General features: G+C 73.4%; 51 protein-coding genes and 2 pseudogenes (1 of these 53 running past the window's edge). 29 read left to right on the top strand and 24 right to left on the bottom strand.

Features of this window, described 5'->3' with window-relative positions:
- The 3 genes from ABTZ91_RS31820 to ABTZ91_RS31810 all read right to left on the bottom strand — a co-directional run.
- Positions 1–187, bottom strand: partial view of a TerD family protein gene (locus ABTZ91_RS31820; RefSeq protein ID WP_352080695.1) — the start only. Its footprint begins 389 nt before the window's first position; the window shows 187 of its 576 coding nt (coding positions 1–187); the start codon lies at positions 185–187; the stop codon falls past the left edge of the window.
- Positions 188–422: 235 nt separating this feature from the next.
- Positions 423–893, bottom strand: a complete 471-nt coding sequence (locus ABTZ91_RS31815) for a peroxiredoxin (protein WP_352080694.1) — start codon at positions 891–893, stop codon at positions 423–425.
- 134 nt (positions 894–1,027) lie between these two features.
- Entirely contained in the window at positions 1,028–1,450 is a 423-nt protein-coding gene (locus tag ABTZ91_RS31810; protein ID WP_345488695.1) for a DUF3052 domain-containing protein, read from the bottom strand.
- Between the two features lie 416 nt (positions 1,451–1,866).
- Here ABTZ91_RS31810 and aceE point away from each other — a divergent pair, with 416 nt between their 5' ends.
- A complete protein-coding gene (gene aceE, locus ABTZ91_RS31805) occupies positions 1,867–4,599 on the top strand; it encodes a pyruvate dehydrogenase (acetyl-transferring), homodimeric type (protein ID WP_352080693.1) in 2,733 nt (910 codons plus the stop codon).
- Positions 4,600–4,714: 115 nt separating this feature from the next.
- Positions 4,715–5,551: a potassium channel family protein gene (locus tag ABTZ91_RS31800; RefSeq protein ID WP_352080692.1), complete on the top strand. Its 837-nt coding sequence runs from the start codon at positions 4,715–4,717 to the stop codon at positions 5,549–5,551.
- On the opposite strand, the gene ABTZ91_RS31795 is transcribed toward ABTZ91_RS31800, so the two are convergent.
- Both ABTZ91_RS31795 and ABTZ91_RS31790 read right to left on the bottom strand, forming a co-directional pair.
- On the bottom strand, positions 5,532–5,948 hold the full coding sequence (locus ABTZ91_RS31795) for a peptidase inhibitor family I36 protein (RefSeq protein WP_352080691.1): 417 nt from the start codon (positions 5,946–5,948) through the stop codon (positions 5,532–5,534). The two genes, ABTZ91_RS31800 and ABTZ91_RS31795, sit on opposite strands and share 20 nt — an antisense overlap.
- A gap of 172 nt (positions 5,949–6,120) precedes the next feature.
- Positions 6,121–7,743 carry an MFS transporter gene (locus ABTZ91_RS31790; RefSeq protein ID WP_352080690.1) on the bottom strand — a complete coding sequence of 541 codons (1,623 nt, stop codon included), beginning with the start codon at positions 7,741–7,743 and terminating at the stop codon, positions 6,121–6,123.
- A 129-nt stretch (positions 7,744–7,872) separates the two neighbouring features.
- On the opposite strand from ABTZ91_RS31790, the gene ABTZ91_RS31785 reads away from it, so the two are divergent.
- The 7 genes from ABTZ91_RS31785 to ABTZ91_RS31755 all read left to right on the top strand — a co-directional run bounded on the left by ABTZ91_RS31785 (position 7,873) and on the right by ABTZ91_RS31755 (position 15,601).
- On the top strand, positions 7,873–8,505 hold the full coding sequence (locus tag ABTZ91_RS31785) for a TetR family transcriptional regulator (RefSeq protein ID WP_352080689.1): 633 nt from the start codon (positions 7,873–7,875) through the stop codon (positions 8,503–8,505).
- A gap of 124 nt (positions 8,506–8,629) precedes the next feature.
- Complete coding sequence (locus tag ABTZ91_RS31780) at positions 8,630–9,940, top strand: alpha/beta hydrolase (RefSeq protein ID WP_352080688.1); 1,311 nt, start codon at positions 8,630–8,632, stop codon at positions 9,938–9,940.
- A 67-nt stretch (positions 9,941–10,007) separates the two neighbouring features.
- Positions 10,008–10,886, top strand: a complete 879-nt coding sequence (locus ABTZ91_RS31775) for a DUF4429 domain-containing protein (protein ID WP_352080687.1) — start codon at positions 10,008–10,010, stop codon at positions 10,884–10,886.
- Positions 10,887–11,265: 379 nt separating this feature from the next.
- Positions 11,266–12,564: a sensor histidine kinase gene (locus tag ABTZ91_RS31770; RefSeq protein ID WP_352080686.1), complete on the top strand. Its 1,299-nt coding sequence runs from the start codon at positions 11,266–11,268 to the stop codon at positions 12,562–12,564.
- A gap of 8 nt (positions 12,565–12,572) precedes the next feature.
- Positions 12,573–13,256: a response regulator transcription factor gene (locus ABTZ91_RS31765; RefSeq protein ID WP_352080685.1), complete on the top strand. Its 684-nt coding sequence runs from the start codon at positions 12,573–12,575 to the stop codon at positions 13,254–13,256.
- Positions 13,257–13,415: 159 nt separating this feature from the next.
- Positions 13,416–14,402 (top strand): alpha/beta hydrolase, encoded by a 987-nt coding sequence (locus ABTZ91_RS31760; protein ID WP_352080684.1) that lies wholly within the window; start codon positions 13,416–13,418, stop codon positions 14,400–14,402.
- The gene (locus tag ABTZ91_RS31755) at positions 14,399–15,601 is read left to right on the top strand and encodes an acyltransferase family protein (protein ID WP_352080683.1); all 1,203 of its coding nucleotides are present in this window, start codon (positions 14,399–14,401) and stop codon (positions 15,599–15,601) included. The genes ABTZ91_RS31760 and ABTZ91_RS31755 overlap by 4 nt, the downstream gene beginning before the upstream one ends.
- A 29-nt stretch (positions 15,602–15,630) precedes the next feature.
- Here the strand turns inward: ABTZ91_RS31755 and ABTZ91_RS31750 are convergent, their stop codons facing one another.
- Both ABTZ91_RS31750 and ABTZ91_RS31745 read right to left on the bottom strand, forming a co-directional pair.
- Positions 15,631–16,704, bottom strand: coding sequence for an aldo/keto reductase (locus tag ABTZ91_RS31750; RefSeq protein ID WP_352080682.1), 1,074 nt, complete (start codon positions 16,702–16,704; stop codon positions 15,631–15,633).
- Positions 16,701–17,123, bottom strand: coding sequence for a MerR family transcriptional regulator (locus ABTZ91_RS31745; RefSeq protein WP_352080681.1), 423 nt, complete (start codon positions 17,121–17,123; stop codon positions 16,701–16,703). The genes ABTZ91_RS31750 and ABTZ91_RS31745 overlap by 4 nt, the downstream gene beginning before the upstream one ends.
- Before the next feature lie 52 nt (positions 17,124–17,175).
- On the opposite strand from ABTZ91_RS31745, the gene ABTZ91_RS31740 reads away from it, so the two are divergent.
- Positions 17,176–18,003: a serine hydrolase domain-containing protein gene (locus ABTZ91_RS31740; RefSeq protein WP_352080680.1), complete on the top strand. Its 828-nt coding sequence runs from the start codon at positions 17,176–17,178 to the stop codon at positions 18,001–18,003.
- A gap of 54 nt (positions 18,004–18,057) precedes the next feature.
- On the opposite strand, the gene ABTZ91_RS31735 is transcribed toward ABTZ91_RS31740, so the two are convergent.
- The 5 genes from ABTZ91_RS31735 to ABTZ91_RS31715 all read right to left on the bottom strand — a co-directional run bounded on the left by ABTZ91_RS31735 (position 18,058) and on the right by ABTZ91_RS31715 (position 23,841).
- Complete coding sequence (locus ABTZ91_RS31735) at positions 18,058–18,678, bottom strand: hypothetical protein (protein ID WP_352080679.1); 621 nt, start codon at positions 18,676–18,678, stop codon at positions 18,058–18,060.
- Between the two features lie 104 nt (positions 18,679–18,782).
- Complete coding sequence (locus tag ABTZ91_RS31730; RefSeq protein ID WP_352080678.1) at positions 18,783–20,249, bottom strand: HAMP domain-containing sensor histidine kinase; 1,467 nt, start codon at positions 20,247–20,249, stop codon at positions 18,783–18,785.
- Between the two features lie 8 nt (positions 20,250–20,257).
- Positions 20,258–20,941, bottom strand: a complete 684-nt coding sequence (locus ABTZ91_RS31725; protein ID WP_352080677.1) for a response regulator transcription factor — start codon at positions 20,939–20,941, stop codon at positions 20,258–20,260.
- Between the two features lie 45 nt (positions 20,942–20,986).
- Positions 20,987–22,654, bottom strand: a complete 1,668-nt coding sequence (gene murJ, locus ABTZ91_RS31720; RefSeq protein WP_352080676.1) for a murein biosynthesis integral membrane protein MurJ — start codon at positions 22,652–22,654, stop codon at positions 20,987–20,989.
- Positions 22,651–23,841 (bottom strand): lipid II:glycine glycyltransferase FemX, encoded by a 1,191-nt coding sequence (locus ABTZ91_RS31715; protein WP_407078069.1) that lies wholly within the window; start codon positions 23,839–23,841, stop codon positions 22,651–22,653. The genes murJ and ABTZ91_RS31715 overlap by 4 nt, the downstream gene beginning before the upstream one ends.
- Before the next feature lie 235 nt (positions 23,842–24,076).
- Here ABTZ91_RS31715 and ABTZ91_RS31710 point away from each other — a divergent pair, with 235 nt between their 5' ends.
- From ABTZ91_RS31710 to ABTZ91_RS31700, 3 genes are all read left to right on the top strand, one after another.
- Positions 24,077–25,246 carry an Ig-like domain-containing protein gene (locus ABTZ91_RS31710; protein WP_352080675.1) on the top strand — a complete coding sequence of 390 codons (1,170 nt, stop codon included), beginning with the start codon at positions 24,077–24,079 and terminating at the stop codon, positions 25,244–25,246.
- Between the two features lie 40 nt (positions 25,247–25,286).
- Positions 25,287–25,838 (top strand): DinB family protein, encoded by a 552-nt coding sequence (locus tag ABTZ91_RS31705; RefSeq protein ID WP_352080674.1) that lies wholly within the window; start codon positions 25,287–25,289, stop codon positions 25,836–25,838.
- A gap of 339 nt (positions 25,839–26,177) precedes the next feature.
- Complete coding sequence (locus ABTZ91_RS31700; RefSeq protein WP_352080673.1) at positions 26,178–26,771, top strand: hypothetical protein; 594 nt, start codon at positions 26,178–26,180, stop codon at positions 26,769–26,771.
- A 75-nt stretch (positions 26,772–26,846) separates the two neighbouring features.
- On the opposite strand, the gene ABTZ91_RS31695 is transcribed toward ABTZ91_RS31700, so the two are convergent.
- Positions 26,847–27,584 (bottom strand): VOC family protein, encoded by a 738-nt coding sequence (locus ABTZ91_RS31695; RefSeq protein WP_352080672.1) that lies wholly within the window; start codon positions 27,582–27,584, stop codon positions 26,847–26,849.
- An 81-nt stretch (positions 27,585–27,665) separates the two neighbouring features.
- Complete coding sequence (locus ABTZ91_RS31690) at positions 27,666–28,346, bottom strand: pirin family protein (RefSeq protein WP_352080671.1); 681 nt, start codon at positions 28,344–28,346, stop codon at positions 27,666–27,668.
- 79 nt (positions 28,347–28,425) lie between these two features.
- On the opposite strand from ABTZ91_RS31690, the gene fasR reads away from it, so the two are divergent.
- The 5 genes from fasR (at position 28,426) to fabF (ending at position 33,312) form a co-directional block, all read left to right on the top strand.
- On the top strand, positions 28,426–29,607 hold the full coding sequence (gene fasR, locus ABTZ91_RS31685; RefSeq protein ID WP_352080670.1) for a fatty acid biosynthesis transcriptional regulator FasR: 1,182 nt from the start codon (positions 28,426–28,428) through the stop codon (positions 29,605–29,607).
- 89 nt (positions 29,608–29,696) lie between these two features.
- Positions 29,697–30,614 carry an ACP S-malonyltransferase gene (locus ABTZ91_RS31680; protein WP_352080669.1) on the top strand — a complete coding sequence of 306 codons (918 nt, stop codon included), beginning with the start codon at positions 29,697–29,699 and terminating at the stop codon, positions 30,612–30,614.
- 18 nt (positions 30,615–30,632) lie between these two features.
- Positions 30,633–31,664, top strand: a complete 1,032-nt coding sequence (locus ABTZ91_RS31675) for a ketoacyl-ACP synthase III (protein WP_352080668.1) — start codon at positions 30,633–30,635, stop codon at positions 31,662–31,664.
- A gap of 57 nt (positions 31,665–31,721) precedes the next feature.
- Entirely contained in the window at positions 31,722–31,970 is a 249-nt protein-coding gene (locus tag ABTZ91_RS31670) for an acyl carrier protein (protein WP_352080667.1), read from the top strand.
- A gap of 79 nt (positions 31,971–32,049) precedes the next feature.
- Positions 32,050–33,312 (top strand): beta-ketoacyl-ACP synthase II, encoded by a 1,263-nt coding sequence (gene fabF / locus ABTZ91_RS31665; protein ID WP_352080666.1) that lies wholly within the window; start codon positions 32,050–32,052, stop codon positions 33,310–33,312.
- Here fabF and ABTZ91_RS31660 read toward each other — a convergent pair.
- Both ABTZ91_RS31660 and ABTZ91_RS31655 read right to left on the bottom strand, forming a co-directional pair.
- A complete protein-coding gene (locus ABTZ91_RS31660; RefSeq protein WP_352080665.1) occupies positions 33,254–34,198 on the bottom strand; it encodes a hypothetical protein in 945 nt (314 codons plus the stop codon). The two genes, fabF and ABTZ91_RS31660, sit on opposite strands and share 59 nt — an antisense overlap.
- 47 nt (positions 34,199–34,245) lie before the next feature.
- On the bottom strand, positions 34,246–34,740 hold the full coding sequence (locus ABTZ91_RS31655; protein WP_345488636.1) for a DUF3145 domain-containing protein: 495 nt from the start codon (positions 34,738–34,740) through the stop codon (positions 34,246–34,248).
- 257 nt (positions 34,741–34,997) lie between these two features.
- Here ABTZ91_RS31655 and ABTZ91_RS31650 point away from each other — a divergent pair, with 257 nt between their 5' ends.
- Complete coding sequence (locus ABTZ91_RS31650) at positions 34,998–35,915, top strand: SGNH/GDSL hydrolase family protein (protein WP_352080664.1); 918 nt, start codon at positions 34,998–35,000, stop codon at positions 35,913–35,915.
- A 155-nt stretch (positions 35,916–36,070) separates the two neighbouring features.
- On the opposite strand, the gene ABTZ91_RS31645 is transcribed toward ABTZ91_RS31650, so the two are convergent.
- Positions 36,071–38,599: a glycoside hydrolase family 3 protein gene (locus ABTZ91_RS31645; RefSeq protein ID WP_407078068.1), complete on the bottom strand. Its 2,529-nt coding sequence runs from the start codon at positions 38,597–38,599 to the stop codon at positions 36,071–36,073.
- Positions 38,600–38,738: 139 nt separating this feature from the next.
- On the opposite strand from ABTZ91_RS31645, the gene ABTZ91_RS31640 reads away from it, so the two are divergent.
- A complete protein-coding gene (locus ABTZ91_RS31640) occupies positions 38,739–39,317 on the top strand; it encodes a TetR/AcrR family transcriptional regulator (protein WP_352080663.1) in 579 nt (192 codons plus the stop codon).
- A 72-nt stretch (positions 39,318–39,389) separates the two neighbouring features.
- Positions 39,390–40,634 (top strand): pyroglutamyl peptidase, encoded by a 1,245-nt coding sequence (locus ABTZ91_RS31635; protein ID WP_407078071.1) that lies wholly within the window; start codon positions 39,390–39,392, stop codon positions 40,632–40,634.
- A 155-nt stretch (positions 40,635–40,789) separates the two neighbouring features.
- Here ABTZ91_RS31635 and ABTZ91_RS31630 read toward each other — a convergent pair whose 3' ends face one another.
- The gene (locus ABTZ91_RS31630; RefSeq protein ID WP_352080662.1) at positions 40,790–41,815 is read right to left on the bottom strand and encodes an NAD(P)-binding domain-containing protein; all 1,026 of its coding nucleotides are present in this window, start codon (positions 41,813–41,815) and stop codon (positions 40,790–40,792) included.
- A 49-nt stretch (positions 41,816–41,864) separates the two neighbouring features.
- Here ABTZ91_RS31630 and ABTZ91_RS31625 point away from each other — a divergent pair, with 49 nt between their 5' ends.
- Both ABTZ91_RS31625 and ABTZ91_RS31620 read left to right on the top strand, forming a co-directional pair.
- Positions 41,865–42,791, top strand: coding sequence for a LysR family transcriptional regulator (locus ABTZ91_RS31625; protein WP_407078067.1), 927 nt, complete (start codon positions 41,865–41,867; stop codon positions 42,789–42,791).
- Positions 42,792–42,799: 8 nt separating this feature from the next.
- Complete coding sequence (locus ABTZ91_RS31620; protein ID WP_352080660.1) at positions 42,800–43,513, top strand: carbon-nitrogen hydrolase family protein; 714 nt, start codon at positions 42,800–42,802, stop codon at positions 43,511–43,513.
- A 101-nt stretch (positions 43,514–43,614) separates the two neighbouring features.
- On the opposite strand, the gene ABTZ91_RS31615 is transcribed toward ABTZ91_RS31620, so the two are convergent.
- Together ABTZ91_RS31615 and ABTZ91_RS31610 are read right to left on the bottom strand one after the other, a co-directional pair.
- On the bottom strand, positions 43,615–44,448 hold the full coding sequence (locus ABTZ91_RS31615; protein ID WP_352080659.1) for a pectate lyase: 834 nt from the start codon (positions 44,446–44,448) through the stop codon (positions 43,615–43,617).
- A gap of 174 nt (positions 44,449–44,622) precedes the next feature.
- On the bottom strand, positions 44,623–45,450 hold the full coding sequence (locus ABTZ91_RS31610) for an EI24 domain-containing protein (RefSeq protein ID WP_352080658.1): 828 nt from the start codon (positions 45,448–45,450) through the stop codon (positions 44,623–44,625).
- A gap of 108 nt (positions 45,451–45,558) precedes the next feature.
- On the opposite strand from ABTZ91_RS31610, the gene ABTZ91_RS31605 reads away from it, so the two are divergent.
- Positions 45,559–48,174: a M14 family zinc carboxypeptidase gene (locus tag ABTZ91_RS31605; protein ID WP_352080657.1), complete on the top strand. Its 2,616-nt coding sequence runs from the start codon at positions 45,559–45,561 to the stop codon at positions 48,172–48,174.
- Between the two features lie 122 nt (positions 48,175–48,296).
- On the opposite strand, the gene ABTZ91_RS31600 is transcribed toward ABTZ91_RS31605, so the two are convergent.
- Together ABTZ91_RS31600 and ABTZ91_RS31595 are read right to left on the bottom strand one after the other, a co-directional pair.
- Positions 48,297–48,719, bottom strand: a complete 423-nt coding sequence (locus ABTZ91_RS31600; protein WP_352080656.1) for an organic hydroperoxide resistance protein — start codon at positions 48,717–48,719, stop codon at positions 48,297–48,299.
- A 64-nt stretch (positions 48,720–48,783) separates the two neighbouring features.
- Entirely contained in the window at positions 48,784–49,803 is a 1,020-nt protein-coding gene (locus ABTZ91_RS31595; RefSeq protein WP_352080655.1) for an NADP-dependent oxidoreductase, read from the bottom strand.
- 112 nt (positions 49,804–49,915) lie between these two features.
- Between ABTZ91_RS31595 and ABTZ91_RS31590 the strand changes: the two genes are divergently transcribed.
- Complete coding sequence (locus ABTZ91_RS31590; protein ID WP_352080654.1) at positions 49,916–50,353, top strand: MarR family transcriptional regulator; 438 nt, start codon at positions 49,916–49,918, stop codon at positions 50,351–50,353.
- A gap of 82 nt (positions 50,354–50,435) precedes the next feature.
- Positions 50,436–51,036: pseudogene (locus tag ABTZ91_RS31585) on the top strand (SMI1/KNR4 family protein).
- On the opposite strand, the gene ABTZ91_RS31580 reads toward ABTZ91_RS31585, so the two are convergent.
- Positions 51,033–51,884 (bottom strand): hypothetical protein, encoded by an 852-nt coding sequence (locus tag ABTZ91_RS31580; protein WP_352080653.1) that lies wholly within the window; start codon positions 51,882–51,884, stop codon positions 51,033–51,035. The pseudogene ABTZ91_RS31585 and the gene ABTZ91_RS31580 sit on opposite strands and share 4 nt — an antisense overlap.
- A 123-nt stretch (positions 51,885–52,007) precedes the next feature.
- Between ABTZ91_RS31580 and ABTZ91_RS31575 the strand changes: the two genes are divergently transcribed.
- From ABTZ91_RS31575 to ABTZ91_RS31565, 3 genes and pseudogenes are all read left to right on the top strand, one after another.
- Complete coding sequence (locus tag ABTZ91_RS31575; protein ID WP_352080652.1) at positions 52,008–52,583, top strand: hypothetical protein; 576 nt, start codon at positions 52,008–52,010, stop codon at positions 52,581–52,583.
- A gap of 368 nt (positions 52,584–52,951) precedes the next feature.
- A pseudogene (locus ABTZ91_RS31570) lies at positions 52,952–53,980 on the top strand (rod shape-determining protein); the annotation flags it as partial.
- A gap of 138 nt (positions 53,981–54,118) precedes the next feature.
- On the top strand, positions 54,119–55,648 hold the full coding sequence (locus ABTZ91_RS31565; protein ID WP_352080651.1) for a GAF domain-containing protein: 1,530 nt from the start codon (positions 54,119–54,121) through the stop codon (positions 55,646–55,648).
- Here ABTZ91_RS31565 and ABTZ91_RS31560 read toward each other — a convergent pair.
- The coding region (locus ABTZ91_RS31560) for a hypothetical protein (protein WP_352080650.1) at positions 55,635–55,916 on the bottom strand (282 nt) is incomplete at its 5' end. The genes ABTZ91_RS31565 and ABTZ91_RS31560 overlap by 14 nt on opposite strands.

The following is a 55,916-nucleotide window of genomic DNA, read 5'->3' as shown; positions in this document are numbered from 1 at the left end:
AGAAGACGAAGTCCTGGTCGTTGCGGACCTTGCCCTCCGCGTTCACCAGGATGGCGCTGGCGTCGAGGTCGAAGTCCGTACCGGTGGTGGTGCGGACGTCCCAGCCCAGACCGACGGTGACGGCGGTCAGGCCAGGGGCCTCCTTGGTCAGCGAGACGTTGCCGCCCTTGCTGAGGCTGACTCCCACGAGTCCCTCCATTGGTTTCCAGGGGCAGCGCCCCCAGTCGTGCGTTGGCATCGGATCAACGTCTGGATCCTAGTGACGGGTTCCCCGTGGAAACAGACGTTTCGCCCGAGTGTTGGCACCGGAAGCACCGGAGGGCCGACATCGGGCCCGGTCAGGGACCGGTCGGGCGCCCGGCCAGGGGCCGGTCGGGGGGCGGCCGGGGGGGGGCGGCCGGGGGGGGCGGCCGGGGGCCGGGTCAGAGAGCCGCGAGCGCCTTGAGGCAGTCGTCCAGGTCACGCGCGTCCGGGAGGGCGTTGACCACCGACCAGCGGACCGTGCCGGACCTGTCGATGACGAAGGTGCCGCGCAGGGCACAGCCCTTGTCCTCGTCGAAGACGCCGTAGGCGCGCGAGACCTCGCCGTGCTTCCAGAAGTCGGAGAGCAGCGGGAACTCCAGGCCCTCCTGCTCGGCGAAGACACGCAGCGTGTGGATGGAGTCGTTGGAGACGGCGAGCAGCTGGGTGTCGTCGTTGACGAAGTGGTCCAGGTTGTCGCGCAGCGCGCGCAGCTCGCCGGTGCACACGCCGGTGAAGGCGAAGGGGTAGAAGAACAGCACGACGTTCCGGCTCGTCGCGGGATCCGCGAAGAAGTCGGAGAGCCGCACGGTGCGGCCGTGGTTGTCCTTCAGTTCAAAGTCCGGGGCCTCGGCTCCGACCTCGATCGCCATCGCGTACGTGTCCCTTCGCGCGGCGGCCCAGCGGTTGGGCCGAAACGGTGAAACCCACCCTAAGGGGCGGCCGGGGATGCACGGAGCCCCCGCCGGTGTGGCCGGCGGGGGCTCCGTGCAGCGTATGGGGGGGATCAGCGCTTCGGGGTGCCGAGTCGCGTGCCGACCCAGTCCTTGGCGACGCTGATGCTCTTGGTCTGGGAGAGACCAGCGGTCTGCGCGGCATCGTTGATGTCGCTCGGCTCGATGTAGCCGTCGCGGCCCGTCTTCGGCGTCAGCAGCCAGATCTGGCCGCCCTCCTCCAGGAGGCCGATGGCGTCCACCAGGGCGTCGGTGAGGTCACCGTCCTCGTCACGGAACCACAGCAGCACGACGTCGGCGACGTCGTCGTAGTCCTCGTCCACGAGGTCCTGGCCGATGATGGACTCGATGCCTTCGCGGAGATCGAAGTCGACGTCGTCGTCGTAGCCGATCTCCTGGACCACCTGTCCGGGCTCGAACCCCAGCCTCGCTGCCGGGTTGGTCCGCTCCTCCGCGTGGTCCGCGGTCGCGCTCACGGCTTGCCTCCTGATCATGTATTGGAAAATGCTTCGGCCGCGCGCGGGCGCGCGGCGCTGGCCGTAGTCCACACGTGCCGGGGCGGATCGCGCAAGTACCCGGCCGATGAGACCGCCGAAACGGTGACGTTTGGGGCCGTCTCGCCGCAACCTCCGGCGAGGGCCCGTCGCGCTCCGTGACGAGTCACGCACTCTTCGCCCCGCATTGTGGGGCTCTGCGGCTTCAGTCTGCCGAACATGTTGACGAAACGCATGCGCGGGATGGGCGTAAGGTTGCGATTTGACCGCAGAAGGCGCCTCGGAACGATTACCCCTCGGTAAAGATGACGTTTGCCACCGGCGGGGTACACGATGAACATCCCCGGCCCCAGCGGGCCCCTACCCCCGGGGGCTCCATCGACCAGCGAAGGAACAGCGTGGCTTCCGCATCCGATCGCAACCCGATCATCATTGGCGGTCTTCCCAGCCAGGTCCCGGATTTTGATCCCGAAGAGACCCAGGAATGGCTCGACTCCCTGGACGCCGCCGTGGACGAGCGGGGCCGGGAGCGGGCCCGCTACCTCATGCTGCGGCTGATCGAGCGCGCCCGCGAGAAGCGGGTCGCCGTGCCCGAGATGCGCAGCACGGACTACGTCAACACCATCGCCACCAAGGACGAGCCCTTCTTCCCCGGCAACGAGGAGATCGAGCGCAAGGTCCTCAACGCCACCCGCTGGAACGCGGCCGTGATGGTCTCGCGCGCCCAGCGGCCCGGCATCGGTGTCGGCGGCCACATCGCGACCTTCGCCTCCTCCGCCTCGCTGTACGACGTCGGCTTCAACCACTTCTTCCGCGGCAAGGACGAGGGCGACGGCGGCGACCAGATCTTCTTCCAGGGCCACGCCTCCCCCGGCATCTACGCCCGCGCCTATCTGCTCGACCGGCTGAACGAGACGCAGCTCGACGCCTTCCGCCAGGAGAGGTCGAAGTTCCCCAACGGACTCTCCTCCTACCCGCATCCGCGCCTGATGCCGGACTTCTGGGAGTTCCCCACCGTGTCGATGGGCCTCGGCCCGCTCGGCGCGATCTACCAGGCCCGGATGAACCGCTACATGGAGGCGCGCGGCATCGCCGACACCTCCAAGTCGCACGTGTGGGCCTTCCTCGGCGACGGCGAGATGGACGAGCCGGAGTCGCTCGGCCAGCTGACCATCGCGGCCCGCGAGGGCCTGGACAACCTCACCTTCGTCGTCAACTGCAACCTCCAGCGGCTCGACGGCCCGGTGCGCGGCAACGGCAAGATCATCCAGGAACTGGAGTCGGTCTTCCGTGGTGCCGGGTGGAACGTCATCAAGCTGGTCTGGGACCGCTCCTGGGACCCGCTGCTCGCCCAGGACCGCGACGGTGTGCTCGTCAACAAGATGAACACCACGCCGGACGGCCAGTTCCAGACGTACGCGACGGAGACCGGCGCCTACATCCGCGACCACTTCTTCGGCGACGACCAGCGGCTGCGGGCCATGGTCGAGAACATGACCGACGACCAGATCCTGCACCTGGGCCGCGGCGGTCACGACCACCGGAAGATCTTCGCGGCCTTCTCGGCGGCCAAGGCCCACAAGGGCCAGCCGACGGTGATCCTCGCCAAGACCGTCAAGGGCTGGACGCTGGGCCCCAACTTCGAGGGCCGCAACGCCACCCACCAGATGAAGAAGCTGACGGTCGACGACCTCAAGCGCTTCCGCGACCGGCTGCACATCCCGATCACGGACAAGCAGCTGGAGGACGGCCTGCCGCCGTACTACCACCCGGGCCGGGACTCCGAGGAGATCCAGTACATGCACGACCGCCGCAAGGCGCTCGGCGGGTACGTGCCCACCCGGGTGGTCCGCGCCAAGCCGCTGGCGCTGCCCGAGGACACGACCTACGCGGCGGTGAAGAAGGGCTCCGGCCAGCAGTCGATCGCCACCACGATGGCCTTCGTCCGACTGCTCAAGGACCTGATGCGGGACAAGGAGATCGGCAAGCGCTTCGTGCTGATCGCGCCGGACGAGTACCGCACCTTCGGCATGGACTCGTTCTTCCCGAGCGCCAAGATCTACAACCCGCTCGGCCAGCAGTACGAGGCCGTGGACCGCGAACTGCTCCTCGCCTACAAGGAGTCCCCGACCGGCCAGATGCTGCACGACGGCATCTCCGAGGCGGGCTGCACCGCCTCGCTGATCGCCGCCGGCTCGGCGTACGCCACGCACGGCGAGCCGCTCATCCCGGTCTACGTCTTCTACTCGATGTTCGGCTTCCAGCGCACCGGCGACCAGTTCTGGCAGATGGCCGACCAGCTCGCCCGCGGCTTCGTGCTCGGTGCCACCGCCGGCCGCACCACGCTGACCGGCGAGGGGCTCCAGCACGCGGACGGCCACTCGCACCTGCTCGCCTCGACCAACCCGGCGTGCGTCGCCTACGACCCCGCCTTCGGCTACGAGATCGCCCACATCGTCCAGGACGGCCTGCGGCGCATGTACGGCCCCCAGGCCGAGGACGTCTTCTACTACCTGACCGTCTACAACGAGCCGATCCAGCACCCGGCCGAGCCCGAGAACGTGGACGCCGACGGCATCCTCAAGGGCATCTACCGCTACAAGGCGGGCGAGGCCGGCACGATCCCCGCCCAGATCATGGCCTCCGGCGTCGCCGTGCCGTGGGCGGTCGAGGCGCAGCGGATCCTCGCCGAGGAGTGGAACGTCCGCGCCGACGTCTGGTCCGCCACCTCCTGGAACGAGCTGCGCCGCGACGCCGTGGCCGTCGAGGAGCACAACCTGCTCCACCCGGACGAGGAGCAGCGCGTCCCGTACGTGACGCGGAAGCTCCAGGGCGCCCAGGGCCCGTTCGTGGCCGTCTCCGACTGGATGCGCTCGGTGCCGGACCAGATCTCCCGCTGGGTGCCGGGCAGCTACACCTCGCTGGGTGCGGACGGCTTCGGCTTCGCGGACACGCGCGGCGCGGCCCGGCGCTACTTCCACATCGACGCCCAGTCGATCGTGCTCGCGGTGCTCACGGAGCTGGCCCGGGACGGCAAGGTGGACCGCTCGGCCCTGAAGCAGGCCGTGGACCGCTACCGGCTGCTCGACGTCGCGGCCGCGGACCCGGGCGTCGCGGGCGGCGACGCGTGACCCCGTAGCGGTAGGCGGAGCCGTAACCCCCGGCCGCGGCGCCCTGGCGTTGGCGCATACCACCTGGTGAGGGCGGTGGGACCGTGGGTCCCGCCGCCCTTCGGCGTTCCTTACGATGCCGGGCATGAGGGAACACTGGGAAGAGCGCACCCGGACACCGCTGCTCGCGCTGGCGGTGGCCTTCGGCGTCGCCTACGCCGTGCCGATCGTGGCACCGGGCGCCGACCCCTGGGTGCACCGGCTGTGCACCCAGGTGGAGTGGGTGGTGTGGGCGGTGTTCGCCCTGGACTATCTGGTCCGGCTGGCGATCGCACCGGCCCGGTGGGCCTTCGTCCGCAGCCATCCGCTGGATCTGCTCGCGGTGGTCCTGCCGATGGTGCAGCCGCTGCGGCTGCTCAGGGTGGTCTCGACGCTCCTCCTGGTGGGCCGGCGGGCCCGGATGGCCCCGCAGATCACGCTCACCACGTACGTGGCGGGCGCGGTGGTCGGGCTGATGATGTTCGGCTCGCTGGCCGTGCTCCATGTGGAACGGGACGCGCCGGACGGCAACATCAAGACGCTCGGGGACGCCGTCTGGTGGTCCTTCACCACGATGACGACCGTCGGCTACGGCGACCACGCCCCGACCACGGGTCTGGGCCGGGTGCTCGCGGTCGGCCTGATGCTGTCCGGGATCGCCCTGCTCGGTGTGGTGACCGCGAACATCGCGGCCTGGTTCATCGCCCGCTTCGAGCGGGACGACGCGGCCGAGCGCCGGCAGACGGAGCTGCTGGAGGCGCTGACCCTGGAGGTGCGGGAGCTGCGGGCCGAGGTCGCGCGCCTCTCGGCCCCGCCGCCCGCGCAGGCCGCCTCCGAGCTGCCCCCGCCGCCCGCGCAGGCCGCCTCCGAGCTGTCCCCGCCGCCGGTGCAGGCCGCCTCCGAGCTGTCCTCCCCTACCGCTCCCACAGCTTGAACGCTCTGACCTTGTAGGGCGTCTGGGGCACCCAGGTCCCGCGCCCCGGATAGGTCTCGAACTCACCGGTCTCCGCGCACTCGGCGGACTGGTAGGCGGTGACGGGCCGACCGGTGCGGTTGGCGAGCGCCTGCGCGCTCGTGCCGGCCGGTAAGGCCGTGCAGCTGTCGAGGTCGACCGAGGCCAGCTCGTGGATCACCGCCCGGCCCTTGAAGTCCGCCTTGGGCCACAGGCACAGCTGACCGGGCCCGCAGGCGCCGAGCGTCGTGGCGGCCGGTGCGGCAGCGGGCAGGGCGGCCGGTGCGGCGGCGGGCACGGGTGCGGCCGAGGATGCCGCCGGGGCGGCGAGGAGGGCGGTCAGGACGGCCGCCGCCGCGAGGAAGGTCTTCGTGTACATGCAGGTGAACCCCCGTTTCGTAACTCTGTGTAGTCACGAGCATGGGGCAGGGCGCACCGGGGACGGAAGAGGGGCCGCCCCCGTTCCTTCGAACGGGTGACGGCCCCTTAAGGGAACCCTGACGACGGAAGCCCCGGTGAAGAGAGCCCCGGTGAAGGGAACCCCGACGGCGTCAGATGTGTCCGACCCCGGCGCCCGCCTCGGCGTTGGCGCCGCGCTTGGTGAGCGTGGCGACGAGCGCCGCGACGACGGCGACCACACCGGCGACGGTGAAGGCGAGGCCCATGCCCTGGAGGAAGGTCTCGTGGATGACCTTGCCGATGGCCGACAGCATGTCGGGCGTCATGCCCGGCGCCTTGGCCAGCTCCGGCGGCACCATGCCGAACTCGGCCGCCTGCTCCAGGCGCGGGTCGGCGGGGACGGGGATCCCGGCGTCCTTCCAGTTGTCGGCGAAGGAACCGGACACCTTCGACGCCATGACGGCGCCCAGCACCGCCGTACCGAGCGCGCCGCCGACCTGCATCGCGGCCTGCTGGAGTCCGCCGGCGACGCCGGACAGCTCCAGCGGCGCGTTGCCGACGATGACCTCGGTGGCGCCGACCATCACCGGGGCGAGGCCGAGGCCGAGGAGGGCGAACCAGAGGGACATGGCGAGCGTGCCGGTGTCCGCGTCGAGGGTGATCATGCCGAACATGGCGACGGCCGTGCAGACCATGCCGCCCACCAGCGGGACCCGCGGACCGAACTTGGTGATCAGCGCGCCGGCCAGCGGAGAGGAGACGATCATCATGGCGGTCAGCGGCAGCAGGCGCAGACCGGCGTCGATCGGACCGAGCCCCTTCACGCCCTGGAGGTAGAAGGTCACGAAGAACAGGCCGCCCATGAAGGCGAAGGCCATCAGGACCATCAGCACCACGCCGGCCGAGAGCGGCACGGAGCGGAACATGGCGAGCGGGATCAGCGGCTCCTTGACCTTGGTCTCCCAGGCGGCGAAGACCGCGAAGAGGACGAAGGCGCCGATCAGGCAGCCCCAGGTGCTGGCGCTGCCCCAGCCCCACTCGGCGCCGGCCTGGATGAGGCTCCACACGAGCAGGCCCATGGCGGCCGAGAGCAGCACGATGCCGAAGACGTCGAAGGAGCGCGGGGCGTTCTCGGCGCGGTGGTCCTTGAGGATCACCAGGCCGAGGACGAGCGCGAGGATGCCGACCGGCACGTTGATGAAGAAGACGGACTGCCAGCTGACGTTCTCGACGAGGAAGCCGCCGAGGATCGGGCCGCCGGCGGTGGAGGCGCCGATGACCATGCCCCAGATGCCGATGGCCATGTTCAGCTTCTCGGCCGGGAAGGTGGCGCGCAGCAGTCCGAGCGCGGCCGGCATGAGCAGGGCGCCGAAGAGGCCCTGGAGGACGCGGAAGACGATGACGGCCGCGATCGAGTCCGAGAGACCGATGGCGCCGGAGGCGGCGGCGAAGCCGGCGATGCCGACGAGGAAGGTCTGCCGGTGGCCGAAGCGGTCGCCCAGCTTGCCGGCGGTGATGAGGGCGACGGCGAGCGCGAGCAGGTAGCCGTTGGTGATCCACTGGAGCTGGTCCAGGGTGGCGCCGAGGTCGGCCTGGATGGCGGGGTTGGCGATGGCGACGATCGTGCCGTCGAGCGCCACCATCATGACGCCTGCGGCGACGGCGAAGAGGGTCAGCCAGGGGTGGCCACGCAGTCCCTTCGCCGGGGCCGCGAACGGCTCCCGGCCACCCCCCTGACCCTGCGGGGCCTTTTCCACGGTGGTCTGACTAGTCATACGGACGAGGCTAGTGTCAGTCGCTGACAATTGACAAAGCGATTCACGCGCCGGTAACTGTCACGTAGCTCACAGGTACGCTGAGCCGGACGAAGTAGCCGGAAGAGGACCGGAAAGAGGACCGCCGACGTGACCGTTGTCCCCGGTCTGCGCGAGCGCAAGAAGCAGCGCACCCGCGACGCGTTGATCCGGGTCGCCCTGGAGCTCTTCACCACGCAGGGCTTCGAACGGACCACCGTCGACGAGATCGCCGACTCCGTCGACGTCTCCCAGCGCACCTTCTTCCGCTACTTCGCCACCAAGGAGGACGTGGCCTTCGCCGTCCAGCAGATGGTGGAGGAGCGGTTCGTGCGCGCCCTCGGCGAACGGCCGCCCGAGGAGGGCCCGTTCGACGCCCTGCGCAACGCCGTCCTCAGCGCCTGGGACACCATCGGCGAGGCGATCGCCGAGGTCGTCCCCGTCGAGCTCTATCTGCGCACCTTCCAGCTCATCGAGTCGACGCCCGCGCTCCTCGCCGTACACCTGCGCCGCTCCACGGAGATGGAGGAGACCATCGCCCGCCTGATCGCCGAACGCGAGGGGCTCGACGTGGACGAGGACCCGCGTCCCCGGATCGCCGTCGCCGCGTTCAGCGGGGTCATGCGGGTGACCGGGCAGCTGTGGGGCCGCAGCGAGGACCCGACCCTGGAGTCGATCCGCGAGCTCACCGAGCGCTATCTGGACCACCTGGGCCCGGCGCTGGCGCCGCGCTGGCGAGCCTGACCAGACCGGACGCACGACCCGGCGTACGACCGCGCCTACCCTGCGTCACCACACCCGCGCACGCGAGTGATCCGCGTCACTCGTCCGCGCGGGCCCGCCTCCGCTCCCCCTAGGGTGGCGGCCAATGCCTTCCTTCGACTCGTCCCCCACCCTCTCGGTCTGGCGGATGCTGCTCGCCCTCGCCGTCGTGTTCGTGCTCCTCGCGACCACCGGGTGGACCACGATCCGGCAACAGCGCACGCCAGGGCAGCTCCGGGAGCAGGCGCTCGCCGCCTGGGCGCACGGCAGGATCGGCCACCGCGCGCTGCCCGATCCGACGGCCCCGGCCCGTACGATCGCCGCCTTCTTCGCCGCCATAGGACCCGCGCAGGGTGCCCGGCTCGCCGACGCCCACCCGCTCGTGGTCGGCAACCTCAACGGGGCTCCGGTCACCCTGCGCTACCGCGCCAACCGGGTGTCCCTGGCCCGCGCCCTCGCCGCCGAGCGGGCACGGGTCGACGACCCCCGGCTCACCGCCGACGGCCGCCTCCACGCGCGGCGGCTGGCCCACCGCTTCGCCTCCCTGCTGCGACCCGGCCGCCAGATCCTCGCCTTCGACCCCACGGGTACGGGGCGGGCCGCAGAGGTGCTCGGCGACCTGGAGCGGGCCCGGCGGGTGTCGGTGGTCGTCCCCGGAGTCGACACCAACCTCCTGACCTTCCAGCGCACCGCCCGCCGCTACTCCGCGCCCGCCGGCATGGCCGCCTCCCTCTACGCCGCCGAACGGCGGGCCGCGCCCGGCACCCGTACCGCCGTCATCGCCTGGGCCGACTACACCGCCCCCGTCGGCGTCGGGATCGACGCCGCCATCGGCCGGCTCGCCGAGAACGGCGCCGTCCGCCTGGTCGGCCTCACCGCCGCCCTGCCGGGCGACGCGCCGGTCACCCTCTTCTGCCACAGCTACGGCTCCGTGCTGTGCGGGGTCGCCGCGCCCCGGCTGCCCGCGCGGGTCACCGACGTGGTCGTCGCCGGCAGCCCCGGCATGCGGGTCGAACGGGCCGCCGACCTCGGCACCCCGGCCCGCGTCTGGGCCATGCGGGACACCGACGACTGGATCGCGGACGTGCCCCACCTGGACCTCGGCGGCGTCGGGCACGGGGCCGACCCGGTGGCACCGGAGTTCGGGGCGCGGGTGCTGTCGGCAGCCGGCGCCAAGGGGCACACCGGCTACTTCGAACCGGGCACGCGCAGCCTGGAGAACTTCGCGGCCATAGGGGTCGGCGCGTACGGGCGCCTGACCTGCGCGGTGGCGGACGGTGGCCGGGAGGGTGCCGGAAACGGTGCCTGGGAGGGAGCCGGGGACGGCTCCGGCGACAGCTCCGGTGGAGGCACGATCGGCGGTGACAGCGCTTGCCTCGGCGGAATCTCCGGTGTGCCGGTGTCCCGACGCGCGTAGATCACGGCGAATTTACGATGGTCGCGGAGGGGCGACGTCGGGGCATACGCCGCATACGATGAGGCGTATGGGTGATGTGCTGGCCGGAATTCATGCCACCTGGGAGTTCGAGAGCGACGCCGTCGTCATCCGCTTCGAACGGGGGAACCTCACCAACCGCATGCCGAAGCTGTTCCAGGCTCTGCGCGAGCGGCGGGTGCCGCACGAGGCGCTGGAGTCCGTGACGCTCGCCCCGGGCAAGCGGGGCACCGTCGTGCTGCGCGCCGTGCCGCGGGCGGGCGCCGACCCCCTGATGGAGGCGGCGGCGGGACAGCTGAAGGACGAGTGCGATCCGTACCGCCTGGTGCTCCCCGCCGATCGGGAGACGCTCGCCGAGTACTACCGCGACGAGCTGCGCTCCGTCCTCAGTCCGTACGACGCCGGGCGGCCCGCGGACCGCTTCCTGGTGGCGGCGCCGGAGGGACCGCAGTCCTTCAAGGCGTACGACGGGAAGGCGAGCTTCGACGGGCGGTCGGAGGTGACCTTCCGCTGGTCCTGGTCGGGGGCGTCCTCGGAGAAGTGGAAGGCGGGGGACCAGACTTTCCGGGTGGGCGAGCTGAGCGGCGTCGAGTGGCGCTCGCCGGAGGTCCTGGACGGGTATCTGCGGCTCGTGCCGCGCGAGGGGCCCGACGAGCGGGCCGTCCAGCCGGACCACGACCCCGCGTCCGTCGTCTTCGGCCTCGGCTACGGGCCGGTGCACGAGTCCCTGCCGTTCGCCGCGGCCGTCCTTGCCGCGATCCGCAGCGCCTCGCCGCGCGTCCCGGCTCTGCCGGGGGCGGGAGCGCGTCCGCGGGATCCCGCGGGGGTTGCCGAAAGGATTCGGCACTTGGGGGAGCTGCATCGGGCGGGGCTCGTGACGGATGAGGAGTTCTCGGTGAAGAAGGCGGAGTTGCTGGCGGAGCTGTAGGGGTCGCCGCGCCCGGATGGGTCGCCGCGCCCGGATGGGTCGCCGCGCCCGGGGCGGGCCGCGCCGGCGGTGGGTCGCCGCGTCGGCGGTGGGGTGCCGCGCCGGCGGTGGGGTGCCGCGCCGGCGGTGGGCGCGGCCGGGGCCACGCTGGGCGGCGGGGCTTCGCACACGCCGCCCGCGCGACCAGGCGACACACCGAGGCCGGCGCCCCTGCGGAATCGGCTGCCGCCGTGCGGGCCTGCGCCGCCCCCGCACCGCACGGGCCTGGGCGGCGGATCACGCGCCGTCAGGCGGCGGAACGTGCTACCCCGGTACGAGGCCGGGGACGCCACCCCGGTATGACGTCCCCCCTCCGCCTCGCACCTACGCTGGGGGCGTCATGAAGGACGAACAGCGGCGTCGGCCGCCCATGTCAGAGTCGGTGCGCGGTTTCGGGGTCGCGCTCGCGACGCCCACCGGGCCCGGGGAGGCGCTGTTCGCGCGGGCGAGGTCGCCGTGGGTGCGGTGGCTGCCGTACGGGGTCGCGTTCGTGCTGGTGGCGACGCTGCTGCCGGTCACGATCACCGTGCTGGTGCACGAGTACCACGTCAACGGCGCGCTCGCCGGAGCGCTCGGCACCGCGCAGGCCGCGCCGCTGCTGCTCGCGGTCAGCAGGCCGCTGCGGGCCTGGTGGGTGATCTTCGCCGCGGACGTCGTCGGCGGCTTCGTGATGCTCGCCGCCGACCACAGCGACGGACTGCCCTGGCCGTGGACCCCCATGGCCGTGGTCGGCTACCTCTTCCTGATGCTCGCCCTCGGGCTGCGCGAGGCCCGGCGTGCCCTCGTCGGGGTGTGGCTGGCGACCGGCGCGGCGGGGGCGGTCTTCGAGCTGGTGTCGCCGGAGCGGCCGGGCGGCGGGGTCACCGTGCTGCTGTTCGTGCTCAGCGGGATCCTGCTGCTGCTCACCGCGACCCTGCGCGGGCGCGGCGAGGCCGAGCGGCGGCTCGTCGAGCAGGAGACCATCAGCGAGGCCGAACGGTCCCGCCGCACCCTCCTGGAGGAGCGCACCCGGATCGCCCGCGAGCTGCACGACGTGGTCGCCCACCACATGTCGGTGATCACCGTGCAGGCCGACTCCGCCCCGTACCGCATCCCGGAACTCCCGGACGCGGCCCGCGAGGAGTTCGCCTCGATCGCGGCCGGGGCGCGGGAGTCGCTCGCCGAGATGCGGCGGCTGCTCGCGGTGCTGCGCAGCGACGGCACGGACGGCGAACGGGCGCCGCAGCCGGGCCTCGACCGGGTGCAGCAGCTGGTCGAGGCGACGGTGCGGGCCGGGGTGCCGGCCGAGCTGTCGATGGCCGCCGGCCTCGGGGACACGGTGGAGCTGTCGCCGGCGGTGGACCTGTCGGCGTACCGGATCGTGCAGGAGGCCCTGGCCAACGTCGTGCGGCACGCGCCGGGCGCGGCGACGCGGGTGTCCGTCCGGGCCGACGACGAGGGCTGGTTGCACATCCTCGTCGTCAACGGGCCCGCCGAGGAGCGCGGTTCCCCGCTGGAGGGCGGTACGGGCACCGGGCACGGGCTGGTCGGCATGCGCGAGCGCGTACGGTTGACGGGCGGCTCGCTCGACACCGGGCCGCTGCCGGACGGGGGCTTCCGGGTCGCCGCCCGGCTGCCGACGCGTACCGCCGACAGCTGAGGAAGCCCGTGACCATCCGCGTGATCATCGTCGACGACCAGGCCATGGTGCGGGCGGGCTTCGCCGCGCTGCTCGCCGCGCAGCCCGACATCGACGTGGTGGGCGAGGCCGCGGACGGGCGGCAGGGCGTGGACGTGGCCCGCTCGACGCACCCCGACGTGGTCCTCATGGACGTGCGGATGCCGGAGCTCGACGGGCTGTCGGCGGCACGGGAGATCCTGAACCCGCCGCCCGGGGTGGTCCACCGGCCGAAGGTGCTGATGCTCACCACCTTCGACGTGGACGACTACGTGTACGAGGCGCTGCGCGCCGGTGCCTCCGGCTTCCTCCTGAAGGACGCGCCGCCGGCCGACCTGATCGGCGCGGTGCGGGTGGTCGCGGCCGGCGAGGCGCTGCTCGCGCCGTCCGTGACCCGGCGGCTGATCGCCGACTTCGCCGCCCAGCGGCCGGCGCCGCGCGCCGACCGGGCGGCGCTGCGCCTCAACGGTCTCACCCCGCGCGAGACGGAGGTCCTGGAACTGATCGCCCGGGGCCTGTCGAACCAGGAGATCGCCGGCCACCTGGTCCTCGCGGAGCAGACCGTGAAGACCCACATCGGCCGGGTGCTGGCCAAACTGGACCTGCGGGACCGGGCGCAGGCGGTGATCTTCGCGTACGAGTCGGGCCTGGTGACGCCCGGTCAGGGGAGGTAGCCACCGGGGGTTTCCCCCACCCCTGCCCTGGGGCCCGCCGCTCGTCCGCCCCGTACCCCGGTATCGGTTCACGGTTGGCGCCCCGGTGTGACGCCCGGGCTCCCCTCCTCTTCCTACCTTCCTCTCGCTCAACGAGAAGGAACGGAAGGGGAGACGTACATGCGCCGGTTCACGAGGACCCTGGTCGCCGCCGCGCTGACCGCCACCGTGGTGGCGGGGACGGCGGGCTGGGCGTCGGGGAGCAGCCAGCGGGCCGTCACCGGCGCCCCGGTGGGGACGGCGGCCTGGCGGGCCGACGGGCTGCCGGATCCCGAGGACATGACGCCCGCTCAGGTACGGGACTTCTTCCGGGCGCGGGGGTCGGGTGCCGAGCGGCAGCGGGAGCTCGTCGCGCGACACCCGGGCGTCGTCGGCAACCTCGACGGAGCCCCGCTCTCCCTGCGCTACGCCGCCAACGCCCGGACCGCCGGGGCCCGCTTCCCCGGGCAGCAGATCCTCGCGTACGACCCCCGGGGCCGCGGCCAGGTGGTGCTGGCGTTCGGGGATCTGGCGCGGGCCGAGCACGTGGCGGTGATCGTGCCCGGGTCCGACGTCGACGCCGGGAACCACGGCTCCCTCACCCGCAAGGCGACCGCCCTGCGCGCCGCCACCGGTGGCCGGACGGCGGTCGTCGCCTGGGCCGGCTACACCACGCCCGTCGGCGTCGGCCTCGACGCGGCCTCCGGCGACCTCGCCGAGGCCGGTGCCGGGCGGCTCGCCCGGTTCACGGAGGGGCTGGCCGCCGTCGGCGTGGCCGAGCCGTCCCTCTTCTGCCACAGCTACGGATCGGTCGTCTGCGGTGTGGCCGCGCACCGGCTGAAGGCCAGGGACCTGGTCGCCGTCGCCTCCCCCGGGATGCGCGCCGACGACGTGGCCGGGCTGCGCACCACCGCCCGGGTCTGGGCCGCCAAGGACCCCACGGACTGGATCGACCGGGTCCCGAACGTGGAGTTCGCCGGCCTCGGCCACGGCACCGACCCCGCGGACCCCGCCTTCGGCGCCCGCCGGGTGCCCGCCGGTGACGCCCACGGCCACGACGGCTACTTCGCGCCCGGGACCGCCTCCCTGCGTGCCTTCGCGGCCATCGCGAAGGGAGACGTCCGATGAGTCCGGCGACGCTCGTCGAGCGGATCGAGTCCCGTACCCCCGCCCACCGCGACCGCGCGATCGACGGGCTGCGCGCCCTCGCCCTGCTCGCCGTGCCCACCGGGCACTGGCTGCTCGGCGGGTTCACGCTCTCCTCCGACGGCGCGATCCACAACGCCAGCCCGCTCACCGCCTTCGGCGGCCTCGCGCCCGTCAGCTGGGTCCTCCAGATGCTGGGCGTCTTCTTCCTGGTCGGCGGCCACGCCTCGGTGCTGTCCTACCGGCGCCACGAGGGCTCCACGGCCGCCTGGCTGAGGGGGCGGCTCGCCCGGCTCGGGCGGCCCGTGCTCGGGGTCACCGCCGTGTGGGCGGTGCTGCTGCCGCTGCTGCACCACGCGTTCGGGGTGCCGGAAGCGACGCTGCGTACGGCGTCGACGCTGGTGATCCAGCCGCTGTGGTTCGTCGGCGTCTACACCGTGGTCACCGCGCTCACCCCCTCCTGCGTACGCGCCGCCCGCCGGCTCGGCGTGTGGGCGGCGGCCCCGCTGCTCGGCTCGGTCGCCGTCGTCGACCTGCTGCGCTACGGGCCGTACGCCGAGACCGTCCCGTCCTGGCTGAGCGTCCTGAACATCCTGCCGGGCTGGCTGTTCGCCTACCAGCTCGGTGTCTCCTGGGCCGAGGGCCGGGTCAGCCGCGGCCACGCCTGGGGGCTGCTCGTGGGCGGCGCGGCGCTCTTCGCCGCCCTGCTGCTGTGGTGCGGCTACCCGGCCTCGATGGTGGGTGTCCCCGGCGAGGCCCGTACGAACTCGCACCCGCCGTCGCTGCTGGTCCTGGCCCTCGCCGCCACGCAGAGCGGCGCGGCGATCCTGCTGCGGGAGCGGCTCGGGCGGCTCCTCGCCCGGCCCGCGCTGTGGGCGCCGGTGGTCGTGGTCAACCTGTCGGCGATGACGGTGCTGTGCTGGCACCAGTCGGCCATGCTGGCCGCCGCGATCCCCGCCTCGTACGCGGGTGAGGTCCCCGGCCTGGTCGGCGCGCCCGACTCGGTCGGCTGGATCCTGGCCCGGCTCGCCTGGCTGCCGCTGTTCGCCGGACTGCTCGTCCTGATCGGCCGGTACGCGCGGGGCTTCGAGTCCCCGTGGACCCGCGCCGGCACGGCCCGGCGGGCGGCGGCGGGCCTCCTGGCGGCGGGCTTCGCGTTCTTCGCCCTGGGCCTGGCGTGAGGGCGCCGGGACCCCCGACGGCCGGACGCCTACGCCTCCCGCGCCGCCGAGGTGAACGTCATGTCCGGGTAGCGGTCGCCCGCCACCTGGGCGGCGATCGGCTCCAGGGCGGCGAGCTGCGCGTCGGTCAGCGTGATCCGGGTGGCCGCCGCGTTCTCCTCCAGGCGGGACCGCTTGCGGGTGCCGGGGATGGGCACGACCGTCAGGCCGTGCACGGCGGCGCGCTGCTGGACCCAGGCGAGGGCGATCTGCGCGGGGGTCGCCCCGTGCTCGGCCGCCACGTCCCGCAAGGGGGCGAGCAGGGCCGCGTTCCGTTCGGCGTTCTCGCCGCTGAAGCGCGGCTGGCGGCGGCGGAAGTCGTCGTCCGGCAGGTCCTTGGCGGCGTCGGCGAAGGCGCCGGTGAGGAAGCCCCGGCCGAGCGGCGAGTACGGCACGAAGGTCACGCCGAGTTCGGCCGCCGCGCCGACCGCGCTCTGCTCCACGTCGCGGGAGAAGAGGGACCACTCCGACTGGAGGGCGGCGATCGGGTGCACGGCGTGCGCGGCGCGCAGCTCGGGGCCGGTCACCTCGCTGAGGCCGAGCTGCCGGACCTTGCCCTCCTTCACGAGCTCCGCCATGGCGCCCACGGACTCCTCGAACGGCACGGCCGGGTCCCGGCGGTGCATGTAGTAGAGGTCGATGGTGTCCACGCCGAGCCGGCGCAGGCTGCCCTCGACGGATCGCCGGATGTAGGCCGGGTCGTTGTTGACGCCCCGGTAGACGGGGTCGTCGGCGCGCCGCTCGATGCCGAACTTGGTGGCGAGGACGATCTCGTCGCGGTGTGCGGCGACGAAGGGGGCGAGGAACTCCTCGTTGGCGCCCTGTCCGTAGACGTCGGCGGTGTCGATGAGGGTGACGCCGGCCTCCAGGGCCGCTTCGAGGGTGTCGCGGGCGGCGGCCTCGTCGGTGTCGCCGTAGAACTCGCTGATGCCCATGGCGCCGAAGCCCTGGACGCCGGTCTCGGGCCCGTCCGGGCCGCCGAGGCGTACGGTGTCGATCCTGCCGGTTCCGATCCGGCCGCCGAGGGTGGTGCCGGTGGTGCCGGTGGTGCGGGTGGTGCTCATGAGGGTGCCTCTCCGCAGGTGGGCGTCTGCTTGCCGTAGTAGCCGATCTTGAGGTCGAGCACGGCGAGGGTGTCCTGCAGCTCGGAGATCCGGGCGGCGACGTCGCGCCGGGTGGTCTCCAGGAGCTCGCGCCGTTCGTCGTGGGTGTGGTCGCCGGCGCGGACGAGCTCCGCGTAGCGGACCATGTCCGCGACCGACATGCCGGTGAGCCGCAGCTTGCCGACGAAGGCGAGCCAGTCCAGGTCGCGCCGGGTGAAGCGGCGCTGGCCGGTGTGCGAGCGGTCCACGTGCGGCATGAGTCCGATCCGCTCGTACCAGCGCAGGGTGTGCGCCGACAGTCCGGTCAGGGCCGCGACCTCGCTGATCGTGAACCGTTCCCGGGACACGTCCGCCGCGCTCGTGCTCTCGATCACGCTCATGGCCACCACGCTAAAAGGTTGGAGTGCACTCCAAGCAAGTAGGCTCGGCAGCATGCGAAGCAGCTTGCCCAGCCTGGCGTCGATCGAGAACTGGCCCGTCCCCACCGCGGCCGCCGCCGTGGTCCGCGCGGACGGCACCCTGGCCGGGAGTCACGGCCCCACCGGGCGGCGGTTCCCGCTGGCCTCCGTCACCAAGCCGCTGGCGGCGTACGCGGTCCTCGTCGCGTACGAGGAGGGGGCGATCGACCTGGACGAGCCGGCCGGGCCGGAGGGGGCGACGGTGCGGCACCTGCTGGCGCACACGTCGGGCCTCGCCTTCGACGAGAACCGGGTGACGGCGGCGCCCGGCACCCGGCGGATCTACTCCAACACCGGTTTCGAGGCGCTCGGCGACCACGTCGCCAAGGCGACCGACATCCCGTTCTCCGAGTATCTGCACCAGGCCGTCCTGGAGCCGCTGGGCATGGCCGACACGACCCTGGAGGGCTCGCCCGCGAAGGACGGCGTCTCGACCGTCGACGATCTGGTGCGCTTCGCCGCCGAGGTGCAGGCGCCGCGCCTGCTGGACGCCCGCACGGTGCTGGACGCGATGACGGTCGCGTACCCGGGCCTGACGGGCATTCTGCCCGGTTACGGGCACCAGAGGCCGAACGACTGGGGTCTGGGCTTCGAGATCCGCGACGGCAAGTCGCCGCACTGGACCGGCGCCACGTCCTCGCCGCGTACGTTCGGCCACTTCGGCCAGGCGGGCACCTTCCTGTGGATCGACCCGGACGCGGGCGCCGCGTGCGTGGCCCTGACGGACCGGCCCTTCGGGCCGTGGGCGATCGAGGCGTGGCCGCCCTTCACGGACGCGGTCCTGGCGGACCTGCGCGCCTGACCCGGGCCCCCGGCCCGCCGCCCCCTCGGGCCCACCGGGCCCGCGAGACGCCTCCTAGTCCATCAGGCAGCGGGTGGCGGCCAGCTCCCCGTCGATGCCGCGGACGGCGACCGGCACCGCGCCCGTCGCGTCCTCGGCGTACGCGGCCGTGCACACCAGCTGTCGTACGGCCACGGGGTCGAGGTCCTGCACGCGGGTCCCGACCCGGACCAGGACCACCGGCTCGCCGGCGCTCTTCGTGCGTGTCACGTGCACCGCGTAGGCGCCGTGCGGGGTGAGACGGGTGGTGATTCCGGCGGAGCGCTCCTTCTCGTCGGGGCCTTCGAGAAGGGCGCTGAGCAGCTTGTCGGTGGGGATGCGGTAGCCGACCTCGGTGGGCTCGGCGATGTCGGTGGGCTCGGTCCGGCCGTCCACGTGCTCGGTGTCGGGGCCGATCCCGGGGTGGAAGCCGATGTCACGGGCGACCGGCATCAGCCGGCCGTCGCGGTCGGTGAAGAACAGCAGCATCCGGGGTTCGCTGGTGGGCTGCACCGTGACCGGCGCGGGGCCGCCCGCCTCCACGACGTCGCTCCCCTGTATGCCGCAGGCGGTGAGCGGCAGCAGGCCCAGGCCCAGCAGGGCGGCCGTGGCGCGCCGCAGGGCCCGCCGCCGGGCGGGGCGCCCCGCCGGGCTCACGGCAGGGACCGCCGCCGGGCCCCTCGTGCGGCTGACGGCAGGGCCCGCCTCCGGGCCCCTCGTGCGGCTCACGGCAGGGACCGCCACCGGGCCCCTCGTGCGGCTCACAGCGGGATCCTGACGGTGAAGACGGCGCCGCCGTCGGGGCGGTTGGCCGCGAGGACCGTGCCGCCGTGGAGGTGGACGTTCTCCTGGGTGATGGCGAGGCCCAGGCCGCTGCCCGCCGAGCGGGTGCGGGCCGGGTCGCCCTTGTAGAAGCGGTCGAAGACGTGGGGCAGCACGTCGTCCGGGATGCCCGGGCCGCGGTCGGCGACCTCGGTGACGAGGCGGCCCTCCTCCTCGTACACCCGGACGGTCACCGGCGGGCCGCCGTGCCGCAGGGCGTTGCCGACGAGGTTGGCGACGACCACGTCGAAGCGGCGCGGGTCGAGCCGGGCGCGGATGCCGTCGGTGAGTGCGGTGACGATCCGCTCCGGGTCGGTCCAGTGGCGGTTGATGAGCGTCTTGCGGACCATCTCGGCCGCGTCCACCTCGTCCGTGTGGAGCTCGGCGGCGCGGGCGTCGAAGCGGGAGATCTCCATCAGGTCCTCGACGAGGACGGCGAGTTTGCCGGTCTCGGCGCTGATGAGCCGTACCGCGCGGGCGGTGTCGGAGTCGAGCGTGCCGGCGTCCTCGTCGAGGACCTCGGTGACGGCGAGCATGCCGGCGAGCGGGGTGCGCAGTTCGTGGGAGACGTCGGAGGCGAAGCGGCGGGCACGTGCCTCGGCCCGGCGGAGTTCGGTGACGGATCGTTCCAGCGCCGCGGCGGACTCGTTGAAGGTGCGGGCGAGGTCGGCGAGTTCGTCGCTGCCCTTGGCGTGGATGCGGGTGTCGAGGCGGCCCCGGCCCATGCTGTGGGCGGCGCGCCGCAGTTCGCGCACGGGGCGCAGCACGCCCCGGGCGGCGAGCAGGGCGGGGACGAGGGCGACGAGCAGGGCGGGCAGGGCGCCGTCGCGGGCGGCGAGGACCATGGCCTCGATGTCGGCCTCCTCCTCGCCGAGGTCCATGACCGCGTACAGGACCAGTCCGGTGGGGTGGTCCTCGGGCAGGCCGCGGAAGTTGCCGAAGACGGCGGGGACGGCGACGGTGAGGTACGGGGTGCCGTTCTTGACGACCCGCTGGAAGCTGCCGTGGGTGGCGCCGGGCGCGGTGGCCCGGCGGCGCAGTTCGGGGGTGAGGACGGTCGATGCCGGCCGGTCGGTGGAGGACACCCGGACGTCGCCGTACTCGGCGTAGACCCGCCAGGGGCGGGGCTTGCCCTGGCGGGCGATGCGCCGCAGCTCGTTCTGCAGCCCGTCGTGGTCGACCGGCAGCTGGACGTTCAGGGTCTCGACCTGCTGGCGGAAGGCGGTGACGGCGGTGTCCTGGGTCTGCTCCAGGATCGCGTTGCGGGCGGCGCGGTAGGTGAGGGCGGCGGTGGTGCCGCAGCCGACGGCGGCGACGAGGAGGAAGGCGAGCACGAGGCGGGTGCGCAGGCCGAAGGGGCGCGGGCGGCGGCGGCGCCGGCCCGGGGGCCGGTCGTCGCCGGGCACGTGGGCTCTCACAGCGGGCCGAAGCGGTAGCCGAAGCCGCGCAGGGTCTGGATGTAGCGGGGTTCGCCGGGGGTGTCCTCGATCTTGTTGCGGAGGCGGCGCACGCAGGCGTCGACGAGGCGGGCGTCGCCGTGGAAGCTGTGTTCCCAGACGTGTTCGAGGAGCTGCTGGCGGCTGAAGACCTGCTCGGGGGCGGCGGTGAGGTGGAGCAGCAGTTTGAGTTCGGAAGGGGCGAGGGCGATCCGTTCGCCGTTCTTGGCGACGGTGAGTCCGGCCCGGTCGACGGCGAGTTCGCCGTGGAACTCGACGGCGGGCCGCGCGCCGCCGGGGTCCTCGATGCGGCGCAGGACGGCGCGGATGCGGGCCTCGATGACCTCGGTGCGGGCGGGCTTGACGATGTAGTCGTCGGCGCCGGCCTCCAGGCCGACGACGACGTCGAAGTCGTCGCCGCGGGCGGTGAGCATGATGATCGGCAGCTGGCTGGTCTCGCGGACCCGGCGGCAGACCTGGACGCCGTTCATGCCGGGCAGCATCAGGTCGAGCAGCAGCAGGTCGGGCCGGAACTCCCGGAGCGCGGCGAGCCCGGCCTCGCCGGTGGCGGCGGTCCGCACCTCGTGTCCGCGGCGCCGGAGCCCGAGCTCGACGCCCTCGCGGACGGAGGGGTCGTCTTCGATCAGCAGGACGCGTGGCATGGCTGGAGTATCCCAAGGTGGAAGCGGGTGGGGCGGGCCGGGGCGTCACCCATGACGCGGCCCGCCGCGCCGCCGTACGAGCCGGCCGCGCGCGCCGGTGAGCAGGGCCTGGACCTCGGTGAGCCCGAGGGGGCGGGCCAGGAGGGCGAAGACGGCGACGATCGCGAGGGCGCCGGCCAGTCCGGAGGGGACGGGGCCGGTGGCGGGCAGTGTCAGGTCGGCGGTGAGGAGCCCGAGGCCGGCGGCGGGGACGGCGGCCACGAGCAGCCGCAGCAGCGCCGCCCCGGCGCCCCGCTCCCGGCTCTCGGGGCCCGTCGCGCTCCCCCGTAGCCGCCGCCCGAGCACGTACGCCGTCAGCGCCCAGCCCGTCCACAGCGCGAGCGAGTAGCCGAGGGCCATGCCGGTCACGGCCCAGCGGGCCGGCAGGAACGCGGACGCGCAGAGGGTGAGCAGGGCGTTGAGGCCCGCGATGACCAGGTTGAGGAGGAACGGGGTGCGGGTGTCGCGCAGCGCGTAGAAGGCGCGGGTGCACACGTACTGGCCGGAGAGGGCGACGAGGCCGGGCGCGAGGGCCATCAGGATCCAGGCCATGGAGCGGACCGCGCCGGCGTCGGTGCGGCCGTACTGGAAGACCGTGGCCATCAGCGGGACGGCGAGCGCGAACAGGGCGCAGGCGGCGGGGACGATGGCGGCGGCACTGGTGCGCTGGGCGTAGGCGACGTCCCTGCGGACGGCCGCGAGGTCGTCCTCGGCCGCGGCGCCGCTCATCCGGGGCATGAGGGCGGTGACGAGGGCGACGGTGACGATGCCGTGCGGGACGGCCCACAGCAGATAGGCGTTGTTGTACGCGCTGAGTCCGGCGCCCTCGGCGCGCTGGCCGGCGGCGGTGGCGACCTTGGTGGTGACCCAGTAGGCGGCCTGGTTGGTGAGGACCAGCAGGACGAGCCAGCCGGCCGACTTCAGCGGCGCGGTGAGCCCGCTGCCGCGCCAGTCGAGGCGGGGGCGCCAGCGGAAGCGGGCCGCCCGCAGCGAGGGGAGCAGGGCGAGGGCCTGGAGCGCGATGCCGGCGGTGGTGCCCCAGCCGAGGAGGGCGGTCTCGCCGGGTGTGAGGGTGCCGCCGTCGGACGCCGCGACCATGAGGAACAGGCCGAAGACGGCGATGACGACCAGGTTGTTGAGGACCGGCGTCCAGGTCATCGCCCCAAACCATCCGCGTGCGTTGAGGACCTGCCCGAGCAGGGTGAACAGGCCGAGGAAGAAGATCTGCGGCAGGCAGGAGCGGGCGAAGGCGACCGTCATCTCGCGCTGGGCGCCGGTGTAGTCGGCGTAGGCGTCGACGATGGCGGGGGCGGCGAGGACGGCGGCGGCCGTGAGGACGGTGAGGGCGAACACGCAGACGGTGAGCAGCCGGTCGGTGTACGCGGCGCCACCGTCCTCGTGTTCCTTGGCGGCCTTGACGAGCTCGGGCACGAAGACGGCGTTGAGCGCGCCGCCGAGCAGCAGCATGTAGACGATGGTGGGGATGGAGTTGCCGAGCGCGTAGCCGTCGGCGACGAGCCCGGTGCCGATGGCGGCGGCGACGACGGCGGAGCGCACGAAGCCGGTGGCGCGCGAGACGAGCGAGCCGGCGGCCATGAGCGCGCCGCTGCGCAGCACGGAGGAGGGCCGGGCCTTCGTGTGCGGTGTGCTGTCGGTGGTGGCGGTCGCCGTCATCGACGGGCCAGGTACGCCTGGAAGGCGCGGTACAGCGTGTGGTTGGTCGTGCCGGGCAACGGTGTCTCCCACTCCCCCAGGGTTTCGACGACCTGTCCGCCGGTGCCGAGCTTCCAGCGCAGCAGCCCGTGGGCGCGGTCGTCCGGGTCGAGGGTGGAGGGTACCCCGCGCAGGTCGTAGACGTCGGCTCCAAGGGCGTGCGCGTCGAGCATCATGCGCCACTGGAGGGCGTTGGAGGGGCGGACCTCGCGGCGGTGGTCGGCGGAGGCGCCGGTCTGGTACCAGACCCGCCGGCCCACCGTGATCATGGTGTGGGCGGCGAGGATCTCGCCCTCGTGCCGGGCGAGGTAGAGCTTCATGCGCCCGGGCTGTTCGGCGTTGAGGACGGCGTACTGACGCTCGTAGTACGCGAGGGAGCGGCCGAGCCGGAAGCCGTCGCGCTCCTCGGTGATCCGCAGCAGGCGGTGGAACTCGGGGAGGTCGGCGGCGGAGCCGACGACGACCTCGACGCCGCACTTGCGGGCCTTGCGGATGTTGCGCCGCCACTCCTGGTTGAGGCCGGACCACAGGTCGTCGCTGCTGCGGCCGGTGAGCGGCACCTGGTAGACGTGGCGGGGCTGGGCGTCGGCGCCGTCGTCGGAGTCACCGCCGCACTTGCGCCAGCCGCGGGCGCGCAGCCGTTCGGCGACGGCGGAGCCGAGCGGGTCGACCTCGCTGGCGAGGACGTCGGCGAGGCGCCGGCCGGGGCCGGTGTGCGCCTTGAGGGTGGCGGCGGTCCAGCGGCGGTAGGCGGGGCCGGGCCCCATGCGTACGGCGAAGACTCCGGCACCGCGCAGGTGGGCGAGGAGGGGCTGGAGCCAGGCGTCGAGGTCGGGGTCGGCCCAGTCGGCGACGGGTCCTTCGGGGAGGTAGGCGAAGTACTTCCGTGTCTTCGGGAAGGCGCGCAGCAGCACGAGCGCGACGCCGGTGAGCCGCCCGCCTTCCGGGCCCCAGCCGAGGAGCTGGTGGGTCCAGCCCTCCTTCACCTGGGCCCAGGCGGGGAGTTGGAGGAAGCTCGGTCCGTCGGGGCCGGTGGAGCGGGCGGCGAGGAACGCGCGGTACGTCTCGGGGGTCACGGGCCCGAGCCGGAGCGGGCCGGCCGGGGTGCCGTGGCCGGCGGGTGCGGGCGTCACGAGCAGCGCTGACACAACGGGAGCCTCCTTGTTCCGCCCCGTTCGGTGGTGGGGCGCACAGCAGGCTCACAGCCGGTATTGACCGCTCCGCGCGAAGAATGTGACCGGACGATGACCGTTTCTCTGCAGCCGCCGTCACATGGCCCGCGGCGGGCGCGGGAGCGGGTGAAGGCGTCCTACAGTCCGATCCATCAGTCCGATCCATCCCGTCTTTTCCGGCTCCACCGGCTCCATCGCGGAGGTCTGTCCCGTGCTGCGGACGCGCATACGCATCCCCCTGTTCCTGCTCACCGCGGCGTCCCTGACCGCCTGTTCGGCGGCGACGGCGGACGACGCCCCGCCGCGGGCGGCCGCCTCGCCGGACACTCCGGCGAAGGTGACGGTGGCCCCTCCGGTGGCCGGCCGGCCGCTGACGGTGACGGCGAGCGGGGGCACCCTGGCCCGGGTGAAGGTCGTCGACGAGGACGGTGCCGTGCTGCCGGGCCGTACGGGTTCGGGCGGCGGCTCGTGGACCTCGGACCGCAAGGCGGCGCCCGGCACGACGTACACGGTGGAGGTGATCTCGCGCGGCAGCGGCGGCAAGGAGTCGACGGCCCGCTCGACGCACGCGCTGCCCGAGGCGGAGAAGGTCAACAAGCTGACGCTGGCGCCCGGCAAGAACACCACGGTGGGCATCGCGCAGCCGCTGTCGATCGTGTTCGACCGCCCGGTGCGGAACAAGGCGGACGTGGAGCGCCAGTTGAAGGTGACCACCTCGAACGGCACCGAGGGCTCGTGGGGCTGGCTGACGGACTACTCGGGCCGGGACCGGGCGGACTGGCGGCCGAAGGAGTACTGGAAGCCCGGCACCAAGGTGACCCTATACGCGACGCTGAACGGCACGGACTCGGGTGGCGGCGGCGGCTGGTTCGTCCGCGACTACCGCACCGGCTTCACCGTCTCCGACCAGGCCCAGGTGATCAAGGTCGACCTGGACGCGAAGAAGCTGTCCGTGGTCCGCGACGGCCGCACCGTCCGTACGATCCCGGTCTCCGGCGGCACCCCGGGCGGCGACAAGCGCTCCTGGCGCGGCACCGCCGTCCTCATGGCGAAGGAGGGCACGATCCGCATGAACTCCGAGACGGTCGGCCTCGGCGACGCCTACGACAAGATGGTCGACTACTCGATGCGGCTGACCTGGTCGGGGATGTACGCCCACGCGGCGCCGTGGAACGCCCGCTACTTCGGCAACGCGAACCGCAGCTCGGGCTGCATCGGCATGAGCACCGCCGACGCCTCGTCCTTCTACGCGTCGGTCCGCCCGGGCGACCCCTTCGAGATCACGGGCGCGGACACGAAGGGCACGGTGGCGGAGGGCAACGGCTACGGGGCGTGGAACGTGTCGTGGGCGGACTGGCAGGCGAAGAGCGCGCTGCGATAACCGTTCGACAGGCTCTCGGGGCGGGGGCAGACTCGCCGCGATGACCGAGACTCAGACACAGACGCAGACGCAGACGCAGACACAACGCACCGATACGCCTCCCGCCTGGGACGAGCGCACGCAGCTGACCACCTTCCTGGACTACGCCCGCGCCACGGCACGCGCCAAGTGCGAGGGCGTGTCCGCGGAGGACGCCCGCAAGGCCCCGCTCCCCGGCTCGCCGCTGATGACGATCAGCGGCCTGATCAGCCATCTGCGGTGGGTCGAGCACTGGTGGCTGGACGTGGTGTTCCTCGACGGGGAGCTCCAGGGCCCCCTCGCGGAGGCCACCGACGAAGACCCGGACCCCGAGATGCGGACGGCGGTCGACATCCCGCTGCCCCGGCTCCTCGCCGACTACGAGGAGCAGAGCGCCCGCCTGCGCCGCCTGGTCGCGGACCACGACCTGGACACCAAGGCCCGGCGGCCGGTCCGCGACGGCCTCCACGTGGACCTGCGCTGGATCCTCCTCCACCTCATCGAGGAGACCGCCCGCCACAACGGGCACCTGGACATCCTGCGGGAGCTGGTGGACGGCCGGACGGGCGTCTGAGCCCAGATCCCTTTCCCTCCGCGACGGGCCCGGCCGAGGAAATCGGCCGGGCCCGTCGCGGTTTTTCGTACGGAAATTCTTCGCCGGATTCCGGAACCGAATCGCGCGGCAGGGGCTCCTCCCCTACGGAACGGGCACAGGCACAGGCGCAGAGGTCCGCACGGGCAGCGGCCCGGATGAGCCGGTGCACGCCCGGCACACCACCGCCCAGTCATACAATCCGAAATAATTTCCCTACTTATCCGTGCGCCGCTGAATTCCCGGTTGCCCGTCCCCGCCACCGGGAAAATCCACGACAGAAGCGGAATGGACGCTTCGGGCAAGAGAAAGGGAAATTCCATGGTCTATTACGACCCCACGAACGACGTCGTGGCCTCCGCCTGTCTGCAGACCCCGGTGGTCTTCCAGCACCGCCTGAGCGGCAGCTACCTCGCCCAGGCCGGTGACCTGCAGCTCAAGCAGGACCCCCTCACCGGCGACCTGAACCACGACGCCTCCGCCCTGTGGAGCCTGGAGGCGTACCTCATCACCGACGGGGTGGTGGCCTACCGCATCCACAACGTCTCGACCAAGAAGGTGATGGCCATCCCCTTCGACCCGAACAACCCCCAGAACGCGCCGATCAACCAGGGCATCGTCTTCCCCGACCCGACCCCCGACAAGGACAGCAGCACGATCGCGGCGCTCTCCCAGCTCTGGATCTTCCAGCCGGTGGCCGACCGGTCGCACATCATCAGCCCGGCGCGCTTCACCGAGCTGTCGCTGGCGCCCTACACCAACAACCCGGCCACCACGAGCGGTTGCGACCGCATCCCGCCGGTGATCCTGCCCAACGGCGGCGACAACGACAACTGGCTGCACCACCACCGCATCCGGCAGTACCCGAAGCCGGCCAAGGACCCGGCCTGCCACGCCAACTGCAAGAACTGCTGAGGCCGCTCCCTCCGCGGGTCCTTCACGGAGCAGGGTGGCTCCCGGCAGTCGAAGTGCCGGGAGCCACCCCCCAAGTTACCGCGAGAGGACGCAGAACTCGTGCCCTTCGGGGTCGGCCAGGCACGTCCACGGGACGTCGCCCTGGCCGACGTCGAGATCGGCGGCACCGAGGGCGCGCAGCCGGTCCGCCTCCGCCGCCCGGTCGCCACCGGGACCGGGCAGCAGGTCGAGGTGGACGCGGTCCGGCACGGTCTTCCCGTCGGGCGTGCGGACGAACTCGAGATACGGGCCGACGTCCCCGGGGGCGCGCAAGGACGCCTGACGATCCGTCACCTCCCGGACGGTCCAGTCCAGCGCCTCGCCCCAGAACCGGGCCATGGCCCGGGGATCCGCGCAGTCGACGACGACCGCGGCGATCGGCCCGGTGTCCCGGTAGACCTCCCGGGGCTCCAGTACACAGAACTCGTTGCCCTCCACGTCGGCGAGCACCGCCCACGGCACCTCGCCCTGCCCCACGTCGACGGGCGTCGCGCCGAGCGCCTTCAGGCGCGCGATCAGCTCTGCCTGGTGGGCCCGGGAGGTGGTGGCGAGATCGAGGTGCATCCGGTTCTTGGTGGCCGTCTTCCGCTCGGGCACGGGGACGACATCGACCCCGACGCCCACCGGATCCGGCCACACGAGCCCGCCGGCGGGCCCCACGTAGGTGGTCACACCCGGGCTGTACGCGGTCCAGCCGAGCGCCTCGGCCCAGAACCGGCCGACGGCCTGGGCGTCGACGGCCTTGATGTTCACCTGGACGGGTCGCAGCGCCATGCCGGCGATCCTAGGACCCGCCGTCAGGCGCCGACCGACACCGCAGCCGCCGTCAGACGCCGGCCGACACCATCCGCCGCCTCAGACGCCGGCCGAAGCGCCCCCCATCTCCCACACCAGCACCTCCGCGTCCCCCGTCGCCAGCATCACCAGCCCCGTCTCCCCCGTCACCCGGGCCGCGTCGCCCTCGCCCAGCTCCTCGCCCGCGAGGCGCACCGTGCCCCGCGCCACGTGGACGTAGAGGAAGTCCGCGTCCGGCAGGGCGGTGCGGTCGCCGAGTTCCAGGCGGCGGACGTGGAGCAGCGCGCCCGCGGCGGGGATCGCGTACGGGGTGGCGTCGGCGATGCCGCGGACGACCTCGTACGACGGGGTGCCGCCGGGCTCCCGGGGGGCCAGCCACATCTGGACGAAGACCAGCGGGGCCGGGCCGTCGTTGCGTTCGACGTGCCGGACGCCCGCCGCGGAGGAGAGGTGCTGGAGGTCTCCGGGGCGCACGACCGTCGCGCGGCCGGTGGAGTCGCGGTGGGTGAGCTCGCCCTCGACGACCCAGGTGACGATCTCGGTGTGGCTGTGCGGGTGCTCGTCGAAGCCGGCGCCCGGCGCCAGGCGCTCCTCGTTGCAGGCGAGCAGCGCGCCGAAGCGGAGGTTGTCGGGGTCGTAGAACCGGCCGAAGGAGAAGGCGTGCCGGGTGTCGATGCCGGGCTCGCCGGTCTCCGGGGTGCCGCCCGCGTAGCGCTCGGCGGCGCGCTGGATGCGTATCACGGGATCACGGTAGGTCACGACCCGGGCGAAACCGCCCCGACCCCGCACACGGCCGTCCCGATAAGGCAGTCTTGTCCCCGTGTCTGAACCCGTGAACGCCCCTCACCCGCATCCCGCGACCCTGAAGCGCCTCGAACAGTCCTCCGGCCGGCTCGCCGCCAGTGCCATTGCCCGCATGGACGAGACGCTGCCGTGGTACCGGGCGATGCCGCCCGAGAACCGGTCGTGGATCGGACTCGTGGCACAGGCCGGCATCGCCGCGTTCACCGAGTGGTTCCGGCACCCGGAGACGCCGCAGGCGATCTCCACCGACGTCTTCGGCACGGCTCCGCGCGAGCTGACCCGGGCGATCACGCTGCGGCAGACCGTGGAGATGGTGCGGACCACCATCGAGGTCATGGAGTCGGCGATCGAGGAGGTCGCGGCGCCGGGCGACGAGAGCGTGCTGCGCGAGGCGCTGCTCGTGTACGCGCGGGAGATCGCCTTCGCCACCGCCCAGGTGTACGCGCAGGCCGCGGAGGCCCGTGGCGCCTGGGACGCCCGCCTGGAGTCGCTCGTGGTGAACGCGGTCCTTTCGGGCGAGGCCGACGAGGGCGCCGTCTCGCGGGCCGCCGCCCTCGGCTGGAACTCGCCGGAGAACGTGTGCGTGGTGCTCGGCACGGCACCCGACGGCGACAGCGAGCTGACCGTGGAGGCGATCCGGCGGGCCGCCCGGCACGCCAAGCTCCAGGTCCTCACGGGTGTCCTCGGCGACCGGCTCGTCGTCATCGCGGGCGGCAACGACAACCCGCTCGCGGTGGCGAAGGCCCTGATCGGGCCCTATGCGGCCGGTCCGGTCGTCGCCGGGCCCGTCGTCCCCGACCTGCTCGCCGCGACCCGGTCCGCGCAGGCGGCCGCGGCGGGCCTCAAGGCGTGCTCGGCCTGGCAGGACGCCCCGCGTCCGGTCCTCGCGGACGATCTCCTTCCGGAGCGCGCGATCGCCTCCGACCCTTCGGCCCGTGAGCAGTTGGTGGAGGAGATCTACAGACCGCTGGAGGAGGCGGGCTCGGCCCTCCTGGAGACCCTCAGCGTCTATCTGGAGCAGGCGAGCAGCCTGGAGGGCGCGGCACGCATGCTGTTCGTGCACCCCAACACCGTGCGCTACCGGCTTCGACGTGTGACCGATGTCACCGGCTGGTCACCCTCCGATGTCCGTTCCGCGTTCACCTTGCGGATCGCCCTGATCCTCGGGCGCTTGGCCGACGCGGAGACGCAGTCCTAGACTTTTGTCGAACACCAACAATTCGACCGACGGTTCTTCGTCCTTGTCCCCACGGGCGTCCAGGACCGTCCACAAGAGAGAGTGTGAGGGTGCTCGTACTCGTCGCTCCCGGCCAAGGCGCCCAGACGCCCGGCTTCCTGACTCCCTGGCTCGAACTCCCCGGTGCCGCCGACCGCGTCGCGGCCTGGTCCGACGCCATCGGGCTCGACCTTGCCCACTACGGCACGAAGGCGGACGCGGACGAGATCCGCGACACCGCCGTGGCCCAGCCGCTGCTCGTCGCCGCGGGTCTGCTGTCCGCCACCGCCCTCGGCGAGGTGTCCCCCGGCGCCGTCGCGGGCCACAGCGTCGGCGAGATCACCGCGGCCGCGTTCGCGGGCGTCCTCGACGACACCGCCGCGCTGCGTCTCGTACGCACCCGCGGTCTGGCCATGGCCGAGGCCGCCGCGATCACCGCGACCGGCATGTCCGCGCTGCTCGGCGGCGAACCCGATGTGGTCGTCCCCCACCTCGAGAAGCTGGGTCTGACCCCGGCCAACGTCAACGGCGCCGGCCAGATCGTGGCCGCCGGCACCCTGGAGCAGTTGGCCGCCCTGGCCGAGGACAAGCCCGAGGGCGTCCGCCGGGTCGTCCCGCTGAAGGTGGCCGGCGCGTTCCACACGCACCACATGGCCCCGGCGGTCGCCACCCTGGAGGCGGCGGCCAAGGAGCTGTCCCCCGCGGACCCGGCCGTGCGCTACGTGTCCAACAAGGACGGCCAGGTCGTCACCGGCGGCGCGGAGGTCATCGCCCGCCTGGTCGGCCAGGTCGCCAACCCGGTCCGCTGGGACCTGTGCATGGAGACCTTCAAGGAGCTCGGGGTGACCGGCCTGATCGAGGTGTGCCCCGGCGGCACCCTGACCGGCCTCGCCAAGCGTGCCCTGCCCGGTGTCCGCACCGTGGCCCTGAAGACCCCGGACGACCTCGACGCGGCCCGCACGCTCGTCGCTGAGACGACCACGGCCTGACAAGGAGTGTCGAGAAGCATGGCGAAGATCAAGCCCAGTAAGGGTGCCCCGTACGCGCGCATCCTCGGCGTCGGCGGCTACCGCCCGACGCGTGTGGTGCCCAACGAGGTGATCCTGGAGAAGATCGACTCGTCCGACGAGTGGATCCGTTCGCGCTCCGGGATCGCGACCCGGCACTGGGCGTCCCCCGAGGAGACCGTCACCGCGATGTCGGTGGAGGCCTCGGGCAAGGCCATCGCCGACGCCGGGATCGCGCCCGAGCAGATCGGCGCGGTCGTCGTCTCCACGGTCTCGCACTTCAAGCAGACCCCGGCCGTGGCCACCGAGATCGCCGACAAGATCGGGGCGGGCAAGCCCGCCGCGTTCGACATCTCGGCCGGCTGCGCGGGCTTCGGCTACGGCCTGACCCTCGCCAAGGGCATGATCGTCGAGGGTTCGGCCGAGTACGTCCTCGTCATCGGCGTGGAGCGGCTGAGCGACCTGACGGATCTGGAGGACCGTGCGACGGCCTTCCTGTTCGGCGACGGCGCCGGCGCCGTGGTCGTCGGCCCCTCGGACGAGCCGCACATCGGCCCCACCGTGTGGGGTTCGGAGGGCGACAAGTCCGAGACCATCAAGCAGACCGTGCCGTGGAACGAGTTCCACGTCGGCGACGTGTCCAAGCTCCCCCTCAACGAGCAGGGGGAGATCAAGTTCCCGGCCATCACGCAGGAGGGCCAGGCGGTGTTCCGCTGGGCCGTCTACGAGATGGCGAAGGTCGCCCAGCAGGCCCTGGACGCCGCCGGCATCTCGGCGGACGACCTGGACGTCTTCATCCCGCACCAGGCCAACATGCGGATCATCGACTCGATGGTGAAGACGCTGAAGCTGCCGGAGCACGTCACGGTCGCCCGTGACGTGGAGACCACCGGCAACACCTCGGCCGCCTCGATCCCGCTCGCGATGGAGCGGCTCCTGGCGACCGGTCAGGCGAAGAGCGGCGACACCGCGCTCGTCATCGGCTTCGGGGCGGGTCTCGTCTTCGCCGCGACGGTCGTTACCCTCCCCTAGGCACACCGGATCTTCCGGAAGCCCTTTTTCCTCAGCACACACAGAAGGAGCGCCACCATGGCCTTCACCCAGGAAGAGATCGTCAAGGGTCTCGCCGAGATCGTGAACGAGATCGCCGGCATTCCGGTCGAGGACGTCGAGCTGGACAAGTCCTTCACCGACGACCTGGACGTCGACTCCCTGTCCATGGTCGAGGTCGTCGTGGCCGCCGAAGAGCGCTTCGACGTCAAGATCCCGGACGAGGACGTCAAGAACCTCAAGACCGTCGGCGACGCGACCGACTACATCCTGAAGCACCAGGACTGATTCGGTCCTTGCTGACCCGGTCCGCCACCCAGCGGTGGCGCCGTTTTTCGACCATCACACACATGGAGAACGAATTCCTGTGAGCTCGACCAATCGCACCGTGGTCGTCACCGGTATCGGCGCAACCACTCCGCTGGGTGGCGACTCCGCATCGACCTGGGAGGGTCTGATCGCGGGACGCTCCGGCGTCAAGCCCCTGGAGGGCGAGCGCTTCGAGGAGCTGCCCGTCCGGATCGCCGCGCGCGCCGCGGTGGACCCCTCCGAGGTACTGCCCCGCCCGCTGGCCCGCAAGCTGGACCGTTCGGCGCAGTTCGCGCTGATCGCGGCCCGCGAGGCGTGGGCCGACGCGGGCTTCACCGCCCCGGCCGGCGAGGAAGGCGAGGTCGTGCCCGAGCGGCTCGGCTCCGTCATCGCCTCCGGCATCGGCGGTGTCACCACCCTGCTCGACCAGTACGACGTGCTGAAGGAGTCCGGTGTCCGCCGGGTCTCCCCGCACACCGTGCCGATGCTGATGCCCAACAGCCCCTCCGCCAACGTGGGCCTGGAGGTGAACGCCCGTGCGGGCGTGCACACCCCGGTCTCGGCGTGCGCGTCGGGTGCCGAGGCCATCGGCTACGCCGTCGAGATGATCCGTACCGGCCGTGCCGACGTGGTCGTCGCGGGCGGCACCGAGGCGGCGATCCACCCGCTGCCGATCGCGGCCTTCGCCAACATGATGGCGATGTCCAAGAGCAACGACGAGCCCGAGAAGGCCTCGCGCCCCTACGACAAGGCCCGTGACGGCTTCGTCCTGGGCGAGGGCGCCGGCGTGGTCGTGATCGAGTCCGAGGAGCACGCGAAGGCGCGCGGCGCGCGGATCTACTGCGAGGTGCTGGGGCAGGGCCTGTCGGCCGACAGCCACCACATCGCGCAGCCCGAGCCGACCGGCCGGGGCATCGCCGCGGCGCTGCAGAACCTGCTCGACGCGACGGACCTGAAGCCGGCCGAGGTCGTCCACCTCAACGCCCACGCCACCTCGACCCCGCAGGGCGACGTCGCCGAGATCAAGGCGCTGCGCAAGGTCCTGGGCGACGACCTGGACCACGTGGCGGTCTCCGCGACGAAGTCGATGACGGGTCACCTCCTGGGCGGTGCGGGCGGCATCGAGACCGTCGCGACGGTCCTGGCGCTGCACCACCGGCTGGCCCCGCCGACCATCAACGTCGACGACCTGGACCCCGACGTGGACGCGGACATCGTCCGGGACGCGCCGCGCGAGCTGCCGCAGGGCACGATCGCCGCGATCAACAACAGCTTCGGCTTCGGCGGCCACAACGTGGTGCTCGCCTTCCGTACGGTCTGATCCACCGTCCCGTACGCCCGAAGGCCCCCTGCCGGAACGTCTCGGCAGGGGGCCTTCGGTGTTCCCGCCCGCTGAGAACGGACCGCTGCCACAGCACCGTGCCGGTGCCGGTGTGAGCGGCGACGAGGGTGGCACAGGGCCGGTCATGGCGGCCGTACGCGATGAGGCCGACGTTCCGTTCGGCGCGCGGGCTCATGGCGCAGACGGCCTCGCGGGCGGGCGCGGGAACGTTCCAGCGCGGTCGGCCGTCGCGGGCGCCGTAGGCGGTGAGGCCGTCGATGCGGCCGTGGACGACGGCGTCGCCGAGGCCCCAGGCGCCGGGGCCCCGGTCGTCGCCTCCCGCCGGCGCCTTCCAGGCGACGGCGGGGCGGGCGGGCGCGGTGGGGGCCTCGCGTCCGGTGTCGCCGGTATCTGAGCCGGCCCGGTCCTCGTCGCCTTCGGGCCACCAGCCCACGCCCCAGGCGCCGCCCAGAAGGCCGAGGCAGACGGCGAGGACGAGGGCGGCCCGCCCACCGGCACCGAGGCGGTGCCCCCGGCCCGGGACCTTCGGGTCGTCGGGCTCGGGACCGCTCGCCTCCCGGGGCCCGGTCCTCCCCGCGGCCGTGCCCGGGACCTTCGGGTCGTCGGGCTCGGGACCGCTCGCCTCCCGGGGCCCGGTCCTACCCGCGGCCGTGCCCCGGACGTACGCGAGCCGGCCCGCGGTCAGCAGGGCCGCGCCGGTGAGCAGCCACCACCACACCGTGGCGTCCGGCAGGCTGCCGGTGCACTCGTACCGCATCTCGCCGAGGCCCCGCACCACGGAGCCGCCGAGCAGCACCGCCGCCGCCCCGAAGGCCGCCCCGGACAGCAGAACGGCGGCCGTCCCGGCCGCCGTGCGTACACCCATCCCACACCCCCGCCCGGGCCCGCCCCCTGCGGGCCCCGGCGGGGAATCTAGACCACCTGGTGGAGCCACCGCACCGGAGCGCCCTCGCCCGCGTAGCGGAAGGGCTCCAGCTCGTCGTCCCAGGGCTTGCCGAGGAGCCGGGCGATCTCGGCCTCCAGGACGGTCTCGCCCTGGGCGGCGCGGGCGAGGGCCGCGCGCAGCCGGTCCTCGGGGATGAGGATGTCGCCGTGGATGCCGGTGACGGCGTGGAAGATGCCGAGTTCGGGCGTGGCGCTGTAGCGCTCGCCCTCCGCGGTGGGGCAGGGCTCGGCGGTGACCTCGAAGCGGAGCATCTGCCAGCCGCGCAGGGCGGAGGCGAGCTTGGAGGCGGTGCCGGTCTCTCCCTGCCAGGAGAACTCCGCTCTCCAGGTCCCGGGGGACGCCGGCTGCCGGATCCAGTCGAGCTGGACCCTCGCACCGAGGACGCCCGCGACCGCCCATTCGACGTGCGGGCAGAGCGCGCGCGGTGCGGAGTGTACGTACAGGACTCCACGTGTCGTCACCGGGACCTCCAGTGTGGGACGAGGTTCGCCTTCCCAGCGGCCTCAGTAAACAACATCACGAAGACGGGACTTCGCAAACCCCCAAAAAGGGGACAGCATGTGACGTGATGTAATTTACCGGAGCCGATCGGCGGGGGCGCCTCTGGTTCGACGGGGGAAAAGCTACCGTGCCGCGCCCGCGTCGGGGTGACGTACGGTCGGTCAGGGGCGGGTGGACACGAAGCTTTCACTCGCCAGGACGCCGAGGAGGGCCCCGGATGCGCGGGCGACGACGTTTCCGCACCACCGCGGCCGCGGTGGCGCTGCTGTGCGCGGCGACGCTCGCCGGCGGCTGCTCGGCCGGCCAAGGACCAAAGTCCGCCGGCACGCGGCCGGCCGCCGAGCAAACCGCGCAGCCCGCACCCTCCTCGACGCCGACGCCGCCCCCGGCACCGGTGTGGAACGCCTCTCCCGGTTCCGTCGCCGCCGTCGGCGACTCCATCACCCGTGCCTTCGACGCCTGCGAGCTCCTGGCGGACTGCCCCTCGGTGTCGTGGGCGACCGGCACGGACCCGGCGGTCAACAGCCTCGCGCTGCGGCTGCTCGGCCCGGAGCGGCTGCCCGCGCGGAGCTGGAACCTGGCGCGCAGCGGGGCCCGGATGGCGGACCTGCCGGAGCAGATGGCCGCCGCGGCGGCCCGGCGGCCGGAGCTGGTGACGGTCATGATGGGCGCGAACGACGCCTGCCGGGCCGATGCGGCGCGGATGACGCCGGTGGAGGAGTTCCGGGCCTCCTTCGCGACGGCGCTCGCCCGGCTGCGGGCGGGGGCGCCGAAGGCACAGGTGTACGTGTCGAGCGTGCCGGACCTGAAGCGGCTGTGGGCGACGGGCCGGCTCAGTCCGGCGGGCCTTCGGGTGTGGCGCCTCGGCGTGTGCGCCTCGATGCTGGCGGACGCGGAGAACCTCGGGCCCGCGGCGGAGGCGCGCCGGACGAAGGTGCGGGACCGGGTGGTGGCGTACAACCGGGTGCTGCGGGAGGAGTGCGCGAAGGACGTCCGCTGCCGCTACGACGGCGGGGCGGTCTTCGGTTTCGCCTTCGACGGCACGCAGCTGAGCCCCTGGGACTGGTTCCATCCGAGCCGGGACGGCCAGGCGCGGCTCGCGGAGATCGCGTACCGGCAGATCACCCGGAAGTAGCGCCCCCGGGCCCGGGACGCCGGACGCCGGGGCCCCGGAGCGGTGTCAGGTTCCGCTCCGGGGCCGGTTCGCTTCCGGGCCGGTTCCACTCCGGAGCCGATTCGCTTCCGGGCCGGTTCCGCTCCGGGGCCCCCGGGCCCGGGGGCGGCGGCCCGTCAGATCTCCAGGAGCGCGGACAGGCGGGCGTCGGCCAGGGAGTGGGCGGCCAGGACCTCGTACGCCCCGCCCACGAGGGTCCAGTCGTGCGCGTCCTCGTCCCAGATCTCGAAGGCGCGGCGCGGCAGTTCGACCGTGATCTCGGCGGTCTCGCCGGCCGCCGCCTCGACGCTCGCGAAGCCGGCCAGCCAGCGGGCCGGGCGCTCCACGGAGTCCCGCGCGGGCGCGAGGTAGATCTGGACGACCTCGCGGCCGGTGCGCGCACCGGTGTTGGTGAGGCGGACGGTGGCGGACGCCCCGCCCCGGTCCCGTGGGGTGACGAGGAGGGAGTCGTACGACCAGGTGGTGTAGCCGAGGCCGTGGCCGAAGGGGTACGCGGGGACGGCGCCGGCCCGGTCCCATGCGCGGTAGCCGATGAACACGCCCTCCGCGTAGGCCAGTTCGCCGTCGGTGGGGGTGACCTCGGTGACGGGTGCGTCGGCGAGGGCGGCCGGCCAGGTGGTGGGGAGCCGTCCGCCGGGCTCCTCGGCGCCGGTGAGGACGTCGGCGAGGGCCGCGCCGCCCTCCTGGCCGGGGAACCAGGTGAGCAGGATCGCGGCGACCTCGTCGCGCCAGGGCATCTCCACGGGGGAGCCGGCGTTGACGACGACCACGGTGTTCGGGTTGGCGGCGGCGACGGCGCGGACGAGGTCGTCCTGGCGGCCGGGCAGGGCGAGGTCCGCGCGGTCGAAGCCCTCGGACTCGACGCGCTCGGTGGTGGCGACGACCACGACGGCGGTGTCGGCGGCGCGGGCGGCCAGGGCGGCTTCGTTGATCAGTTCGTCGGGGTCCCGGCGCGGACCGAGGTGGACGAAGGAGAACATGACGGCCGGCAGCGGGGCCGCGAACTCCTTGTCGAGGGTGTGGAGGAGGGAGACCTCGACGGTCTCGCCGGCGGTGAGGGCGACCTTGCCGCGTTCGACGGGCGAGCCGAAGAAGGCCTCGAAGGGGTCGGTCTCGGGGCCCATGGCCTGGACGCCGTCGAAGAGGGTCCGCCCGGCGACGGTGAGGGTGAAGGCGCCGAGGCCGCGGGTGCCGAAGGAGTGCTCACCGCTCTCGCGCGGGGTGAAGGTGCCGGTGACCTCGATGGAGGCGAGGGCGTCGTGGGTGACGCCGGCCGGGAGGTCGTCGCCGATCCACTGGACCTGACCGCTCGGCAGACTGCCCTCGCCGAGGAGGGTGCCGTCGGCGTCGCGGCACACGGCGCGCAGGCTGAATCCCGTTGCCGCGGGGGCGAGTTCGTGGCTGGGGTCGGCGCCGACCGAGAAGGTGAGCGTGCCGTCGGGCAGGGCGGCGGTCAGGCCGTCGAGCGGGGAGACGGTGTGCTCGGGGAAGACCTGGGCGGATCCGCCGCCGAGCACGCGGGCGTCGCGGGCGGCGGCGCCGGACAGGGCGACGGTGCCGTTCCTCAGCGGGAGCGCGCCGTCCTCGTTGCGTACGAGGACGAAGCCGCGGCGGGCGATCTCGCGGGCGAGGGCGGCGCCGTCGAGGGGGGCGGGAGGTTCGGTGACGACCGGCGGGGCGCCGTCGAGGGCGCCGACGCGGGCGGCGAGCCTGAGCACGTTCCGTACCGCCGTGTCGACGGTGCTCTCCTCGGCCTCTCCGGCGCGGACGGCGGCGGCGAGGGCCTCGCCGTAGACGGTCCGCGGGCCGGGCATGGCGACGTCGAGGCCGCCTTCGATGCCGCCGGTGGTGGAGCGGGCGGCCATCCAGTCGGAGACGTTGAAGCCGTCGAAGCCCCATTCGCCGCGCAGGACCTCGTTCACGAGGTACCGGTGCTCGGTCATGGTGACGCCGTTGACCTGGTTGTAGGCGGTCATGATGCCCCAGGGGTGGGCGTTCTTGACGATGGTCTCGAAGGGGGCGAGGTAGAGCTCGCGCAGCGGGCGCGGGGCGACCTTGTTGTCGACGGTGAAGCGGTCCGTCTCGGCGTCGTTGGCGACGAAGTGCTTGACGGTGGTGCCGACTCCGCCGTCCTGGACACCCTGGACGTAGCCGGTGCCGATGGCGCCGGTGAGGTACGGGTCCTCGCTGTAGGCCTCGAAGTGGCGGCCGCCGAGGGGCGTGCGGTGGAGGTTGACGGTGGGGGCGAGGAGGACGTGGACGCCCTTGCGGCGGGCCTCCTGGGCGAGCAGCCGGCCGGCGCGGCGGGCGAGGGCCGGGTCCCAGGCGGCGGCGAGTGCGGTCGGGGACGGCAGGGCGACGGAAGGGTCGTCGGCGGTCCAGCGGACGCCGCGGACGCCGATGGGGCCGTCGGACATCACCAGGGAGGCGAGGCCGATCTCGGGCAGGGCCGGCAGCGACCACATGTCCCGGCCGGCGAGCAGCCGGGCCTTGGTGTCCAGGTCGAGCTTGGCGAGGGCGGCCTCGACGGCCCGTTCGCGCAGGGTCTCGTCCCGCACCGCGTCGGCGTTGCTGTCCGCGTCGATGCCCGCGTTCGTCTCCGGCACGGCCGTACCTCCTCGTGAGAAGTGGGGTGGTGCGGCCATGGTGGCGCGCTTACCTGTAGATCGGTAGGTTACGTTAGCGTTTCGTTACCTTTGAAGGGGTCGTTGTCCACGGATGCCGTACGGTCCTCCTCACGGGGCCTTCGGGAAACCCTCGAAAAGCCGGAAGGAGGACGGGGCGATGGCACGGGCCAGGAGCGAGGAGCGGCGGACGGAGATCGTCCGCGCCGCCCTCGAGGTGATCGCCGAGCGCGGCTACCGGGGCGCCTCGCTCGGCGCCGTGGCCGAGCGGGTCGGACTGACCCAGCAGGGCCTGCTGCACTACTTCCCCACCAAGGAGGCGCTGCTCGTCGCCGTCCTGGAGGAGCGCGACCGCTGGGACACCAGCGGCGGCCGGGACCGCGAGCACTGGCGGCTCGACCTCATGGAATCGCTCGTCGAGTACAACGCGATGCGCCCCGGCGTCGTCCAGACCTTCTCCGCCCTGCTCGGCGAGAGCGTCACGGAGGACCACCCGGCCCGTGCCTTCTTCACCGAGCGCTACACCCATGTACGGGCCAACATGGCCGAGGTGCTGCGCGCCGAGTTCGGCGACGAGCTGCCCGGCGGCCTCACCCCGGAGCGGGCGGCGCCGCTGCTCACGGCGGTGATGGACGGGCTGCAGTTCCAGTGGCTGCTCGACCCGGACGCGGTGGACATGCCGGCCTCGTTCCGGGACTTCCTCACGCTGCTCAAGGAGGGGCATGTGAGGGCGCCGTAGCGGGAGTCGCCCGGCGGACGGGATACTTCCGGCGGCCCGTCACCGCCGTACGGAAGGACTCCCGTGCCCGCGATACGCAGCACGCTCGCCCTCGCCCTGGCCCTGGTCGCCACGGCACCCGCCGCCCCGGCCGCCGCCCCCGCCGCCGCGGCGCAAGCACCGGCCGCCGGCGTCGAGGAGGCCCGGCTCGACCGGGCGGCGCCGCGGGAGATCCTGCGGCGCAGCGGATTCGACTCCCTGGCACCGGAGTTCGCCCGCTCGCTCGCGAAGGCCGACTCCTTCGCCGAGGCCGAGCGGACGGTCGTACGGCACGGATCGGCGCTGTGGCGGCGAGCGGTCGACCGGGCGCAGGGGCGCGGGCCGGACGGCGGCGACCTCAGCCGGGACGACGACCGGCCGCTGTACTGGGCACGGCTCGCCCTCACCCGCGAACTGCGCACCTGGCAGCCGCCGTTCGGACTCACCGAGGAGGCACGCGCCCGGCTGCTCGACCGGCTCGAACGCTCCTCGCGCGGCCAGGACTCGATCCGCCTCCCGGCCGGAAAGGGCGTCAAGCGGATCCTGCTCACCGGCTTCGACCCGTTCACGCTGGACCGGGACGTGCGGATCAGCAACCCCTCCGGGGCCACCGCGCTCGCCCTGGACGGCACCTGGCTGCGCACCGCCGACGGCTCCCTCGCCCGGATCGAGACGGCCGTCTTCCCGGTCCGCTGGCAGGACTTCGCCGACGGCACGGTCGAGCGCGCCCTTGCCCCGCACCTGCCGGAGGTCGACCTCTTCACCACGGTGAGCCAGGGCCGGCCGGACCGCTTCGACATCGAGCGGACCAACGGGGCCTGGCGCGGCGGCTTCCCGGACAACGAGAACGTCTCCCGTACGGAGACGGTGCCGGTGGCCGATCCGGCGACGCAGCCGCAGTGGACGTCGTCGACCCTGCCGTACGCGGCGATCACGGCCGCGCCGACCGGGCGTTTCCCCGTGTACGACAACACCACGGTGACCGAGGTCCCGGCCGGCTCCGGCACGCCGGTGGTCCGGCCCGACGGTCCGACGCCCGGCTCCCTCGCCCGGGCGGGCGGCGGCGGGAACTACCTCTCCAACGAGATCGCCTACCGCGCCACCCTGCTGCGCGACCGCCTCGGCCTGACCGGCCTGCCGGGCGGCCATGTGCACACCCCGGTCCTGCGGTTCGGCGCGGGCAACACCGACCCGGCGACGGGCACGGTCACCGACGCCGAGTTCGTGCGCAACCGGCTCGACATCATCGCCCAGGTACGGGCGATCGTGGCGGTAGCGGCGGGGGCCTCCGGCGCCTAGCGGGACTGGCGGAACCGGCGGGACCGGCCGCCACCGGCAGGACGGGCCGGACCAGCGGGACGGGCCGGACCAGCGGGACGGGCCGGACCAGCGGGACCGGGGGACGTGGGGCGCATGCCCCGGCGCGGACGCCCCGGTGCCCGTCCCCGTGCCGCTCAGCGCGCCACGGCCGCCAGGTCCTCGGCGAGCAGGGCGGGGTCGGCGGTCAGGGCCGTGTGGACGGCTTCCAGGACGGGGAGCTTCGCGGCGGTGGCGGCGGTCGCCAGGCCGACGTCCTTGGCGGCCAGGGCGACGGGGAAGTGGACGCCGGTCGCGGTCGCGCGGCCGACGGCGCCGGCGAGGGGGCCCGCGCCGAGGGTGCGCAGCGCCAGCTCGCGCGGCAGCCCGAGGGAGTCGGCGAGGGTGAGCGCCTCGCCGATCAGGGCGACGCCGCCGATGACCGCGTTGATGAGGACCAGCTTGAGGGCGGCGCCGGTGCCGGGGCCGCCGCAGGGGGTGACGGTGCCGAGCCGGTCGAGGACGGCGGCGACGGGTGCGGTGTCGCCGCCCGCGAAGATGAGCAGCTCGCCGGAGGCGGCCCGGTCGATGCTGCCCATGACGGGCGCGTCGACCAAAGTGACACCGACGGGGAGCCGGCCGGCGAGGTCGCGGACGGTGTCGGGGCCGACGGTCGAGGTGTCGATCCAGTACGTGCCGGGGCGCAGGGCCGGGATCATGGCGTCGGCCACGGCGAACGCGGCGGCCGGGTCGGCCAGCATCGTGATGACCACGTCGGCGTCGGCGACGGCCTCGGCGGGCGTCACGGCCCGCACCGCACCGGCCGCGACCAGGGCGTCGGCCTTGGCGGGCGTGCGGTTCCAGACGGTGAGCGGGTGACCGGCGTCGAGGAGGCGGCGGGCCATGGGCAGGCCCATGCCGCCGAGCCCGAGGAAGGCGATCCTGGGCGCGGGGTCGTCTCCTGTCCCGGCCTGCGGCGCGCCCTGCGTCTCGTTCGCCGCGGCGACGCCGGGCGCCTCGTTCGTCGTCGTGTTCGCGGGGGTGCCGGGCGTCTTGCTCGTCGTCTCGTTCGCCGTGGCACCGGGCGCCTCGTTCGTCGCCCTGTTCGGGGTGGCGCCGGGCGCCTCGTTCGTCGTCGTGTTCGCGGGGGTGCCGGGCGTCTTGTTCGTCGTCTCGCTCTGCATGGCTTCGACGCTAGGCGAGGGGAGCCCATGCGACCAGCGAATGTCTAGCATGGCAGCCATGCCCACTCCGCATGCCTCCCAGAGCCTGTACGAGGTGTTCCTCGCCGTCGCCCAGGCCGGGTCCTTCACCGCCGCCGCCCGCTCCCTCGACTACACCCAGTCCGCGGTCTCCCGCCAGATCCAGGCCCTGGAGGACGAGACCGGCGCGGCCCTCTTCGAGCGGCTGCCGCGCGGGGTGCGGCTCAGCGAGGCGGGCCGGGTGCTGCTGCCGCACGCCGAGGCGCTACGGGACCGCCTCGCCCTGGCGCGGGCGGAGCTGGAGGCCCTGCGGACCCTGGACGGCGGGCTGTTGCGGCTCGGGGCCTTCGCCAGTGCGGGCGCCGCTCTCGTCCCGCGCGCGCAGGCCGCCTTCCGGGAACGGCACCCGGGCGTGACGGTGATCCGGGTCGAGGGGCCCTCGGTGAAGCACCTGGGGCTCGTCGCGGCCGGTGAGGAGGACCTGGCCGTGGTGAGCCCGGCCGCCGGGGCACCCGAGCCGGAGGGGGTGACTCTGCATCACCTCCTGGAGGAGCCGATGCTGGTGGCCCTGGAGCGTGGGCATCCGAGCGCCGGGCGGCGGGACGTGCGGCTCGGCCAGCTCGCCGGCGAGGAGTGGATCGTCGGCGACGAACGGCTGGAGGACACCCTGCTGCGCCCGGCCGTCGCCGCCGGGTTCCGGCCGCGCACGGGTCTGGTCGCGCACGACTGGATCGCCAAGCTGGGCGCGGTCGCGGCCGGGCTCGGCGTCACCCTCGTACCGGCGCTCGCGGCGGCGTCCGTGCGCCCTGACGTGGCCCTGGTGACGATCCACCCGGACGACGTCCCGTACCGCCGGATCTGCGCCGCGACCCCGCCCGCTCCGACGGTGGCGGCGACCGCGTTCCTGGGGCTGCTGCGCGAGACGGCCCGGTCCCTGGGTGAGCAGGGGGTGCGATGATGCGGGCCATGATCGTCGCCGCCACGCAGTTCGCCCCGGCCGCCGGGGACATCGCCGCCAACGTCACGACCCTCGCCGGTCTCATACGCGCCGCCGGAGCCGAGGGCGCCCGCCTCGTGGTCTTCTCCGAGCTGTCCCTCACCGGTTACGAGCCGAGCCTGATCCGTGCCAGGGCCGAGCTCGTCCTGACCGAGGACGACCCCCGGCTCGACCCCGTACGCGAGGCCTGCCGGGCCGTCTCGGCGGCGGCCGTGGTCAACGGCCCGGTCCGCACCGCCGCCGGCCGGCCCGGCATCACCAGCCTCGTCCTCGGCCCGGACGGCGGCCTGCTCACCCGCTACGACAAGCAGCACCTGTACGGCGTGGAGGCGGAGGTGTTCGAGCCGGGCGGATCCGACGGTCGGTTCGAGCTCGACGGGCTCCGCTTCGCCCTCGCCACCTGCTACGACAACCGCTTCCCCGAGCTCGCCGAGCGGGCCGCCGCCGACGGCTGCGCGGTGTACCTGGCGAGTTCGGTGCTCGCGGCCGACAACGACTCCTTCGACCGGGTCTATCCGGTGCGGGCCCGCGACTTCGGCCTGTACGTGGTCCTGGGCAACGTGCTCGGGGCCAACGAGGACGGCGTGGGCGGCGGCATGGCCGGGGCCTGGGGCCCGGACGGCGGGCGGATCGCCGACGCGGGCCCGGACAAGCCGGGCTTCGTGCTCGCCGAGGTCGGCTGAACCGCCCGTACGGGAAAGGCGTTGTCGCCCGAGGTCGGCTGAAGCGCCCGTACGGGAAGCGGGGGGCGCCCTGCTTCCCGTACGGCGGGCCGGGCGCGGGCCTACTCGTAAGAGAGGTCGGCCGCCGTGTAGCGGCAGGTGGTGCCGTCGGGGCCGGAGCCGAGCTCGGTCGGTTCCCTGCCCGTGCTGTTGCCCTGGAAGCGGACGCACGGCTTGATCTTCTTCTTGGCGTCGCCGTGGACGCGGACCTTCCGCAGGGCCGCGGTGTCGCCGTAGTTGGCGTTGACGCCGACGATCGCCTTGCCGGGCGCGGTGATGTCCACGTCGTTGACGATGACCGTCCGCTGATACTGCTTCGCGCAGTTGCCGCACGTACGGATCAGCTTGCCGAAGTCGGCGGCCTGGAACTTCGTCACCACCAGCTTGCCCGCGCCGTTGAACTGGAAGACCTTGTCGGAGGCCCTGCGGGCACCGCCCCCGTACACCGTGTAGACCGCGCGGGGCGAGGTGCCCTTGAAGGTGGCGGCGTCCTCGCCGACGTCCTCCCACCACACGTTCTGCAGGGTGCAGCTGCCGAGGCAGTGGACGCCGTCGGCGGCCGGGGTGCCGATCACCACGTTCTTCAGGACGGCGCCGTCCGCCAGGACGAAGACCGGGTCCTGGCCCTCTTCCTGGCCGCCGGAGCCGAGCGCCCCGGTGCCGTAGTGCCGCTTGAGCTTGCCGTCGTACGTGCCCGAGACCTCGACGGTCCGGGCGACCGGTACGGAGCCCTTCGCCTCGGGCCAGGCGGCGGTGGCCGCGCCCGCCGGGGCGAGCAGGCCGGAGACGACGACGGCCGAGCCGGTGAGGCCGAAGGCGGCCAGGGCGGCGATCAGCGCGCGGCGCGGGGCGACCTTGCGGCGGTGGCGGGTGGGCCGGGGAGCTCGTCGAGCCATGGGCGGTGGTTCCTTCCGTGGGGGGAGCGTGCGACGGGTGGTCGCCGCCGGAAGGCGAAAGGTTGCCGCCGGACCGTCAGTTCTTCGGTTCTTCCGTCCTCGGTTCTTCCGTCTTCGGTTCTTCCGTCTTCCGTTCTTCGGTCTTCGGTTCTTCCGTCTTCGGTTCTTCAGCCTTCAGTTCTTGCGGAAGGTCACCGGCGGGTGCGGGGACGGGCTCCGCCCGTCGCCCTGCGTTCCGTCGCCCCCACCGTCGCGGTCCGTCGCCGCCTCGCCGGTCAGCTCACGGGCCATCAGGGTGGCCCCGGCGACCGCGCCCGGCATCAGCAGGACGGCGACGAAGGGGACCAGGAAGGCGAGGGTGAGGGGCACGCCGAAGCCCAGGGCGGCCATCCGGCGGCCGCGCAGCATCGCGAGGTGCTCCTTGAACTCGACGCCGCGCCGCTGGAGCGCGACCGAGGTGAGCTCATGGGTGAGGAAGAAGCCGGAGACGCAGAAGCCGAGCACCGGGACGACGGTCTGGCCGACGACCGGGATGAAGCCGGCCGCGAACAGCAGGATGCCGAAGAAGGCGACCCGCACCAGCACGCGGAGGCTGTCCCGGGCGGAGATCCACAGCTCGCGCCACAGCGGGAGCCCGGACTCGGGCACCTCGCCGCCCTCGCCCCGGTCGACGGCCTCGGACAGCGACTCGTAGAAGGGCTGGCCGATCAGCAGGGTCACGGCGGTGAAGGTGATCACGGCGAGGAAGAGGCCGAGCGCGAAGACCAGGAAGGTCAGGGTGCCGCGGAGCAGGTCCTGCCAGGGCGAGCCCCAGTCGTCGGCGAACGGCGTCGCCCAGGCGGTCAGGTCGTCGGCACCGTAGAACAGGCCGGCGAGCGCCCCGACGTAGAGGACGAAGGTGACGAGGCCGGGCAGCAGTCCGAACCCGAACCACCGGCCGTTCCTGCCGACCCACTTCTGACCTTGCAGCAGGTAACCGAATCCCGCCCCGAAATCACGCATGTCGATCACCCTAACCGCGTGCCTGGGCGAGGCCCTCTTGTTGTTCCCGAGTTGAGACGGTAGACCCCTCCGTAATGATCATCGGATCATCCACGGAGGTTCGCACGCATGGCACGACCCCGTTCCCTTCCGAGCTTTCCGATCGCCACCGCCGGTGCGGTCCTCGGCGCCCTGCTCCTGACCGCGCTGCCCGCGAGCGCCGCCCCGCCGGGGCCCGGCCCGGGGACGGGCGGTCCCCATCCCGTACGGGAGCGGGGCGGGTCCGGTCCGGCCGCGGCCGCGCTGCCCCGGACGGCGGCCCACTCCTCCCCCGTCGTGTCGCCCGCCGCCCGGCCCTCGGACGGACGCTATCCGCGCCGTACGGAGCTGGCCGTGCCGCCGGAGAACCCGGCCGACAAGTCCCTGAAGCTGGGCCTCGCCCCGTATCACTCGCTCGCCCCGCGGCTCAACGCCCTTCAGAAGCTGGGCGACCGGGTGAGCGTCGAGGTCGCCGGGCGCTCGGCAGGCGGGCGCGAGCTGTATCTGGTGACGGTCACCGCGCCGGAGTCCGCCGCGGAGGCCCGCGAGCAGGAGCGGATGCGCGAGCGCATCGAGAACGCGCCGGCCGCGGCGGCCGAGGACCCGCGGATCAAGGCCGCGTACAAGACGCCGGTGTTCATCAACAACAACATCCACGGCAACGAGTGGGAGGGCACGGACGCGGCGCTGCGGCTCGTCGAGGAGCTGGCCACCGCCACCGACCGCAAGACCGCCGGCCTGCTCGCGAAGACCCGGGTCCACCTCAATGTGACGGCCAATCCGGACGGCCGGATCGCGGGCACCCGCGCCAACGCCGCCGGCTTCGACCTCAACCGCGACTTCGTCACCGCCTCCCAGCCGGAGGCCCGCGCGATCCGCCGGATCGCCGTCGACAAGCAGCCGGCCGTGATGCTGGACCTGCACGGCTATGTCAACGGCACCCTGATCGAGCCGACCACCCCGCCGCACGGCGAGAACTACGAGTACGACCTCTTCCTGAAGAACTCCTACGCCAACGCCCTCGGCATGGAGAAGGCCGTCAACGCCCTCGGCTACACCCCCGCGAAGGACGGCGTCGAACCGGCGGTCATCCCCTTCCGCGACCAGCGGGAGGGCTGGGACGACTGGCCGCCGATCTTCACCCCGCAGTACATGCCGTTCCAGGGCGCGGTCGCGGCGCACACCATCGAGTTCCCGATGCAGGTCAACAACCGGGCGTACGACACGCTGCCGGTGGCGGAGCTGCGGCGCCGGGCCGCGATCAACGTCGACATCGCGGGCGCGGCGATGCGGGCCGCGCTCGACTACGCCGACACCCACCGGTCCTCCTTGATCGCCGACCAGATCGAGACCTTCCGGCGGGGCGCGGCGGGCGAGCCGCAGCGGCCGGTGTCACCGGAGACGGTGCCGGGGGTGCCCGGCATCGGGCCGGAGGACGTGTACACGACCACCTTCCCGCGCGCGTACGTGATCCCGGCGGGGCGGGCGCAGCGGTCTGCGGTCGCGGCGGCACGCCTGGTGGACCATCTGGTCGCCAACGACGTGCGGGTGGGGCGGGCGAAGGACGGCTCGTACGTGGTCGACATGCGCCAGCCGAAGCGGGGGCTGGCGAACGTGATCCTGGCGGAGGGCCGGGACATCAGCGCCGACGTGTCGACGATGTACGACATCTCGGGGTGGAGCCTCGGGCTGCTGTGGGGCGCCACCGTGCGGAAGGTGGAGCGCGGCCCGGTCCCGGCCGTGGTGCGTCCGGTGCGGGTGGCGGCGCCGACCGGCTCGGTCGCCCCGTTCGGCGACCTGCTGCTGCGGCTCGACGACCCGAGGGAACTGGCGGCGGTGAACGCGCTCCTGGAGCGCGGTGTCGCGGTGCGCCGTACGGCGGACGGGGCGGCGGTCGTGCCGGGCGCGGCGCGGGCGGCGGCGCGGGAGCTCGCGGAGCGCTACGGGGTGGTGTTCCGGGCCACGAAGCAACGGGGCGCGGCGCCGCTGGCACGGACCCGGGTGGCGGCCTCGGCGTCGGCGGGCGAGCTGTTCGCGCTGCGGGAGATGGGCTTCGAGGTGGTGCCGGTGTCGGCGAAGGTCCTGAACGCGGGCTTCGCGTGGTCGGGCACGTCGGGGGCGTCGGGAGCTTCGCGGGCCTCCGGGGCTTCGGGCGCGTCGGGCGCGTCTGGGGCGCCCGGGGCTTCTGGGGCGCCCGGGGCGGATGTGCTCTACGTCTCGCAGGGCCTGGACTGGGCGGAGCTGACGCCGGCGGCCCGGGAGGCACTGCGCCGGAGCGGGGTGGGCGTGGTCGGCGCGGGCGCGGCCGGTGCCGCGTTCAACGCGGCGGCGGGGCTGCTGCCGGTGACCGCCGTCGAGGGCAACGGGGACGCGAACGGGGTGGTGGCGGTGCGCGGCACCGGCGGGCCGCTGTCCGCGGGCGCCCCGGCGCACACCTTCGTCTACTCGCCGCTGTGGTTCACCGGGCTCGGGGCGGGGGTGCGGACGGAGCTGTCGTACGCGCCGGGGGCGCCGCTGGTCTCGGGGCACTGGCGACCGGACGCGGAAGGCCGGGGCGGTCCGGCGGACGCCGCCGGGCAGGCGGCGGTCGTGAGCGGCCGGGCGTCGCACGGCGCCCCCGTGGTGCTGATTGGCACGGAGCCGCTGTTCCGTGACCATCCGAAGGGCTCGTTCGCCCTGGTGGGCCGGGCGCTGCTGGCCCGCTGACCCGGCGAAGGACACGGCGGAAGGCAGAGAACACGGCAGAAGAAGGGGGCCGCACCCTGGTCGGTCAGGGTGCGGCCCCCCTTCAGTGTGCGGGTCGGAAACCCGTACGTCGAACCGGGTCGTCAGACGGCGAGCTCGACCGTGATGTTGCCGCGGGTCGCCTTGGAGTACGGGCAGACCTGGTGGGCCTTCTCGATCAGGCCCTTGGCGGTCTCGGCGTCCACGTTGGGGATGTTCGCCGAGATCTTCACGATGATGCCGAAGCCGTCGTCGTTCTTGCCGATGCCGACCTCGGCGGTGACCGTCGAGCCGGAGATGTCCGCGTTCTCGTTGCGGGCCACGACACCCAGGGCGCCCTGGAAGCAGGCGCTGTACCCGGCGGCGAAGAGCTGCTCCGGGTTGGTGCCCTCGCCGGAGCCGCCCATGGCCTTGGGCGGGTTGACGACGACATCGAGGCGGCCGTCGTCGGTGGCGACCCGGCCGTCGCGACCGTTCTCGGCGGTGGCGACGGCGGTGTACAGGACGTCGGACTGCTGTATCGACATGCTGTTGTCTTCCTTCTTCTGTTCGCCGCGACTCGCGCCCACGATCGCGACGGCTGAGGGAAGACTAACGGGTCGCCGAGACGATCATCTTTCCGGTGTTGTCGCCGCGGAGCATGCCGAGGAAGGCGTCCACGCCGTTCTCGATGCCCTCGACGAAGGTCTCGCCGTACTTCAGCTCGCCCGAGCGCAGCCAGCCGCCGACCTCGTCGACGAACTGCTGCTGCAGTCCGTAGTGGTCGCCGACGAGGATGCCCTGGAGGCGCAGCCGCTTGCCGATGATCATGGCCATGTTGCGCGGGCCGGGGACCGGCTCGGTGTCGTTGTACTGCGCGATCATGCCGCAGATGGTGGCGCGGCCGTGCACGTTGAGCGAGGAGATCGCGGCTTCGAGGTGGTCGCCGCCGACGTTGTCGAAGTAGACGTCGATGCCGTCCGGGGCGGCCTCGCGGAGCTGGTCCTTGACGGGGCCGTCCTTGTAGTTGAAGGCGGCGTCGAAGCCGAGCTCCTCGACGAGCCACTTGACCTTCTCGTCGGAACCGGCCGAGCCGATGACCCGGGAGGCGCCCTTGAGCCGCGCCATCTGGCCGACCTGGCTGCCGACGGCACCGGCGGCGCCGGAGACGAAGACGGCGTCGCCCTCCTTGAAGGAGGCCACCTCGAAGAGGCCGGCGTAGGCGGTGAGGCCGGGCATGCCGAGGACGCCGAGGTAGGCGGAGAGCGGGGCGAGCTCCGGGTCGACCTTGGTGGCGTGCTGGGCGGGCACGTCGGCGTACTCGCGCCAGCCGAGGCCGTGCAGGACGTGGTCGCCGACGGCGAAGCCCTCGGCGTTGGAGGCGACGACCTCGCCGACGGCGCCGCCGTCCATGGGGTGGTCGAGCTTGAAGGGCGGGACGTAGGACTTCACGTCGTTCATCCGGCCGCGCATGTACGGGTCGACGGAGAAGTGCACGTTGCGCACGAGGATCCGGCCCTCGGCGGGCTCGGAGACCGGGGTCTCGCGCAGGGCGAAGTCCGCGGGCACGGGCCAGCCGTGCGGGCGGGAGACGAGGTGCCACTCACGGCTGGACGCGGGGAGTACGGACATCGGCGGGGCCTCCTGGAAGTGCTTCTCTGCTGACACAGAAATGCTTCATGTGCTGAAACAACCATGCGCCTGGATATTTCAGGTTGTCAAGTATCCGGGTACGATGCCTCCCATGCCCACCTCACGCACGGACCCCCTGACGCTGGAAGTCGTGGAACTCATCGGCACGGTCGTGGCCCGCTACCACGAGGAGTACGAGCAGGCCGCCGCCGCGCACGCCCTCACCGGCGCCCAGGCCCGGGTCCTCGGCCTGCTCGCCCTGGAGCCCACGCCGATGCGGAAGATCGCCGACAAGCTCAAGTGCGAGCCGTCGAACGTCACCGGGATCATCGACCGCCTGGAGTCCCGCGGCCTGGTGGAGCGCCGCCCCGACCCCGCCGACCGCCGGGTCAAGGTCGCCGCCCCCACCGAGGAGGGCCGCGCCACCGCCCGCAAGCTCCGCGACTCCCTCCACTTCGCGCGCGAACCGCTCGGCGAGCTCACCGAGGTCGAGCGCACGCTGCTGCGCGACCTGCTGAAGCGGATGCTGGGCGAGGAGACGGCGCCGTAGAACACGGCCGCACCGTAGAACACGGCCACACGCCCCGGCGGCGCCTGGGGGATGCCTCTGAGGTGCCTCTTTCGGATCTCGCATGATGACCGGCATGAACACGGAAACCTGCGACGCGGCAGAGCTGGCCGCCCTCCGCGAGATCTTCGCGTCACGCCCCGACGCGGCCCCGCCGGCCGGCTGGGAGGCGGTGCGGTCCTTCGAGGCGGAACACGGCATCGTCCTGCCGGAGCCGTACCGCACCTTCGTGGCGGAGGTCTGCGACGGCCTGCCCGCCGGACTACGGCCTGCTGCCCTTCGCGGACATCCCCGACGACTGGGACACGGACGGCTCCGAGCGCCTTCTCGCCGAGCCGTTCCCGTTCACGACCTCGTGGGGCTGGGAGGACGAGGGGGAGGAGCTGTCGGAGGAGGAGTCCGAGGCCCTGTGGGAGGCCCTGCTCGGTCACGGTTCGCTGCTGCTCGGCACCGACGGCTGCGCCATGTACTGGCACCTGATCGTCACCGGCCCGCAGCGCGGTCACGTGTGGCTGACCGACGAGAACGGTGCCGTCCCCTTCGGCACCCCGCCTGGCTCCCTGATGCCGGGCACCCCCGGCTTCACCGGATGGGCGACCCACTGGGCCGAGGGCCGCTCCTGGTTCGCCGAGACCCCGGAGGATGATCGGCAAGAAGCCCCCTAGACGCACCACCACAGGAAGCGCGTGCAGGTCGGGGTCGGCTGGGGGGTGGGGCTGGTGGTCGGGGGCGGGCCGCCCGTGGTGGGCGCGGGGCCGCCGCTCTTCGTGACCGACGGGCTGGTCGAGGGCGCGCCGGAGGAGGGCGGCGGGTCGCTCACGGTCGCGCTGGGCGAGGCGCCCGGCCCGTCGCCGCCCGGACCCGTGCCCGGACCGTCACCGGTCCCCGCGCTCCCACCCGTACCCGTGCCCGTGCCCGTACCGCCGCCGGAACCGCCGCCGCTCCAGCCGCCGCCACGGCCGGGGGCTTTGGTGGCCTCACGGCTGGCCGTCGGACGGGGCGCCGCCGAGTCGACCGGGTCGGGGCCGTCCGGCTGCCCGGCGCTCTCCGAGGGAGCCGGCGGATCGGGGTCCAGGGTGGCCTCGGGCACGTCTTCCAGCTCCACGGCGGTGGCCGCGCCGCCGTCGTCCGGCGCCACGGCCAGCTTGGCCATGCTCATCGAACCGGCCGCGAGCGCGAAGCCGAGCGTGCCGAGCAGGACCGTGCGCCCGCGCCGCGAGCGCCCCCGTCGACCGCCGCCGCCCTTTCCGCCGTTCCTGCCCCTCCCGCCGTCCTTCGCGCGCCGGCGCGCGGCGGCGCGCCCCTCGGCCGGCCGGGGCGGTTCGAGCGGGTCCAGCTCATAGCTGAACTCCGGCGCGACGGCCGGCAGGGTCTCGGCCGGTTCCGCGGGCGGTTCCGCGAGCGAGCGAGGAGCAGGGGGTGTGCGGTATCGCAGCTCCTCGGCGGGGGTCCCGCAGCCGGCGCAGGCCAGGGCGCCGTTGAGATGCCGCCGGCACTGGTGGCAGTAATCCATGGCGCCCGCAGGCTATGTGGCCCGCGGACACGGCTGATAGGCGTGAACGTGAGGATCCTGTGAGGAAACCGCAGGTCGACGGCGCGTCGTCGTGAATATCCCCCTTCGGTGCAGGATGGGTGCATGACCCCTGCCGCCCCCTTTGGGCCGTACGAGTTCCAGCTCGTCCTGCTCCGCCGGATGGCCGACCACCAGGCCGGTCTGGTCGACGAGGCCCTGCGCGAGCTGGGCGCGAGCCACACGGCCATGCGCGAGGCGAACAAGCGCTGGCAGGCATGGGCGCACGCCCGCCGCGGTCCGGGCGAGTTCGACCGCTACCGGCAGGTCCTCGGCGAACCGGAGAGCCGCCGGCCCGTCACCGGACTGCCCGGAGTCCCCGACGGCGAGGCCTGGGCCTGGCCGGTGCCGCTCTGGCCCGAGCTGCGCTTCACCGTCCTCGTGGGCCCCCGCCGCGCGGTGTGGTCCCGCTCCCTGACCCGCGCCCCCGGCGCCGCCGCCCCCGAGCTGCGTACCGCGGCCGATCTGCGCCCGTGGCGGGTCACGGCCGACGAGGTCTGGCGGGCGTGCCCCGGCGCCCGGCCCCGCGAGGGCGTCGGTCCCGCCCTCGTCCGCCTGGACTTCACCCTTCCCGACGGCACCGCGCACGCCGCCGAGTTCGCCTGGGGCCTGCTCCAACGGCCGCTTCCACCACCGGCCTGACCGACCCGGCGGCACGTCACCTCCACCCCGAGCCGACCCGGCGGCACGTCACCTCCACCCCGAGCCGACCCGGCGGCACGTCACCTCCACCCCGAGCCGGCCCCGCAGCGCGTCGCCTCCACCCGGAGCTGACCCGGCGGCACGTCGCCTCCGCCCGAAGCCGACCCGGCGGCGCATCTCCTCCACCCCGAGCCGACCCCGCAGCACGTCACCTCCACCCGGAGCTGACCCGGCGTCAGCCGGCCGGTCACCCCCGGGCGGCTCAGCTCAGCGCGCGCCCGGGGCGGGGCGGCCGCACGATTCCAACAAGGACCGCGCACCGCGCGCGCCGCCTCGCCCGTGCCAGCACCGCACTCCGGAGGACCGCCGTGACCGTCAGCCTTGAGCAGCTGCGCCGCTGCCATGTCGCCGTAGACCTGGGCGCCGCCCGCACCCGGGTCTTCGTCAAGGGCGCCGGCCTCGTCGTCGACGAGCCGTCCGTCGCCGCCGTGAACACCCGCACCGGCGCGCTCATCGCCGTCGGCGCCCTCGCCGAGAAGATGACCGGCCGCACCCCCGACTACATCCGGGTGGTCCGCCCGGTCTCCGGCGGCACCGTCGTCGACATCGAGATGGCGCAGCGGATGCTCCGTCACCTCCTCGGCGACAAGCTCCGCCGGCAGCTGCGCCGCAAGCCCCGGCTGCGGGCCGCCGCCTGCACCCCGCACGACAGCGACCCGCTCGCCCAGCGCGCCGCCGTGGAGACCCTGGTCGGCCTGGGTGCCCGCCGGGTCGAGCTGGTCGACACCCTGATCGCCGCGGCGGTGGGCTGCGGGCTGCCCGTGGAGCAGCCGACCGCGACCATGATCCTGGTGTGCGGGGCGGCCACCACGCAGGTCGCGGTGCTCTCGCTCGGCGCGATCGTCACCGCCGAGCGGATGCCCGTAGGCGGCGACGCCATCGACCACGCGGTCATCCAGCACCTGCGCCACCAGCACGAACTGATGCTGCCGAGCCAGTCGGTCCGCCCGCTCCAGGTCGCCCTGCACGGCAACGGCCTGACCCTGGAGGGCCCGACCTTCACCGAGATCCACGGCCGTGACGTGGCCACCGGCCTCGCCCGCTCGGTGACCGTCGACACGGCCGCCGTGCGCGAGGCCATCCAGACGCCGCTGACCGCCGTCCTCGACGGCATCGGCAAGGTGCTCCGCGACTGCCCGCCCGACCTGGTGGCCGACCTCGCCGACCGGGGCATCATGATGGTCGGCGGCAGCGCCCTGCTGCCCGGCCTCGACCAGATGCTGCGCGAGGCGACCGGGATGCCCGTGCACATCGCCGAGCGGCCCGACGTGTGCGCCGTGCTCGGGCTCGGCGCCATGCTGGAGGGCCGGGTCCAGCCGCTCGTCCTCGACCCGCTGGGCGACCGCGACCGAGACCACGACCGTGACCGTGACCGTGACCGTGACCGCGAGCGCGACCACGACCACGACCGCGAGCGCGAGCCGTCCCAGGCGGACTGACCCACGGGCCCGGACGCCTTGTACGACGATGGCCGTATGCCGATCACGGACGAGACGGGCGGGGACGGTCCGGCGCCCCGCCTGCCGATGCTCCTGGAAGCGGTCCTCGGCGTCGGCAGCGAGCTCGAACTGCGCGCCACCCTCCAGTACCTCGTGGAGACCGCCACCGCGCTGACCGGCGCCCGCTACGGCGCGCTCGGGGTCGTCGACCCCGAGCGCGGGCGCCTCACCGACCTGTACACCTCCGGCCTGACCGAGGAACAGCGGCAGCGCATCGGCCGCCTCCCCGACGGCCACACCGGACTCCTCGGCGTCCTCGTCCACGACCCGCGCCCGCTGCGGCGGGGCGACCTGACCGCCGACCCGCGCTCCCGCGGCGTGCCCGAGGGGCACCCGGAGATGCGTTCCTTCCTCGGCGTGCCCGTCCGCGTGCACACCGAGGTGTTCGGCAACCTCTACCTCACCGACAAGCGCACCGGCCCCTTCACCGACGAGGACCTGGCCCTGCTGCGGGTCCTCGCCTCCCAGGCCGGCATCGCCATCGGCAACGCCCGCCTGTACGAGACGGCCCGGCAGCGCGAACGCTGGATCGAGGGCGCCGCCGCCGTCACCACCGCGCTGCTCTCCGGCGAGAGCGCCGAGGACGCCCTGACGACCGTCGCCGAACGGGCCAGGCTGCTCGCCGACGCCTCCGCCGGCGTGGTGCTCCAGCCGACCGAGGAGGGCGGCATGGAGATCGTCGCCGCCTCCACCCCCGGCGACCCCGGCGACCTGGTCGGCACGACGATCGCGCCCGGCTCCCCCGTCCTGGTCCAGCTGCTCGGCGGCGAGCCCGTGTTCGTCGAGGACTCGGCGACCGACCCCCGGATGACCACCCCCGTACGCAACCGGTTCGGGCCCTCGATGATGCTGCCGCTGCAGAGCGGCGGGAAGCTCATCGGCACCCTGGCGCTGCCCCGGCGGCGCGGCGGCCGCCCGTACACGGCGGTGGACCGGCTGCTCGCCTCCCAGTTCGCCTCCCAGGCGGCCCTCGCCCTGGTCCTCGCCGACGCCCAGCACGACCGCGAGCGGCTCGCCGTCTACGAGGACCGCGACCGGATCGCCCGTGACCTGCACGACCTGGTGGTGCAGCGGCTCTTCGCCACCGAGATGATGCTGGAGTCCACCCGGCGCCGGGCCGCCGCGCACGAGGTGGACGCCCTCCTCGGCCGGGCGGTCGACGAGCTGGACTCCACGATCCAGGAGGTCCGCACGACGATCTTCGCGCTCCAGCAGCCGCCCGCCGACGCTCCGGCCTCCTTCCGCGGGCGCGTGCTGCGCGAGACCGGCGGCGCGGCGGCCCTGCTCGGCTTCCAGCCCTCCGTGCGCTTCTCCGGCGCGGTCGACACCCTCGCCGACGACACCTCCGCCGACCGGCTGCTCGCGGCGCTCCGCCGCGCGCTCGCCGCCGCCCACCGCCGGCCGGGCGTCGGTTCCCTGACCGTCGACGTGGCCGCCGGCGACGACGGCCTGCGGCTGCGCGTCGAGGACGACGGGGACCCGCCGACGACGGTCACCTGGCCGTAGCCGGGGTGGGCCGCGCACGCGGAGCCCGTACGGAGGAGTCCCGTACGAAGCAGCTCGTACGGGAGTGTCCCGCACGGACGAGTCCCGTACGGAGCAGCTCGTACGGGAGTGTCCCGCACGGACGAGTCCCGTACGGAGCAGCTCGTACGGGAGTGTCCCGCACGGAGCAGTCCCGTACGGAGCAGCTCGTACGGGAGTGTCCCGCACGGAGCAGTCCCGTACGGAGCAGCTCGTACGGGAGTGTCCCGCACGGAGCAGTCCCGTACGG

It is taken from the genome of Streptomyces sp. NPDC126499, from assembly GCF_040302485.1.
In the GTDB taxonomy this organism is placed as follows: Bacteria; Actinomycetota; Actinomycetes; order Streptomycetales; family Streptomycetaceae; genus Streptomyces.
This window is presented reverse-complemented; position numbering and strand designations above follow the sequence as displayed.

Bases quoted from the DNA above. Each gene is read 5' to 3' on its own strand.
- ABTZ91_RS31815 (WP_352080694.1), bottom strand. From the start codon at position 893: ATGGCGATCGAGGTCGGAGCCGAGGCCCCGGACTTTGAACTGAAGGAC.
- ABTZ91_RS31800 (WP_352080692.1), top strand. From the start codon at position 4,715: ATGCCGGGCATGAGGGAACACTGGGAAGAGCGCACCCGGACACCGCTG.
- ABTZ91_RS31795 (WP_352080691.1), bottom strand. From the start codon at position 5,948: ATGTACACGAAGACCTTCCTCGCGGCGGCGGCCGTCCTGACCGCCCTC.
- ABTZ91_RS31790 (WP_352080690.1), bottom strand. From the start codon at position 7,743: ATGACTAGTCAGACCACCGTGGAAAAGGCCCCGCAGGGTCAGGGGGGT.
- ABTZ91_RS31780 (WP_352080688.1), top strand. From the start codon at position 8,630: ATGCCTTCCTTCGACTCGTCCCCCACCCTCTCGGTCTGGCGGATGCTG.
- ABTZ91_RS31775 (WP_352080687.1), top strand. From the start codon at position 10,008: ATGGGTGATGTGCTGGCCGGAATTCATGCCACCTGGGAGTTCGAGAGC.
- ABTZ91_RS31770 (WP_352080686.1), top strand. From the start codon at position 11,266: ATGAAGGACGAACAGCGGCGTCGGCCGCCCATGTCAGAGTCGGTGCGC.
- ABTZ91_RS31760 (WP_352080684.1), top strand. From the start codon at position 13,416: ATGCGCCGGTTCACGAGGACCCTGGTCGCCGCCGCGCTGACCGCCACC.
- ABTZ91_RS31755 (WP_352080683.1), top strand. From the start codon at position 14,399: ATGAGTCCGGCGACGCTCGTCGAGCGGATCGAGTCCCGTACCCCCGCC.
- ABTZ91_RS31750 (WP_352080682.1), bottom strand. From the start codon at position 16,704: ATGAGCACCACCCGCACCACCGGCACCACCGGCACCACCCTCGGCGGC.
- ABTZ91_RS31745 (WP_352080681.1), bottom strand. From the start codon at position 17,123: ATGAGCGTGATCGAGAGCACGAGCGCGGCGGACGTGTCCCGGGAACGG.
- ABTZ91_RS31740 (WP_352080680.1), top strand. From the start codon at position 17,176: ATGCGAAGCAGCTTGCCCAGCCTGGCGTCGATCGAGAACTGGCCCGTC.
- ABTZ91_RS31725 (WP_352080677.1), bottom strand. From the start codon at position 20,941: ATGCCACGCGTCCTGCTGATCGAAGACGACCCCTCCGTCCGCGAGGGC.
- murJ (WP_352080676.1), bottom strand. From the start codon at position 22,654: ATGACGGCGACCGCCACCACCGACAGCACACCGCACACGAAGGCCCGG.
- ABTZ91_RS31705 (WP_352080674.1), top strand. From the start codon at position 25,287: ATGACCGAGACTCAGACACAGACGCAGACGCAGACGCAGACACAACGC.
- ABTZ91_RS31700 (WP_352080673.1), top strand. From the start codon at position 26,178: ATGGTCTATTACGACCCCACGAACGACGTCGTGGCCTCCGCCTGTCTG.
- ABTZ91_RS31695 (WP_352080672.1), bottom strand. From the start codon at position 27,584: ATGGCGCTGCGACCCGTCCAGGTGAACATCAAGGCCGTCGACGCCCAG.
- ABTZ91_RS31675 (WP_352080668.1), top strand. From the start codon at position 30,633: ATGGCGAAGATCAAGCCCAGTAAGGGTGCCCCGTACGCGCGCATCCTC.
- ABTZ91_RS31670 (WP_352080667.1), top strand. From the start codon at position 31,722: ATGGCCTTCACCCAGGAAGAGATCGTCAAGGGTCTCGCCGAGATCGTG.
- ABTZ91_RS31660 (WP_352080665.1), bottom strand. From the start codon at position 34,198: ATGGGTGTACGCACGGCGGCCGGGACGGCCGCCGTTCTGCTGTCCGGG.
- ABTZ91_RS31650 (WP_352080664.1), top strand. From the start codon at position 34,998: ATGCGCGGGCGACGACGTTTCCGCACCACCGCGGCCGCGGTGGCGCTG.
- ABTZ91_RS31645 (WP_407078068.1), bottom strand. From the start codon at position 38,599: ATGGCCGCACCACCCCACTTCTCACGAGGAGGTACGGCCGTGCCGGAG.
- ABTZ91_RS31640 (WP_352080663.1), top strand. From the start codon at position 38,739: ATGGCACGGGCCAGGAGCGAGGAGCGGCGGACGGAGATCGTCCGCGCC.
- ABTZ91_RS31630 (WP_352080662.1), bottom strand. From the start codon at position 41,815: ATGCAGAGCGAGACGACGAACAAGACGCCCGGCACCCCCGCGAACACG.
- ABTZ91_RS31625 (WP_407078067.1), top strand. From the start codon at position 41,865: ATGGCAGCCATGCCCACTCCGCATGCCTCCCAGAGCCTGTACGAGGTG.
- ABTZ91_RS31620 (WP_352080660.1), top strand. From the start codon at position 42,800: ATGATCGTCGCCGCCACGCAGTTCGCCCCGGCCGCCGGGGACATCGCC.
- ABTZ91_RS31615 (WP_352080659.1), bottom strand. From the start codon at position 44,448: ATGGCTCGACGAGCTCCCCGGCCCACCCGCCACCGCCGCAAGGTCGCC.
- ABTZ91_RS31610 (WP_352080658.1), bottom strand. From the start codon at position 45,450: ATGCGTGATTTCGGGGCGGGATTCGGTTACCTGCTGCAAGGTCAGAAG.
- ABTZ91_RS31605 (WP_352080657.1), top strand. From the start codon at position 45,559: ATGGCACGACCCCGTTCCCTTCCGAGCTTTCCGATCGCCACCGCCGGT.
- ABTZ91_RS31600 (WP_352080656.1), bottom strand. From the start codon at position 48,719: ATGTCGATACAGCAGTCCGACGTCCTGTACACCGCCGTCGCCACCGCC.
- ABTZ91_RS31595 (WP_352080655.1), bottom strand. From the start codon at position 49,803: ATGTCCGTACTCCCCGCGTCCAGCCGTGAGTGGCACCTCGTCTCCCGC.
- ABTZ91_RS31590 (WP_352080654.1), top strand. From the start codon at position 49,916: ATGCCCACCTCACGCACGGACCCCCTGACGCTGGAAGTCGTGGAACTC.
- ABTZ91_RS31580 (WP_352080653.1), bottom strand. From the start codon at position 51,884: ATGGATTACTGCCACCAGTGCCGGCGGCATCTCAACGGCGCCCTGGCC.
- ABTZ91_RS31575 (WP_352080652.1), top strand. From the start codon at position 52,008: ATGACCCCTGCCGCCCCCTTTGGGCCGTACGAGTTCCAGCTCGTCCTG.
- ABTZ91_RS31565 (WP_352080651.1), top strand. From the start codon at position 54,119: ATGCCGATCACGGACGAGACGGGCGGGGACGGTCCGGCGCCCCGCCTG.